Below are 57671 nucleotides of genomic sequence, written 5' to 3' on the forward strand. Positions count from 1 at the left end.
ATGGAAGACGTCGGCACGCCGTGTGCTGACCGCGGCCGTCCTCGCCGCCGCTCTCGCCCTGCCCCTGGCCCCCACCGCGTACGCCGAGGAGTGCAAGCCCGAGGATCAGGCCTGCCTGGACAAGGAGGCCAACGCCAAGGAAGCCAAGGAGATCGAGGAACAGCAGAAGAAGACCCAGGAGGCCGCAGGCCAGGCCGACAAGGACATCAAGGCGGCCGGGGAGAAGCTCAAGGAGTGCCCGCCCGGCTCGTCCTCCTGCATGAGCACACTGACCGGCGGCAAGGGCGCCACCGAGGAGCAGGGCGTCAAGGACATGACCGACACCATCGCCGCGAACAAGCCCGAGCCGGCGAACAACGCGGCCCAGGCCGTGTCCTCGACCTGCGAGTCCTTCCCCGGCTCGCTGCCGCAGGGGTCCACCGACCCGGGACAGTCCCCCTTCCCGGTCGACCAGCTCTGCAGCCTCCTCGGCGGCTGAGCCGTTCCCTGCCGCACGTCCCCTGCTCCCTGCTCCTGTTCCCCTCTGCTCCTCCTCTCCCTGCTCCCCTGCTCCCCTGCTCCCCTCCGTCCCCTCCGTCCCCTCCGTCCCGAAGGGATCCCCCGTCATGCCCGCGTGCCATCGCCGCGCCGCTCTGCTGCCCGCCCTCTCCGTCCTCCTCGGCCTCGCCGCCGCCTCCCTCGCGCCGCCCGCCGGCGCCGCCGAGGAGGGACCGGGCGAGACCCCCGTACCGCGTGCCCTCACCGCCGACGGACGCCCGGCCGAGGTCGCCGACGTCCTGAAGTACTGCGGCACCAAGCGCAACGCCTGCACCTTCGCCATCGACCGCAAGCTGGGCCGTGAGTACGTCACCACCATGAAGTCGCTCGGCAACGCGGTGATCAACTGCACCCAGAGCGACATGGCCGTCGAGCGGACCGTCACCCTGAAGACCGGCACCACCGACAACATCGGCGGCGAGATCTCCGGGCAGATCACCGCCGAGGGCACGGTCGGCGCCACCGGCACGGTCAGTACCAACCTCACCGGCGAGGTCTCCAGCGAGAACAAGACGCCCGACCTCGACAAGGGCCCCACGTCGACGAACACCGCCAAGACCTCGGTCGCCGGCGGCGCCACGGCCTCGGGTTCGCTGAGCGCGCGCCTCGCCTTCCAGGCCGCCTTCAAGGCCACGTACTCCAAGTCGTGGACGGTCGAGAACACCGAGGAGACCGCCTACAAGACCACCGTCAAGGCGCACGACATGCTCGTCTTCGGTGCGAGCGCCGCCATGCGGCGCGTGGCCGGCAGCCTCGTCGCCGACACCGGGCAACGGATCATCGGCATCGTCGTGGACAGCCCCTCGATGGTCACCAACAGCACGTTCATCGCCCAGACGTACGCCGCGGCCGCCGGCGTCTGCGGCGGCACGCGACCCACCGGAAACACCGCCCCCACCCCGGCTCCCGGCCCCGGCTCCGCCCCTGTTCCCGCTCCCGGCCCCGGACCGGTCTCCGCCGCCGAGGTCCCCGTCGCGCGGGCGGTGCCCCCGGGCGCCGAGCCGAAGCGCGTCGTCGTCCTGCCCGCCGCCAACTGACCCGGGAGAAGCTCCACCATGAACCGCACCACCCTCCCGGCCCTCGTCGTCCTCGGGGCCGCCGGTCTGCTGCTGCCCGTCGTCCCCCTCTCCTCCCTCGCCTCGGCCGCCGCCGCCGAGCAGACCGTCCCCGTCCTCAACGGCGACTTCGCCGACCCCGTCATGAAGGGCGACGGCCCCACGACCGTCGGAATCGACCACTGGACCGGCCTCAACCAGCGCTACTCGCCCGCCGCTTCGGGCCGCACCGACGCCTCCCACGGCGTCGCCCTCCAGAAGGACGGCAACACCCTCCAGCAGCGGCTGCGCGGAGTCCGCGCCGGCGCCAAGGTCACCGTGCGGTACGAGGACAGCCCCGCCGTCTCCAAGGAGTGCACCGGGGAACAGGTCGTCGCGGGTCAGCCCTATGCCGTCGTCGGCTCCGGAGGCCCGGTGCAGGAGCTCGTCACGGCCGGCGATCCCGACCGAGTGAAGGGCACCCCGGGCAAGGGGCGTTGGACAGGTCGCGCCTACGTCTTCACCGCGAGCGAGAACGAGCCGCTGCTCACCTTCACCTCACGCGTCACCGACTCCCGCACCCATGTGACCTGTTCGCCGATGGTCGCCCGCATCCGTGCGGTCGAGGTGCCGCAGGACGTCGACAAGACCGTGAGCAAGACCTCGCTCGGGACCTCGGAGGCGTACAAGGGCAATGAGCGCGAGAGCACCCTCCACAACGCCGCCGCCGCCTGCAACGGCGAGAACGCCTGCACCTTCCGGCCCGACACCCGCACCTCCTTCCGGTACTACGACCGGGCGCGGGTCGTCGGCGAGGCCTTCGTCAACTGCACCCGCAACGCGCTGGAGCACTCCCGGCTCCTCTCGTACTCCGAGCGCGCGCACGACAGCATCTCCCAGACCTATGCCGAAGCGGGCCTCGCGCTCAACGAGGTGGCCAGGCTGCCCACTTCGGGAGACCGGACGGAGGACGAGAAGCGCCTCAAGGAGCGGCCGATGGCCACCCAGTTCGCCCTCGCCCACGAGAAGGTCTGGCAGCGGCCCTGGCAGTGGTTCAGCAGCGACCAGCGCACGGTCGTGGAGAAGATCCAGCCCGGTGAGGTGAGCTGGGTCGAGATGCAGCCGAGCCGCGAGCGGGTCGAGGGCTGGTTCGTCAGCAAGAAGGACGACTACCGGCTGCACGCCGTCGTCGACGGGCCCTCGCGGGCCGTGCCCGACCGGCTGCTCCAGCGCACCGGACCCATGTCGGAGGCCGAGAAGCAGCGTTGCGCGGCCGCCCGGCCCATGACCACCACCCCGGTCGGCGCCGACGCGCCCGCGAGCTCCAGCGACAAGGGTCTCCTCAAGACCCCGGCGCCGGCGGCCGCGGGCGTCCGGGCCGGGCTCCGGAGCGTGCCGCTGAACTGACCACAGCCGGTACGCGCGCCCGGACCGGTGCGAGCGCGCGCCGCCTCACCCCGCCACGGCGGTGAGGCGGCGCAGCACCTCGTCCCGGCCCAGCGCGCGGGCCACCGCGAACAGATCGGGGCTGCGGGTGGCGCCCGTGAGGGCGACCCGCACCACGTTCGCGACCTCCCTCGGCGGGCCCGCCCAGCGCTCCGGGTCCCGGCGCCAGGAGGCCGTGTCGGGGGCGTAACCGTGCCGCCCCGCCAGCGCGCGGAGCGCGCCGTACCACTCCTCCGGCGTGGCGGCCGCCCCGCTTCCCTCCCGCACGGAGTCGACGGCGGAGTCGGCGACGGACTCGATGGCGGAGTCGATGGGGGACTCGGCGGCGTAGTCGGCGGTGAGCTTGTCGGCGAACGTGGCGGCGAACTCGCCGGCGATCCGGCGCACGAGATCCGGGTCCAGGCCGCCGTAACGGTCGTCGTCGGCCGCCGGAGGCGGGCCGAAGAGCTCCGCGAAGAAGAAGCCGTAGCGGTCGCGGAAGCAGGACCAGCGGTCCAGGTCCTTCCGGGCGGGCGCGCCCTCCGGCCGGCCCGCCGCCACTGCCGCCAGGGCGAGTCCCCGCTGCCGGGCGAGGACGGACCCGAGCTCCGGGTCGTACTCCTCGGCCCAGGCGAGGAGCTGGCCGTACAGCTCGTCGGGGGTGAGCGAGGCGATGAACTCCCGGCTCAGTGAGTGCAGTTTGGGCAGATCGAGCAGCGGCCCCGAAGGGCGCATGCCGTCGAGCCGGACGGGCGCGGCGAGCGCCTCGGCCGTGGGGACGTCCATGAGCCGGATGTTGGCGAGACCGCGCAGATAGTGCTGGACCGCGGCCGGCGGATACCCGGCGGCCAGGTAGTAGTCCACCGACGCCTCGGGGTCCTTGCGCTTGCTGAGCTTGCGCCGCGAGGGCCCCTCGGCCTTCATCAGCGGCGCCAGATGCGCGTACGCGGGCGGGTCGAAGCCGAGCGCCGCGTGGAGCTGGAGATGGACCGGCGTCGAGGACAGCCACTCCTCGCCGCGCACCACCAGCGACACCCGCATCAGATGGTCGTCCACGACGTGCGCGAAGTGGTAGGTCGGCAGGGGGAGTTCCTCCTGCGAGGACTTGAGCAGCACGACGTCGTTGCCGTTGTCCTGCATGGTGACGGCGGCGCGGATCCGGTCCGTGAACCGGACCCGGCCGGGGAACTCGTACGGGCAGCGGAACCGCACGACGTACGGCTCGCCGGCCGCCGTCCGGCGGGCTGCCTCCTCCGGTGCCAGCGTGCGGCACGGCGCCCACCGGCCGTAGTAGCCGATCGGTGAGCGGCCCGCGCGCTGCTCCTCCGCACTGCGGGCCAGCCGGTCCTTGTCGCAGAAGCAGGGGTACGCACGGTCCCGCCGCAGCAGTTCGCGCACATGGCTGAGGTAGACGTCCCGGCGCTCCGACTGCAGGTACGGGCCCCACTCCCCGGCACCGGTCACCCCGCCCTCGTCGGGTGCGAGCCCGAAGGCCGCGAGCAGCCGGGAGAACTCCTCGGCGGCGCCGGCCACTTGGCGTGACCGGTCGGTGTCCTCGACGCGCAGCACGTGCACACCACCCGACTGGTGGGCCAGGGCGCGCGCCACGGCCGCCGTGTAGAGGCCGCCGATGTGCAGATGTCCGGTGGGGCTCGGGGCGAAGCGCGTCACCTCGGCGCCCTCCGGCAGGGTGCGCGGCCGGAACCGGCGCTCCCAGTCGGCCGGTTCCGGGAGATCGGGCGGGAACATCGCGTTGATGACGGACAGGTCGAGCACGGTGGACTCCCTCCTGGGGTTCCTCGATCGATCCACCGTAGGCCGGTGACCGGCCGATTCGAGACGGGCGGGGGCGCGAGGCTGCGGGACTCCGAACCCACTTCGGTGGTGTGGGCCCCGATCGGCGCGCACGGTCAGTAGCGTCCTGAGGGCCGATCCGTACGACACGGGCGGACGCGGAACAGAAAGGGGTGTGATGGGCGGCACGCGCGCGGTGGCCCTGCTCGCGCTCGGCTCCTTCGCCATGGGGACCGACGCCTACGCGATGGCGGGGCTCCTCCCGGACATCGGCGCCGACCTGCAGGTCTCCGTCTCCCTCGCCGGGCAGTCCGTCACCGCCTTCACCCTCTGCTACGCCCTGGCCGCACCCCTGTTCTCGGCCGTCCTCGCCCGCTGGGGCACCCGTACGGTCCTGGTGACCGCGCTCGTGGTCTTCGTCGTCGCCAACGCCGGGACCGCACTGGCCGGTTCGTACGCCGGGCTCCTCGGCACCCGGGCCCTGGCCGGCGCCGGAGCGGGCCTCTTCACCCCGGCGGCGGCCACCGCGGCCGTCGCGCTCGTGCCGCCCGAGCGGCGCGGGCGGGCCCTCGGCCTGGTGCTCGGCGGAATGAGCGCGGGGACCGTGCTCGGTGTGCCGCTCGGGCTGCTCGTGGCCGCCGACTCGGGCTGGCGTACCGCCCTGTGGCTGATCACCGGCCTCGGTGTGGTCGCCCTGGCCGGGGTGGGCACCGCCCTTCCGCCGGTACGCGGGGCCGCGGCGCCCTCGCTGCGGGCCCGGTTCGGCGCCCTGACCCGGCCCCGGGTCGCCGTGGTCGTCGCCGTCACCTTCACCCAGACCGTCGCCAGCCTCGGGCTCTACACCTATCTGGAACCGGTCCTCCACCGGGTCGCCGACGTCGGCAGCGCCGTGCCGTACCTCTGGGTCTGGGGCATCGGCGGGGTCTGCGGCAGCCTCCTCGCGGGGACCCTCGTCGACCGGACCGGGAGACCCGCCCTGCTGGCGGTCGCCCTGCTCGGCACCCTCGGCGCCGCCCTGGCCCTGCTGCCGTGGACCGGAACCGTACCGGGCCTGGTCCTGCTGCCCCTGATCGTGTGGGGCGCGGTCGGCTGGGCCTTCGTCGTACCCCAGCAGCATCGACTGCTCGCGCGGGAGGGGGAGGGCGGCGCCGCCGCCGTCGGCCTCAACAGCTCCGCCACCTACCTCGGCGGCGCCGTCGGCTCCGCGCTCGGCGGCCTCGCCCTCGCCCACGGGCTCGACGCCCGCTGGCTCCCGCTCCCCGCCGCCGGGGTCGCTCTCGCGGGAGTCCTCTTCCACCTCACCGCGGTGCGCGCACTCGCCAGGCGCGAGGCCGGGGCCGGACACCGTGACATCGGAATCGACCGGCGCGACGCAGGGACCGAGCGGCGTGACACCGGGGCGGACCGGCGTGACGCCGGGGCCGAGCCGCGTGACGCCGCGACCGACCGGCGTGACGCTGCGACCGAGCCGCGTGACGCCGCGACCGACCATCGTGACAAGGACGGGACCGGAGCCGCGGGCGTGACCGCGGCCGAGGCCCTGGAAAGGAACACGCCATGAAATTCGGCGTCAATCTGCCCAACTACGGGCCCGAGGCCACCCCCGACGCCCTCGCCGACTGGGCGCTGCGGGTCGAGTCGATGGGCTACCACTACGCGATGGTCTCCGACCACGTCGCGCTCACCCCGGACGTGCAGCACCTCTTCCCCGCCCCGTTCTACGACCCCTTCGCGACCCTCGCCTGGCTCGCGGGCGTCACCAGGACCGTGGGGCTCGGGACGACGGTGACGATCCTCCCGTACCGGCATCCCGTGCACACCGCCCGCGTCGCCGCCAACATCGACCGGTTCAGCAACGGCCGGCTCGTCTTCGGCGCCGCCGCCGGCTGGGCCGCCCGGGAGTTCGCCGTCCTCGACGTCCCGTACCGCAAGCGCGGGGCGATCAGCGACGAGTACCTCGCCGCGATCAAGGCCTGCTGGGCGACCGAGGTGGCCTCCTTCGACGGTGCCCACGTCTCCTTCCGCGAGGTGCACACCGGACCGCTGCCCGTGCAACGGCCCGGACCGCCCGTCTGGGTCGGCGGCCACAGCTACGGCGCGCTCCGCCGGGCCGTCCGGCTCGGCGACGCCTGGCACCCCACCTCGGTCTCCGGCGACTGGCTCCTCGGCGTCGGGCTGCCCGCGCTCCGCCAGGTCGCGGAGGAACACGAGCGACCCTTCCCCGACGTCTGCCCCCGGATCAAACTCCGCGTCACCTCCCGGCCGCTCGGCCCCGGGCGGCTGCTCGGCGAGGGCACCCAGGCGCAGATCGCCGACGACCTCGGACTCCTCCAGGACCTGGGCGCGCGGGCCGTGGTCCTCGACCCCACCTACCCGGGCGACCGGCGCGAGGCGGGGCGCACCGCGCGTGACCTCGACGTCCTGGAGACACTGGTCAAGGAGGTCATCGACGTGGACGCCGGCTGCGTACGATGATCGAACGGCGGCAGCGGGAGGGGGCGCGTGACGTGACCGATCCGGACCTGAGGAAGCTGCGGGTGCTGAGGGAACTCAGCGAGCGCGGCACCGTCAGCGCGGCCGCCCAGGCCCTCCACCTCACCCCCCAGGCTGTATCGCAGCAGATCAGCGCCCTGGGACGCGAGTTGGGAGTCCCGCTCACCGAGCCGTCAGGTCGCCGGCTGCGGCTCACCGGGGCCGCGCGGATCGTGCTCCGGCACGCCGACGCCGTCTTCACCCAGGTCGAGCAGATGCGCGCGGAACTCGCCGCCCACCAGAGCGGCGAGCGGGGCGAGGTGGCGGTCGCCGGTTTCTCCACCACCCTCTCGGCGCTCATCCTGCCCGCCGTGGCCCGGCTGCGGGAGACCCGGCCGCTGCTGCGGACCTCGCTGGCCGAGGTCGACCCGCCGGAGAGCTTCTCCCTGCTCCAGCGCGGGGAGACGGATGTCGTCATCTCCGCGGACACGACCCGGCCCGCGGCGGGCTCGGGGGGCTCGGCGGGCTCGGGAGGTTCGGAGCGTTCCGGGGATCAGGAGGGGCGCCTCGGCGGATCGCGTGACGGTCTGTCCGGCGGTCCTTCCGACAGCCGTTCCGAAGGCCGTTCCGAAGGCCGTTCCGAGGGGCGCTTCGACGGGCGGTTCCACCGGGTCGTGCTCTGCGACGACCCCTTCGACATCGCCCTCCCCGCCGGCCACCGGCTCCTCGGCAGCGAACGGCTGCTCCTCGCCGACCTGGCCGACGAGACCTGGATCTTCGCCACGACCGGCCTCTGTCACGACATCGGCGTCGCCGCGTGTACGGCCGCCGGGTTCACCCCGCAGGCCTCCCACGCCATCGGCGACTGGGACGCCACGCTCGCGGCGGTGCGGCTCGGTCTCGGGGTCGCGCTCGTGCCGCGCCTCGCCAAGCCGGTCCCGCGGCCCGAGGTGACGATCCGCCCGTTCAGCGAGCGGGCGCCCTCACGAACGGTCTTCGCGGCCGTACGCGAGGGCAGCCAGACGTCCCCCGAGATCGCCGCCGTCCTCGACGCGCTGCGGACGGCGGCCAGGGCGGCCGTCGCCGGCTGAGCGGGCACCGCGGGCGACACCCGGCGCGTCGCCGCTGACCTGCGGGAACGCGATACGCCACGGCTCGTGGACGGTACCGTCCACCAGACGTTGCTGGACCGGTCCGACCGCCGGTGCGAGGCTCGATCCCGTACCGCGGAGAGCTCCGCGCGTCCCCCTCACTTTTCCTTTCCAACTCCTTGCCGAGCCCTGTCTGCCTTCGGAGAGCGGGAACACCCATGTCCAAAGCCACCTACACGCGGCTGGCCGCCCTGAGCCTCATCTGGGGCTCCGTCTTCCTGTGGATCAAGATCGCCGGGTACGGCTTCTCACCCGTGCAGATGGTGCTGATCCGGCTCGCCCTCGGGGCCGTCGTCATCCTCGCCATCGGTTACGCCAAGGGGCTCCGGCTCCCCAAGGAGGCCGCCACCTGGGGCCATCTGACCGTCGCCGCGCTGCTCGGCAACGCCATCCCGTGGACCCTCTACGCCGAGGGGGAGATCGACGGATCGAGCAGCGTCGCCGCGGTCGTCAACGGCAGCGCGCCGATCTGGACCCTGGCCGCCGCCCTGCTGCTCGGCCAGGAGAAGCGGGTCTCGGGCTTCAAGGCCGGCGGCGTGCTGCTCGGCCTCGGCGGCACCGCGCTCATCGCCTCGCCCTGGAACTCGTCCTCGGCCGGGACCGGTTGGAGCATCCTCTGCTTCGTCCTCGGCTCCATCAGCTTCGGCGCCAGCTTCGCGTACATGGGCAAGTACCTCGTGGGCAGGGGCATTCCGCCGCTGATGCTCGCGGGCGGACAGCTCAGCGCGGCCACCGTCCTCCTCCTGGTCGCCTTCCCCTTCCTGGGTCTCCAGACCATCACCTGGCGCACCGACTCGGTGATCTCCGTCCTCATCCTCGGCGTGGTCTGCACCGGCTTCGCCGCGCTGCTCAACTTCGAGCTGATCATCAAGGACGGGCCCACCGTGGCCTCCACGGTCACCTATCTGATGACCGCCGTGGCCGTCGTCCTGGGCGCCGTGGTCCTCGACGAGCCCCTCGGCTGGACCGTGTGGCTCGGGGCGGTCGCGGTGCTCGCGGCCACGGGTCTGCTCCGGCGCAAGCCGCGCCCGGCGCCCGAACCGGCGCCCGAGGCCACCCCCGTACCGACGGCAGCGGCGGCCGATTAGCCGCCCCATTCCCCCAGGAAATGCCGGGCCGCCGCCCGCAACATTGTGTTCATTCATGGGGCGGGTGATGGATGGTAGCGTCACGAGTGGAAACACCCGGCCTTTATGGGGGAGTCGTACGTGGCTTTTGTGGTCGAACTCGTTTTCCGTGGCAATGAGACGGACCGGTTGAGTTTCGGAGAGGCCCACCGGACCTATTGGAAAAGGATGGCCGCGCGCGGCATCCTGCTCGGCGGCGGCCCCTGGCGGGACGGTACCGGGGAACTCCTGGTCTGTGAGGCCAGGGACCGCGGCACCCTCTTACGGGTCCTGTACGCCGACCCGTACGCCCAGGCGCAGGTCATCGGAGAGTTACGGGTCCGAGAATGGAACGCGGTCATGGGGCACGTGGTGCTCGCCGGTCTGGAGCGGTCCACCGGTGGTGCCGGGACCCACGAGCGAATACGCGGGGGCGTCGCTGCGCCCGCCCCGCCGGCCGTCCGCGAGGTGGCCGCCGTACGCGAGGACGTCGCCGTCCGTGAGGAACTGACCGCCCACGAGCGGCGCATCGCCACCATGATGCTCGACGGCCTGACCAACAAGCAGATCGCCGAGTCGTTCACGGTGTCGACCCGGGCCGTGGAGCTGCACATCACGCGCATCTACCGCAAGCTCGACATCCGCCGGCGCGCCCAACTGGCCGCTGCGATCGACCGGTTCGAGGCGGCGCTGGCCTGCTGACCCTTCCGCCGCAAGCGTGACCGCGCCCGCGCCGAGCCCACCACGCGCCCGCGCCCTCCCGTGCCCGATCCCGGGTCCCTTCCGGTACCCGTTCCTGTTCCTGTTCCTGTTCCTGTTCCCGTACGTATCCACTAGGGGGAGTTCGCCATGCCGCTTGTCGAGATAACCGTTCCCGAGGGCACCCTCTCCGAGGCCGCCGCGGAGGTCCTGCAGCAGCAGGTCGCCGACTCCGTGCTGACGGCCATGGAACTGCCCCGCACCGACTTCTTCGCCGCCGCCACCTGGGTCTACGTCCGTGAGGCCGCCAAGGGCTTCGCGGCCACGGGGGCCGGCACCACCCCGGGCGTCCTCGTCGTGGTCACGCCTCTGGAGGGCTTCCTCACCCCCGAGCGCAACGAAGCACTCTCGGTCGAGGTCACCCGGCACGTCCAGGAGGCGACCACGCCCGACACGGTCGTCTGGCTCGTCGTGAACGAGATCCCGGAGGGGAACTGGGCCGTGAACGGCGGACTGACCCGACGGGCGAAGATCGACGAATTCGTCGCCGAGGCCGCCAGGGCCCACTGAATTCCGTTTCCGTTTCCATTTCCCTTCTCGGATGCTGCGGCGCCGCACCGTATTCACGGTGCGGCGCCGTTGTTCTGTCGGGTGATGAATCCGGCCACGGGTGCGGAATCCCGTATCGATGTGCGGTCCGTTCCGCTCGTACGGTGATGTCAATGGCACCGACGGATGGGAGTGACTCGTTCATGGCTCTGCATTCGGCGCCGCGACTCGGTGTGGTGGTTCCTTCGGGAAACGCCGCGGCCGAACCCGAGATCGGCAGCCTCGTCAGCCCCGCATTCAATGTCCACACCTCACGCTTCCCGGTCCTTCCCGGAAATGACCTCCGCGGCCGGCTGGAGAAGTACAACGACGTACTCCCCGATGTGCTGGGGAATTTCGGTGGTCTGCGTCTCGACGCGGCCGTCGTCTCCTGCACCGGATCGCACTACCTTCTGACGCCGGACGGCGACCGGGCCCTCTGTGCGGAGCTCTCCGAGCGCGTGGGAGCCCCCGTACGGTCGGCGGCGCTCGCCATCCTCGACACGGCGCGTGCGGTGGGCGCCGAGCGGCTGGTCCTGATCTCGCCGTACGAGCCCTGGCTCACCGAACTGTCCCACGCCTACTGGGAGTCGGCCGGGCTCGCCGTCGACCGGGTGGTCAAGATCCGGGCCGGCGCCCGCTTCTCCCCGTACGACGTGACCACCGAGGAGCTCGTCGCACAGGTGCGTGAGGCCGAACTCCCCGAGGACGCGACGCTGTTGTTCACCGGCACCGGCATGTTCACCTTCGACGCGCTCGCCGAGCTCGGCCGGGACAGCGGGCGCACCCTGCTCACGTCCAATCTGGCGAGCGCCTGGTGGGCCCGGGACACCCTCGGCCTGCCGGCCGAGGGCCCGGACGCGCACCCGCTGCTGCGCCGGCTCGCCGAGCGGACCGGAACGAGGGCGGGCGCACCGGACGCCGGTCACGATGACGCCCCCGGTCACGATGACGCCCCCGGTAGCGATGCCGCCGCGGCCGGTCGCGACGCCGCCGTGGCCGTGTCGTGAGCGGCGATACCGCCTCCCACGGGCCGGTCGCCGTCGTCGGCGCCGGGCCCGTGGGACTGACCGCCGCGCTCGTCCTCGCCCGGACCGGCGTCCGCGTGACGCTCCTGGAGTCCCGGGAGTCGCTCGCCACCGAGTCCCGCGCGTCCACCTTCCACCCCTCCACCCTCGACCTCCTCGACGAGCTCGGCGTCGCCGCCGCGCTGCGCCGCCAGGGCCGTACCGTCGACCGCGTCCAGTGGCGCGACCTGGACGGCGTCGTCCACGCCGAGCTGGACTACTCCGTGCTCGCCGGGCACACCGGTCACCCGTACCGGCTCCATGTCGAACAGGCCCGGCTCACCCCGCTGCTGCTCGCCGAGCTGACGGCCACCGGTCTCGCCGACGTGCGGTTCGGGACCACCGTCACCGGGGCCGAACACATCGGTGGCGGAGGCGTCGGCGGCGGAGGAACCGGCGGCGGGGTGCGGCTGCGCACCGAGGACGCGGCGGGGCGGGTCACCGTCACCCGTCACCCGTACGTCCTGGCGGCCGACGGCAGCCGCAGCCGGCTCCGCGAGCTCGCCGGGCTCCCCGGCACCGCCGAGGAGTACCCGGACTACGCGCTCCGCGTGGTCACCGGGACGCCGCTCGACGAGCTGGTTCCCGGGCTCGCCCCGCTGTCCTACGTCCGCGACGCCCGGGCCTCGTTCAGCGCCCTGGGCATGCCCGACCACTGGCGGCTGATCTTCCGGATCCCGCGCGGGACGGACCGCGACGCCGTGCTCGCGCCCGAAGCCGTACGGGCCAGGGTCGAGCAGGCCCTGCCGGGCGCCGCAGGGAAGGCCGTCCGGATCGCCGACGCCCACACCTACCGGCTCGCGCGGTTCCTGCTGCCCCGCTACCGGGCCGGCCGGGTGCTGTTCGCCGGGGACGCGGCCCATCTGACGTCCACCGCCGGCGGCCTGAACATGAACTGCGGGATCCATGACGCCGTGGAGACGGGCCGGGCCCTCGCCGCCGTCCTGCGGGGCGACGCCCCGGGCGAGGCGGCGCTCGACGCGGCCCTCGAACGGCGCCGGTCGGTCGTCGAGACGGCGGTCATCCCGCGCAGCGAGGCCCGCACGGCCGGACTGGACAGCGCGGCCGAACTCCCGGCCCGGCTCGCCTCGTTGAGGCGCACCGCCGCCGACCCCCGCTCGGCCGTCGACTACCTGCTCAAGGCATCACTTCTCGACGTCGCACCACGACCACTGAAAGGTGACGCACATGCGGATCTGGTTTCACAAGCACACCGTTGAGGGACGTCTGCCGCTGCTCGACCAGTGGTACCGCGAACATCTCGACGCGATCGCCGCACCCGGCACCACCATCGACATCAAGACCCTGCCGGCCGACACCTACCCCGACGCCACACCGTTCGGGCTCGTCGGCCACCACTCCGCCCAGGTGCTCTTCAGCCGGCACTTCTCCGAGTCCGCGCTCGTCGCGGAGCGGGAGGGCTACGACGCCTGGGTGATCGCCGCCGGCCAGGACCCCGGTCTGCGCGACGCCCGCCACCTCGCCTCCATCCCGACCCTCGGCTACGGAGAGACGGCCTTCTTCCTCTCGGCGCTCACCGGGCAGCGCTTCGGCGTCCTCGGCTTCATGCCGCCGCTCGAAGAACCCATCCGGGCCAACATCCGGCAGTACCGCCTGGAGTCCTCGCTCAGCTCGTACGAGGTCGTCCCCGGCGGCTGGGACTCCGTACACCGGTCCCTGGAAGGGGACTTCGACCAGTTCGTCGAGGTGTACTCGGCGGCCGCCGAGCGTGCCGCGCGGGCCGGGGCCGAGGTCATCATCCCCGCCGAGGGCATCCCCAACGAGATCCTCTGGCACCTCGGCATCCACGAACTGCACGGCCTGCCCGTCGTCGACCCGGCCGGGCTCGCGGTCAAGCTCGCCGAAACCCTCGTCCAGCTGGGCGAGTTGAAGCTCTTCCAGCGCAGCGGGCACGGCTATTGGTTCAGCCGGCCGGACGAGCCCGTCGCCAAGCACCTGGAGCAGGTGTTCCTCGGCGAGGCCCTCTAGGAGATGCCGTGTCCGCCGCCTTGTGCGCCCTCCTCGGCCTGTCTCCGCCCTGCGCGCCGGCTTCGCACCGCGTCCGGTCCGCGCACCGCGCCCCGTCCTCGCCCGCCGCTCCGTCTCCGCACGCCGCCACGCCCTCGAAGGAGTCACGCCCATGACGTACGACGCCTACGGCCGCAACACCGCGGCCACCGACCCCGCCGCCCCTTACTACCGCCCCCGCCGGCTGCGCCGCACGCCCGCGCTGCGCCGGTTCGCCGCCGAGACCCGCGTCGGCCCCGCCAACCTCGTCCAGCCCCTCTTCCTCCGCGAGGGCCTCACCGAGGCGCGGGAGATCCCCTCCATGCCGGGCGTCTTCCAGCACACCCGTGACACCCTCCGCAAGGCCGCCGCCGAAGCGGTCGCCAACGGAGTCGGCGGACTCATCCTCTTCGGCATCCCCGAGCACAAGGACCCCACCGGCACCGGCGCGGTCGACCCGGACGGCATCCTCCAGGTCGCCCTCCGCGACGTCGTCGCCGAGGTCGGCGACTCCACCGTGATCATCGGCGACATCAACCTCGACGAGTACACCGACCACGGCCACACCGGAGTCCTGGACGCGAACGGCGACGTCGACAACGACGCCAGCATCGAGCTGTACGCCCAGGCCGCCGTCGTCCAGGCCGACGCGGGCGCCCAGATCGTCGCGCCCAGCGGCATGATGGACGGCCAGGTCCGCCGTATCCGCGAGGCGCTCGACCGGGCGGGCCACCAGTCCGTGGCGATCCTCGGCTACTCCGCCAAGTACGCCTCCCACTTCTACGGCCCCTTCCGGGACGCCGTCGAGTCCACCCTGCGCGGCGACCGCAAGGGCTACCAGCAGTTCCCCGGCAACATCCGCGAGTCCCTCCTGGAGGTGTCGCTGGACGTGGCCGAGGGCGCCGACCTGGTGATGGTGAAGCCCGCGCTCGCCTACCTCGACATCGTCCGGCTCATCGCCGACCACGTGCAGGTGCCCGTCGCCGCCTACCAGGTCTCCGGCGAGTACTCCATGGTCGAGGCGGCCGCCGCCAAGGGCTGGATCGACCGCGACCAGGTCGTCCGCGAGAGCCTCGCCTCCATCCACCGTGCGGGCGCCACGCAGATCATCACCTACTGGGCCTCCGAGTTCGCCCAGACGCTGGACCGGTGACCCGGTGAGCCCGTCCTCCACCATGCTGGTCCTCGGCATCAGCCATGCCAGCGCCCCGCTCGACCTCCTGGAGAGACTCGCCGGCACCGACCGGCCCGCCGAGGACCTCGTCTCCGACGTCACCTCCGTCGACGGCATCGATGCCGCCGTCGTCGTCTCCACCTGCAACCGCCTGGAGATCTACGCCGAGACCCGGGGCGGCCCCACCGGCTTCGGGGACGCGGGCGAACCGGCAGGCGTCGGCGAACTGACCGGCCTCGGACGGCTGTTCGCGGAGCACACCGGGGTCGACCACGACGAGATCGCCCCGCACCTCTACAGCCACCACGCCGACGGAGCCGTACGCCATCTGTTCGCCGTGGCCTCCGGACTCGAATCGGTCGTGGTCGGCGAGGACCAGATCCTCGGCCAGGTGAAGCTCGGCCTCGAACGGTCCCAGCGGCTCGACCGGACCGGCCGGGTCCTGGCCAAGGCCGTGCAGACCGCCCTGCGGGTCGGCAAGCGGGCCCGGAACGAGACCGGGCTCAACGAGGCGGGCCGCTCGCTCGCCACCGCCGGACTCGGCTTCTTCGAGCGCCGGGTCGGCTCCCTGCACGGCAAGACCGCCCTGGTCATCGGCGCCGGCGCCTTCGCCGGGGTCGTGGTCGCCGCACTGCGCCGCTCCGGCCTCGACCGGGTGCACGTCGCCAACCGCACCCCGGAGAAGGCGCAGCGGCTCGCCGAGACCACCGGGGGAGTCGGGTACGACCTGACGGACCTGCCCAAGCTGCTCACCGAGGTGGACGTGGTCGTCGGCGCCACCGCCGCCACCGGACACCTCGTCTCCGCCCGGGACGTCGAGGAGGCGCTCGCCGCCCGGGACGGCCGCGAGCTGTTCCTGCTCGACCTGTCCCTGCCGCACAACATCGCGCCCGGCGCGGCGGAACTGCCCGGCGTCACCTTCGTCGACCTCCGCCGGATCGCGGAGGAGGGCCAGGAGGACGAGATCTCGGCGGCCAGCGTGCAGGCCGCGCACGAGCTGATCGACGCGGAGGTCGAGCAGTTCCGCACCGGACTGCGGCTGGCCGGCGCCAAGCCGGTCCTCACCGCGCTGCGGACCGCCGCCACGGAGGCCGCCGAGGCCGAACTCGACCGGCTCGCCCGCCGGTTGGAGGGCATCGACGGGATCGACGGCACGGTGCGGCGGGAGATCGACCGCAGCGTGCGGCGCATCGTCGACAAGGCCCTGCACCAGCCCACCGTGCTGGTGCGGGAGCTGGCGGCCGACCCGGACGGCGCCCGGCACATCGCCGCCTTCGCCCGCCTCTTCGCGGCGGCGGACGCCGAGGGCGGCGCCGTGAGCACCACCCCGAACGACCCGAACGCACAGAGCGACCCGAACGCACAGAACGAGACGAAGATCGAGGCCATCGCATGAGTGACATCTCGGCTCTCTGGGAAGCCGAATCCATCGCCGTCATCGGCGCCAGCGAGCGCCCCGGCGCCCTGGGCCGCAAGCCGCTCGACTACCTCCTCCGCTACGGCTACAAGGGCCGCATCCTGCCGGTCAACCCGCGCTCCCCGGAGATCCTCGGCGTCCCCGCGTACCCGAGCGTGAAGGACGCCCCGGGCCCCGTCGACCTGGCACTGATCATGGTCTCGGCCGAACGGGTCGCCGGCGCCGTCGACGACTGCGTGGCCGCCGGCGTCAAGCTCGCCGTGATCGCCTCCTCCGGCTTCGCCGAGACGGGCGAGGAGGGCGCCCGCCTCCAGGAGGAGATCGTCGCCAAGGCGCGCGCCGGCGGCCTGCGGATCATCGGCCCGAACTGCATCGGCGCCGTCGGGTACGAGAACCGCGTCCTCGCCACCTTCAGCCCCCTCTTCGGCGCCGAGTCCGTGCCCTTCGAGCCCGGCACGCTCGCCTTTGTCAGCCAGAGCGGCGCCCTCGGCTTCGGGGCAGCCAGCCTCGCCCTGGAGCGGGGCCTGCGCCCCGGCTGGGTCGTCAGCACCGGCAACGACGCCGACGTCACCGCCCTCGAAGTCCTCCGCGAACTCGCCGCCGTTCCCGAAGTCACGGGTCTGCTTGGCTACTTGGAGGACACCCCGGACATCGGGACCCTCCGTGAACTGGCCGGCTCCGGGAAGCCCGTGGCCCTGCTCAAGTCGGGCCGTACCGAGGCCGGCGGCCGGGCCGCCGCCTCGCACACCGGCGCCCTCGCCACCGACGACCGCGTCCTGGACGCGGCCCTGCGCGGCCTCGGCATCGTCCGTGTCGACGACATCGACGAACTCCTCGACGTGGCACGGGTCTTCGAGTCCGAGCGGCGCCCCACCGGGAACCGCGTCGCCGTGGTCACCACCTCCGGCGGCTCCGGCATCCTCGCCGCCGACGCCGTCGAGGCCCACGGCCTGGAGCTCAGCGCCCTGGAGCCGCGCAGCAAGGAGGCGCTCGCCGAGATCGTCCCCGCCTTCGGGGCCATCGACAACCCCGTCGACATCACGGCCACCGTCCTCAGCGACCCCTCGCTCTTCGACCGCTCCCTCGACGTCCTGATCGCCGACGACACCGTCGACATCATCGTCGCCGCCTTCTGCGTGATGGCCGGACCCGATGTCGAGAAGGCCGTCAACGCCCTCTCCCGGGCGGCCGAGAAGGGCGGCAAGCCCATTCTCGTCGCCCGCACCGGAGCCGACTTCCTCGCCCCCGACGCCCCGCGCGACCTGCGCGAGGCCGGGCTCCCCGAGTACCCGACGCCGGCCCGCGCCCTGCGCGCCGCCGCCGCCCTCTGGGAGGTCAGCCGCCCCCGTACCCTGCCGGACGCCCCGCGCCCCGGCACCGTGCCAGGACCCGGCGCCGAGGCCACCGAGCCCGAGCTGAAGCGGCTCCTCGCCGAGGCCGGGATCACGGTGCCGAAGGGCCGGATCGCCGAGAGCGCCGAGGACGCGGTGCGCGCCGTGACCGAGGTCGGCGGTACGGCGGTGCTCAAGGCCGTCGTACCGGGCCTGCTCCACAAGACGGAGGCCGGGGGAGTGGAGATCGGCGTCACCGCTGACACCGCGCCCGAGGTCCACGCCCGCCTCGCCGCGCTCGGCGGACAGGTGCTCGTCGAGGAGCTGATCGACGAGGGTGGCGAGGGCGTCGAGCTGATCGTCGGCGTCCACACCACCGACCTGGGTCCGGTGCTCACCGCCGGTCTCGGCGGGATCTTCACCGAGGTCCTGGACGACGTCGGCCACCGGCTCCTGCCGCTCGGCCCCGGCGAGGGGGCCGCCCTCCTCTCCGGGCTGCGCGGCGCGAAGATACTCGGCGGTGCGCGCGGGCGGGCCGCGGTGGACATCGAGGCCGCCGCCGAACTCCTCCACAGGGTGGGCGAGTTGGTGCAGGACTGGCCCGCCGGCTTCGCACTGGACCTCAACCCGGTCCGCGTCCTCCCGAAGGGTGCCGTCGTCCTCGACGCGGCCCTCGGCTTCGACGCTCCCGAGGAGGCCGGGCGATGAGCGGCGCAGGGAACGCGAGCAGAGCGCTCTTCGAGCGGGCCCGCCGGGTCACCCCCGGCGGCGTCAACTCCCCGGTGCGGGCCTTCGGGGCCGTCGGCGGCACCCCGCCCTTCATGGCCTCGGCCCAGGGGCCCTACCTCACCGACGCCGACGGCAACGAGTACGTCGACCTGATCTGCTCCTGGGGCCCGATGATCCTGGGCCACCGGCACCCGGCCGTCGTCGAGGCGGTCACCCGGGCCCTGTCGCTCGGCACCTCCTTCGGCGCGCCGTCCACCGGGGAGGTCGAGCTCGCCGAGGAGATCGTCGAGCGGGTCGCCCCGGTCGAGCAGGTCCGCCTCGTCAGCTCCGGCACCGAGGCGACGATGTCGGCGATCCGCCTCGCCCGCGGTTTCACCGGACGCGGCAAGATCGTGAAGTTCGCCGGCTGCTACCACGGCCACGTGGACGCGCTCCTGGCCTCCGCCGGGTCCGGTCTCGCCACCTTCGCCCTCCCCGACACTCCGGGCGTCACCGGAGCCCAGGCGAGCGACACGATCGTCCTGCCGTACAACGACCTGGCCTCCGTCGAGAAGGTCTTCGCCGAGATCGGCGACGAGATCGCCGCCGTGATCACGGAGGCCGCCCCCGGCAACATGGGCGCGGTCCCGCCGCTGCCCGGCTTCAACGCGGGCCTGAAGGAGATCACCGCCCGCCACGGCGCCCTCTTCATCTCCGACGAGGTGATGACCGGCTTCCGCGCCGGCCGCTCCGGCTGGTACGGCCGGGACGGCGTCGCCCCCGACCTGCTGACCTTCGGCAAGGTCATGGGCGGCGGCTTCCCGGCGGCGGCCTTCGGCGGCCGGGCCGACGTGATGGCCCACCTGGCTCCGGCCGGGCCCGTCTACCAGGCGGGCACGCTCTCGGGGAACCCGGTCGCCACCGCCGCCGGCCTGGCCACCCTCCGGCACAGCACCTCCGAGGTGTACGAGCGGCTCGACGAGGTCTCGGCGACGCTCGGCCGCGAGGTCTCGGCGGCTCTGACCAAGGAGGGCGTGGCGCACCGGGTCCAGTACTCCGGCACGATGTTCTCGGTCTTCTTCACCGAGGAGGAGGTCGTCGACTTCGACGGGGTCCGCGCCACGGAGTCGTACCGCTACACGCCCTTCTTCCACGAGCTCCTGCGCCGCGGCGTCTATCTGCCTCCTTCGCCGTTCGAGGCCTGGTTCATCTCGGCCTCGCACGACGACCGGGCGGTGAGCCGGGTGGTCGAGGCACTGCCGGCGGCGGCCGCGGCGGCCGCGGCGGCGACGCCCTGACGTCAGGGCCGTGGACGAGAGACGAGGAAGGCCCCCGTGGCAGGACCACGGGGGCTTTCCCCTTCACATCCGTACGGATTCACCTCGGTACGGATTCACCTCGGTAGGGATTCACGGCGGTACGGATTCACCTCCGTACGTTCTACGAGGCGAGGTTCACCCGCACCTCGACGTTCCCCCGGATCGCCTTCGAGTAAGGGCACCGCCCGTGCGCCGCGTCGGCCAGGCGACGGGCCTCGTCGGCTTCGAGTCCGGGAAGTTCGACGGTGAGGACGACCGACAGATGGAATCCGCTCGCCTCCTTGTGGAGCGCCACCTCGGCGACGACCGTGTCGTCCGTCAGCGTGACCTTGGATTCGCGCGCGGAGACCCGGAGCGCGCTGTGGAAGCAGGCGGCGTAGCCGGCGGCGAAGAGCTGCTCGGGGTTGCTCGCGGTGCCGGACCCTCCCACGGCCTTGGGGCTCGACAGCGGAAGGTCGAGCAGCCCGTCGGAGGAACGCACGGCGCCGTTGCGCCCGTCTCCGGTGGAGGTGACCTCGGCGGTGTAGACGACGGCCATTTCGTCATGCCTTTCGACATCGGGAAAGGGGAATTCCCTCAGTCTCGGGTGCCGGCGAATTCCGGACGCTACGGATGTCCGCAGTCCCTTCCCTCGCTCGCCGGAATAGCGTGGAAAGCATCACAGACCGTTGGACACGAGGGAGTTGGCCATGGCGGGACCGCTGACCGGAGTGCGCGTACTGGAATTCGCGGGCTCGGCACCGACGGCGTTCGTCGGAACCATCCTCTCGGGGCTCGGTGCCGATGTCGTACGGGTCGACCGGGCACCCGGAAGGGCCGCCGGCCCCGACGGACCGCGCCCCGCGGAGAACCCGCTCTCCCGCGGCCGCCGCTCGGTCGCCCTCGACCTCAAGAGCCCCGAGGGTGTCGAGCAGGCCCTGTCGCTCGTCGAGCACGCGGACATCCTGGTCGAGGGCTTCCGCCCCGGCGTCGCCGACCGGCTCGGCATCGGGCCGGAGGCGGCCCACGCCCGCAACCCCCGCCTGGTGTACGGGCGGGTCAGCGGCTGGGGCCAGCAGGGCGAGTGGGCCGGCCGCGCCGCCCACGACCTGGCGGTCCTGGCCCTGACCGGGGCCCTGGACGTCGACCCGGCCACCGGGGACCCGGTGCTGCCGCCGACCGCGTACCTCTCCAGCTTCGCCGGCGGCGCCAACGCCCATGTGCAGGGGCTGCTCGCCGCGCTCCACGAGCGGGAGCGCTCGGGCCGCGGCCAGGTCGTCGACACCGCGCTCGCGGACGGCGCCGCCCTGATCTCCACACTCATCCACCAGTGGCGCGAGGTCCCCGGCAACCACACCGTCACCGACGCCCCGCACTACTCGCTCTACCGGGCCGCCGACGGCCGTCACCTCGCGGTCGCCGCCATCGAACCCCGGCTCTACCAGAACCTTCTGGAGCAGCTGGGACTCACGGACACCGGCACCCTCCCCGAGGACGGCGCCCTCCCGGACCGCTCCGACCCGGCGGCCTGGCCCGCGCTGCGCGAGCTGATCGCGGCCCGTTTCGCGACCCGGGACCGCGAGCACTGGGTGAAGCTCTTCGACGCCGTGGACGCGGGCGTGGCCCCGGTCCTCACGGCCGCGGAGGCCGCCGCGCACCACCAACTCGCCGCCCGCGGGGCCTTCGTGGCGATCGGCGCCAGCGCCACCCTCCAGCCCGCCCCGCCCTCCCGCTTCGACCGCACCCCCGCAGAGGCTCCGGGCCGCGCACCCCTCCCCGGCGAGCACACGGAGGAAGTCCTCGCCGAGTGGCGGGGGTGAGCCCGGCCGGGTGCCGGGGCGGACGACCGCCCCGGCACCCGGAGCGCACCTCGCCCACGGCCGGTGTCGCTACGACTCCAGATAGCGGAGCACCGCGAGGATCCGCCGGCTGTAGCCGGTCGTGTGGGTCAGCTCCAGCTTGTCGAAGACGGCGTTGAGGTTCTTCTCCACCGAACTCAGCGAGATGTGCAGCTTCTGCGCGATGGCCGCGTTGGTGTGCCCCTCCGCGAGCGCCTCCAGGACCGTCCGCTCCCGGGGCGTCAGCCGCGCGAGCGGATCCCCGTGGGTGGTCCGGACGACCAACTGCCGTACGACCTCCGGGTCGATGGCGGCGCCGCCGGCGTGGATCCGCTCCAGCGCGTCGAGGAACTCCTCGACCTGGGCCACCCGGTCCTTGAGGAGATAGCCGACCCGCTCCGCGTTGGATGCGAGGAGCTTGGCCGCGTAATGGCGCTCGATGTGCTGCGAGAGCACGAGCACGCCCACCTCCGGCCGGCGCTCGCGGATCTCGACGGCCGCCCGCAGCCCCTCGTCCGTATGGGTCGGGGGCATCCGGATGTCGACGACGACGACGTCCGGCCGCCGCTCCTCGACCTCCTTGAGCAGCGTCACCGCGTCCCCCAGCGCCGCCAGGACCTCGTGGCCCTCCTCGGCGAGCAGCCTGACCAGGCCCTCACGCAGCAGGGTCGAGTCCTCGGCAAGGATTACGCGCACGGCAGCTCCGCGGTGATGGTGGTCGGTCCCCCGAGGGGGCTGTGGATGTGCAGCACGCCGTCGAGGGCGGCCACCCGGCTGCGCAGTCCGGTCAGCCCGCTGCCGGTCTCGCTCGCGCCGCCCGTGCCGTCGTCCTCGACCCGTACGGTGAGCCGCGCCCCGTCCAGGGCCACGGTCACCGCGATCGCCGAGGCCGAGGAGTGCTTGGCCGCGTTCGTCACGGACTCCGACACCACGAAGTAGGCGGCCGTCTCGACCGGCCGGGGCAGCGGCGCGGCGACCTCGAACCGGGTCCGCAGCGGGATGCCGCTCCGCTCGGCGACTCCGCCGATCGCCTCTTCGAGCCCGAGGCTGTCGAGCGCCGACGGGTACACCCGCCATGCCACCTCGCGCAGTTCGGTCAGCACGCCCTGGGACTCCTCGTGCGCCTGGAGCAGCAGCGCGTCGGCCTGTTCGGGACGGCGGCCGCGGCGGGCCCGCCCGATCAGCATCGCCAGCGCCACCAGGCGCTGCTGGACCCCGTCGTGGAGATCTCGCTCGATGCGCCGTCGCTCGGCGTCCACGGCCTCGACGACGGCGGCCCGGCTGGCGGCGAGTTCGGCGATACGACGCCGGAGCAGTTCCCGCTCGGAGGGACCGAAGCACTCACGGGCGGTACGGGCGTCGAGCGCGGCCAGCGAGTACAGGCCCTGGACGTCGAGGAAGAGCAGCACGCCGCCGAGCAGGACCTGGGTGAGCAGTTCGTCCCAGTCGAGCGTGCCCCGCCCCACGCCGTACGCCAGGATTCCGGCCAGGACGGCGCCGAGGACGAGCAGCGCGAGCACGACCGCGCAGAGCAGTCCCGTATAGCTGCGGACGGCGAGGTAGCGCAGGATCTTCCGGTCCGAGGCCTCGTAGTGCTCGGGGAAGAGGTCGCCGAAGAAGGCGGAGCGGCGGACCCGTTCGACGGTGACCAGGCGCCGGGCGCCGGCCATCAGGACCTCCAGGGCACCGGCGCGGGTGCGCGGCCAGAGCAGGAACGGGCCGAGGGCCGTACCGACGACGAGGAAGTGGAGGGCGCCGAGCAACGCGGTCGCGCAACCGATGAGGGTCCCGAGGCCGCGACGGGGCCAGGACGGGACGGTCGTACGGGTGACGGGTCCGTCCGCACCCGCGTCGTTCCCGGTACTCGCCGACTCCCCGTCCCCGTGCACGGGGCCCGAGACTAATGCGCCCGCACAGCCCGGGCAAGATCGCCAGGACTGTGCGGGCGGTGCCGTGTCGGTGGGGCGGGAGTCGCGGGTCACGACGCGCGCCGGTGCTGGGCGGCCCGGCCGCGGCCGCGCAGCCGGACCGCCACATAGGCCACGACGGCGACGACGACCATGACGAGCACCGCCTTCGACAGGACACCCACGTACGTCTCCACCACGTCCCACCGGTCGCCCAGCCAGTAACCGGCCACCACGAGGACGCTGTTCCAGATGAGGCTGCCGAGCGTGGTGAGCATGATGAAGAGCGGCATCGGCATCCGCTCGACACCGGCGGGCACCGAGATCAGGCTCCGGAAGATCGGCACCATCCGCCCGAGGAAGACGGCCTTGGTGCCGTGCCTGGCGAACCACTCCTCGGTACGGACCAGGTCCGAGGGCTTCACCAGGGGCAGCTTCCGCCAGATCGCGTGCATCCGGTCCCGGCCGAAGAGCACCCCGATCCAGTAGAGCGCCACCGCTCCCACCACCGAGCCGAGCGTCGTCCAGAACAGCGCCGAGGCCAGGCTCAGCACCCCCTGTCCGGCGGCGAAACCGGTCAGCGGCAGGATCACCTCGCTGGGCAGCGGCGGGAAGAGGTTCTCCAGGGCGATGGCGAGGCCGGCTCCGGGGCCGCCCATCGTGTCGACGAGGCCGGCGGCCCAGCCGGCGACGCCGTCGGCGGGCTGCCGGGCGATCGCCATGGTCGTGAGGTCGAGGTGCATGACAGGACTCCAAGCAGGCCGGGAGGGTGCGGGGCGGGTGCCCCGCTCTTCTCCCTCGAACCTAGGAACCGCAGCTCAGCGCTGGTATGAGGGTTCCCGCCCCACCCGGTGCGGTTCTCCGTACGACCGACCCTGCGGAAAACCGCAGGGTCACGGCTGCGCGGCCCGGCTCCCGGCGGGCGGCCCGGCCTCCTGGTCCGGCCTCCTGGTTCGGCTCCTCGATCAGGCTCCTCGATCCGGCTCCCTGGTCCGGCTCCCTGGTCCGGCTCCCCGGCCTCGGCTCCCCTGTCCGGCCGGAGGCTCTCCGGGGACCGCCTACCCTTGGACGCATGACGAGCAGCAGCGACCGGAGCACCGCAGTGAGCGTTGACGGCACCAAGACCTATGAGATCCGCACCTACGGGTGCCAGATGAACGTCCACGACTCCGAGCGGCTCTCCGGTCTGCTGGAAGAGGCGGGTTACGTCAAGGCCCCCAAGGGCTCCGACGGGGACGCCGACGTCGTCGTCTTCAACACCTGCGCGGTCCGCGAGAACGCCGACAACAAGCTGTACGGCAACCTCGGCCGGCTCGCCCCGATGAAGACCACGCGCCCCGGCATGCAGATCGCCGTCGGCGGCTGTCTCGCGCAGAAGGACCGCGAGACGATCGTCTCGAAGGCCCCCTGGGTCGACGTGGTCTTCGGCACGCACAACATCGGCAAGCTGCCCGTCCTCCTGGAGCGCGCCCGCGTGCAGGAGGAGGCGCAGATCGAGATCGCCGAGTCGCTCGAGGCCTTCCCTTCGACGCTGCCGACCCGCCGCGAGTCCGCGTACGCCGCCTGGGTCTCGATCTCCGTCGGCTGCAACAACACCTGCACCTTCTGCATCGTCCCCGCCCTGCGCGGCAAGGAGGAGGACCGCCGCCCCGGCGACATCCTCGCCGAGATCGAGGCGCTCGTCGCCGAGGGCGTCTCCGAGATCACCCTGCTCGGCCAGAACGTGAACGCGTACGGCTCCGACCTCGGCGACCGCGAGGCCTTCTCCAAGCTGCTGCGCGCCTGCGGACAGATCGAGGGCCTGGAGCGGGTCCGCTTCACCTCCCCGCACCCCCGCGACTTCACCGACGACGTGATCGCGGCGATGGCCGAGACGCCGAACGTGATGCCGCAGCTCCACATGCCGATGCAGTCGGGCTCGGACTCGATCCTCCGGGCGATGCGCCGCTCGTACCGGCAGGAGCGTTTCCTCGGGATCATCGAGAAGGTCCGCGAGGCCATCCCGCACGCCGCCATCTCCACCGACATCATCGTGGGCTTCCCCGGCGAGACCGAGGAGGACTTCGAGCAGACCATGCACGCCGTGCGCGAGGCCCGCTTCGCGAACGCCTTCACCTTCCAGTACTCCAAGCGCCCCGGGACCCCGGCGGCCGACATGGAGAACCAGATCCCCAAGGAGGTCGTGCAGGCCCGCTACCTGCGGCTCGTCGCCCTCCAGGAGGAGATCTCCTGGGAGGAGAACAAGAAGCAGGTCGGCCGCACCCTGGAGGTCATGGTCGCCGAGGGCGAGGGCCGCAAGGACGGCGCCACCGACCGCCTCTCGGGCCGCGCCCCCGACAACCGGCTCGTCCACTTCACCAAGCCGGACGAGGACGTCCGCCCCGGCGACGTCGTGACCGTCGAGATCACGTACGCCGCCCCGCACCACCTGCTCGCCGAGGGCCCCGTCGCGGCGGTGCGCCGCACCCGCGCCGGCGACGCCTGGGAGAAGCGCACCACCACGGCCGCCGCGAAGCCGGCGGGCGTGCTGCTCGGGCTGCCGAAGATCGGGGTCCCGGAGCCGCTCCCGGCGGCCGAGGTCCCGGTCTGCGGGAGCCACTGACACCCGTTCGTACCCGTGGGGGGAACGCATGGAGAAGTGGATCGTCTACGCGCAGTACGGGTCGGGTGACTCCTACTTCACCGAGGTGGTCTCCCGGGTGACCGGCACCCGGGAGGACGCCCGGGAGGCGCTGCTCGCCGCCACCAGGACGTACCGCGAGCCCATGCGGGAGAAGTGGCGCGAGGTCTACCGCATGCCGGGCGGCGACAGCTGCCTGGTGATCGTCAAGGGCGCGGTGACGCTGTCCGAGATCACGATGGGCATCGCCGAGCTGGTCCACGACTCGAAGGCCGGGGCGCCCGACTAGCGGCGCGCCGGGGCGGACGGCGTGTCAGGAGGCCCGGCTCCGTGGGCGGGGCGCAGTAGGCTGCCGATCATGCTTGTCGCCGCCGCCGTCTGCCCCTGCCCGCCGCTCCTCGTGCCCGAGGTCGCGACCGGAGCCGCCCTCGAGCTGGACGCCGCGCGGGCGGCCTGTACCGATGTCGTCGGGCTGCTCGCCGCGGCGCGCCCCGACCGGCTGTACGTCGTCGGGCCGGCCGACGAGGGCGCCCACGGCGTCTTCCCGGCGGGTTCGACCGGCTCCTTCGCGGGCTTCGGCGTCGATCTCTCCGTACGCCTCGGCGACTCCGTACCTCCGGGCGGGGTACCTGCCACTCCGGGCGGGGGAACGGCCGACGACGGCGGGGGCCGGCCCGCCGCCGACCGCCCCCTGCCCGCCTCCCTCGCCGTCGGCGCCTGGCTCCTCGGCCGGGCCGCGTGGGCCGACGCGCCGATCGAGGGCCTGGGCGTCGACCCGACGGCGACGCCGGACGTCTGCGCCGGGATCGGCCGCGGCCTCGCCGACTCGGCCGAGCGGGTCGCCCTCCTGGTGATGGGCGACGGCAGCGCCTGCCGGACCGTGAAGGCCCCGGGCTACCTCGACGAGCGGGCCGCCGGCTTCGACGCGGAGGCCGCCCGCGCCCTCGGCACGGCCGACGCGGCCGCGCTGCTCGCCCTGGAACCGGAGCTCGCGTACGAGCTGAAGGCGGCCGGCCGGGCCCCCTGGCAGGTCCTCGCGGGCGCCGCGGAGGGTGCGGACCTCGACGGGCGGCTGCTCTTCGAGGACGCCCCGTACGGCGTGGGGTATTTCGTGGCCGCCTGGTCCTGAGGCCCCGGCACACAGACCTGCGGAAACGGCGGACGGCCGCGGAGCGAGGTGCTCCGCGGCCGTCCGCCGTGCGGAGGGACTGTCGGTGACGCCGGACGTCAGGCGCTCGGCGGCGGCGTCGTGCCGCCACTGCCGGGGGTGGGGCCGGACCCGGGGGTGGGGCCGGACCCGGCAGTGCCGGGGAAGGGGCCGGTCCCCGGGGTGGGGCCGGTCCCGGGAGTGCCTCCGCTGCCCGGCGTGCCGTCGTCCTTGTGACCGATCCGGTCCAGTGCGTCCTTGGCCTTGTCCGTACCGGAATGGATCTTGTCGCTGTACTTGCCCTTGGTCTTCTCGTCGACCAGCTTCGCGGCCTTCTCGATGCCGTGATCGATCTTGCCCCCGTGCTGCTGCGCGAGGTCGGCGACCTTGTCCTTGGCCGGGGCGAGCTTTGCCTTCAGCGAATCCAGGAGACCCATGGGGCACCTTCCCTCCGAGGACCCCGAGGAGTCCGTGTTCCGTGTGCTGCCTACTTACGGGCGCCTTCGCCGGCCTCGTTGTCCGCGGCGGCCTCGGCGGACTGCTGCTTCGGGATCTCCACGACGTCCACGGCCTCCGAGGCGACCGCTCCGGGCTCCACCTCGTCCGCGTCGACACCGTCCGCCTTCGCGGTCGCGGCCTTCGCCGTGTCGACCCCGGATGCGGTCGCGGTCTCCGGGGCGTCCGTCCCGGCCTCCGTCCCGGCCTCCGTCTCCGTGTCGCCGCCCGCCGCCGGAGCGACGGCCCCGGTCTCCGTCTCCTCCGACGAAACCGCGGCCGCATCCTTCTTCTTACGGCGAAACATTGCAAAAACGCCCATATTCACTCCATAGCGTACTCGGATGGGAGGGATTCCGTGATGATCGACGGCCGGAACCTCGCAACAGGCAACGAAGCCGGATGAGCCCCGTCACGTAGCTCATTCGGGGACGGGCCGGGAGGTTTGCGAGACTGGTGCGGTGAGAAGCGCAGCTCCCGCCCCGCGGGTCATCGCCGTTGTCGGCCCCACAGCGGCCGGAAAGTCCGATCTGGGTGTATTCCTGGCTCAGCAGCTCGGGGGCGAGGTCGTCAACGCAGACTCCATGCAGCTCTACCGGGGGATGGACATCGGGACCGCCAAACTGACGCCGGAGGAACGCGGCGGTGTTCCGCACCACCTCCTCGACATCTGGGACGTGACCGAGGCCGCCAGCGTCGCCGAGTACCAGCGGCTCGCCCGCGCCGAGATCGACCGGCTGCTCGCCGCCGGCCGCACCCCCGTCCTCGTCGGCGGCTCCGGTCTGTACGTACGGGGTGCCGTCGACGCCCTCGAGTTCCCCGGCACCGACCCCGCCGTCCGGGCCCGGCTCGAGGCCGAGCTCGAGGAGCGCGGCCCCGGCGTCCTGCACGCCCGGCTCGCCGAAGCGGACCCCGAGGCGGCCCGCGCGATCCTGCCCAGCAACGGGCGCCGTATCGTCCGCGCCCTCGAGGTGATCGAGATCACCGGCAAGCCCTTCACCGCCAACCTGCCGGGTCCCGACTCCGTCTACGACACCGTCCAGATCGGTGTCGACGTGGGCCGCCCCGAGCTCGACGAGCGGATCACCACGCGCGTGGACCGGATGTGGGAGGCCGGCCTCGTCGACGAGGTGCGCACCTTGGAGGCCCAGGGCCTGCGCGAGGGGCGCACCGCGGCCCGCGCCCTCGGCTACCAGCAGGTCCTCGCCGCGCTCGCGGGGGAGTGCACCGATGACGAGGCGCGCGCCGAGACCGTGCGCGCCACCAAGCGCTTCGCCCGCCGCCAGGACTCGTGGTTCCGCCGTGACCCGCGTGTCCACTGGCTCAGCGGAGCCGCCGATCACCGGGGGGAACTCCCGGGGCAGGCGCTCTCGTTGGTCGAACGAGCGGTTACAGCCTGATCACGTGATGGCATCGGGACGCCCTGCCCGTCATTTCGGCGGTCAGGAGCGTGCCATCATCGAGCATCGATCGACCAAGTGGAGTCCGAGTGGGGAGGGCGCGTGGCGATGGAGGCCGGCCCTCGCGACAGAGAACAGCACGAATCGGCGCTCGGTGACCCGACGGGTGACACACCGGGCCGTCCGACCGGCGACCTGCCGGTCGGTGCCCCGGGGCTGACCCCAGACGGCCCCGACGACGCGGTGGGAACCGCCGTCGAGGTGGACGCCGACGAGGTCGAGGTCGAACTGCGTCCCCAGCGCCGACTGCGGATCTGGCAGCTCGCCCCGATCGTGGGTCTCGCGGCCGTCGGCTCGCTGATGTTCGCGTTCCCGCTCGCCTTCGGCTCGGGGGACGGCGGCGCCGTCCTCGCCATGCTGGGCCTGCTGATCAGCTTCTGCGCGGCGGGCTGGGGCATGATGGCCGCCCGCAAGGTCGGCTACACCTGGCCGGGCCTCCCGCAGCGCGGCTCGGGCGAGCGCCCGAACTGGCGTTACCTCGCGCTGTACGCGACGACGATCGCAGCGCTGGTCGCCCTCGCGGTCTGGCGCGTCGCCCGCCTGCGCTGACCGTACGGCGGGGCCACGGTCTCCTGCCGACGGCTCCGTACGACCCTCCGGGCTCCACCGCGCGCGTACCGACCGACGCCGGCCTTCTCGTACTGGCCGACGCCGACCGTCTCGTACCGACCGCCCTGTGGACGACCGGGCGGCCTGTCGGGGCCACCCCGTACAGTTGATCTCGTGACCAGCGCGCAGACCTCAGCACTTCCGCCCCTCCGGTTCCTCAAGGGCCACGGCACCGAGAACGACTTCGTGATCGTCCCCGACGCGGAGAACGCCGTGGACCTGCCCGCGGCCGCCGTCGCGCGCCTCTGCGACCGACGGGCCGGCATCGGTGGCGACGGGCTGCTGCACGTCGTGCGCAGCGCCGCCCACCCCGAGGCCCGGCACATGGCCGAAGAGGCCGAGTGGTTCATGGACTACCGGAACGCCGACGGCTCGGTCGCCGAGATGTGCGGGAACGGGGTCCGGGTCTTCGCCCGTTACCTGGAGCACGCCGGGCACGTCACCGCCGGCGAGGTCGCCGTCGCCACCCGCGGCGGGATCAAGCGCGTCCACCTCGACAAGGACGGCTCCGTCACCGTCGCCATGGGGCGCGCGGTCCTCCCCGAGGCCGGCGTCACCGTCACCGTCGACGGCCGCAGCTGGCCCGCGCGCAACGTGAACATGGGAAATCCGCACGCGGTCGCCTTCGTCGAGGACCTCGACCACGCGGGCAACCTGTTCACCGAGCCGCCGTACGCTCCGGCCGAGGTCTACCCGGACGGGGTGAACATCGAGTTCGTCGCCGACCGGGGCCCCCGCCACGTCGCCATGCGGGTCCACGAGCGCGGCGCCGCCGAGACCCGCTCCTGCGGCACGGGCGCGTGCGCCGTCGCCGTCGCCACCGCCCGCCGGGACGGTGCCGACCCCGCCGAGAGCGGCACCCCCGTCACGTACACCGTCGACGTGCTCGGCGGGACGCTGGTCATCACCGAGCACCCCGACGGGCAGATCGACATGACGGGCCCCGCCGTGATCGTCGCCGAGGGCACCGTCGACCCCGCCTGGCTCGGCTGAGGCCGAGCTCCGCAGCGGCGCGGGAATCGAAGGAAGCGACGGAATCGAAACAGTCAACGACTGATTTGTCGCTCGAATGGGTGATCCGTTTCACGCTGAGCGAGAGGGCGACTGCGCCACGTGGTGGGGTCGGTAGCATCAAGCACCGGCCCCCCGGGTACGCCTGGCCCGCCCACCGCCGGTCGACGTTGCCGGAGGTGCCCCATGAGCGCAGAGGCCACCAACCCTGTGAGCCCGGCGGAAGCCGCCGTCACCGATGCGACCGCCCGCAGACGCGGACGTGCCCGAATCGACCTGCGCCGGATCGGCCGCGCCGCGCTGCTCGGCGCCACCGCAGGACCGGCCCCCCGTGACCGGCTGCCCGACGCGATCAGTCATGTCGCCGAGGCGCACCGCGCCCACCATCCCGAGGCCGACCTCTCGGTGCTGCGCCGGGCGTACGTCCTCGCGGAGTCCTCGCACCGCGGCCAGTTCCGCAAGAGCGGCGAGCCGTACATCACCCACCCGCTCGCGGTGACGCTGATCCTCGCCGAACTCGGCGCGGAGACCACCACCCTGACCGCGTCCCTCCTCCACGACACCGTCGAGGACACGGATGTGACGCTCGATCAGGTGCGTCGGGAGTTCGGTGACGAGGTCGCCTACCTCGTCGACGGCGTCACCAAGGTGGAGAAGATCGACTACGGCGCCGCCGCCGAGCCGGAGACCTTCCGCAAGATGCTCGTCGCCACCGGCAACGACGTCCGGGTGATGTCGATCAAGCTCGCCGACCGGCTCCACAACATGCGCACGCTCGGGGTGATGCGGCCCGAGAAGCAGGCGAGGATCGCCAAGGTCACCCGGGACGTGCTCATCCCGCTGGCCGAACGGCTCGGGGTCCAGGCCCTCAAGACCGAGCTGGAGGACCTCGTCTTCGCCATCCTCCACCCCGAGGAGTACGAGAACACCCGCGCGCTCATCGCCGGGAACCCGCACGCGGGCGACGCGCTCGGCGCCGTCGCCGAGCAGGTCTCGGCGGTCCTCCGCGAGGCGGACATCGGCGCCGAAGTCCTCGTCCGCCCCCGGCACTTCGTCTCCGTCCACCGCAGCCGCCTCAAGCGCGGCGAGCTGCGCGGCTGCGACTTCGGGCGGCTCCTCGTCCTGGTCTCCGAGGACGCCGACTGCTACGCGGTCCTCGGCGAGCTCCACACCTGTTTCACCCCGGTGATCTCCGAGTTCAAGGACTTCATCGCGGCCCCCAAGTTCAACCTGTACCAGTCCCTGCACACCGCCGTCGCGGCCCCCGACGGCGCCGTGGCCGAGGTCCTCATCCGCACCCACCGGATGCACACGGTCGCGGAGGCGGGGGTCGTCGCCCTGGGCAACCCGCACGTGGGGCAGGAGACGACGGGGCAGCCGGGCGGCACCCCGGACGGAGACGCCCAGGCCGCCGCGGCCTCCTCGGCGCCGGCGCACACCGGCCGTCCGGGAACCACCACCCCACGGGACACCGCCGCACACGCCACGTCCGCCGCACAGGCCAACCGCGCCACGCCTGCCGCCCGCGCCACATCGGCCACATCGGCCACGTCGGGAGGGTCCGGCGCACCAGCCGCACCCGACGCACCAGCCAAACCCGACGCCCCCGCCACCGTCGACACCCCGGCCGCCGAGGACGGCGAGCGCGTCGACCCCACCCGCCCCGGCTGGCTCTCCCGGCTCCTCGACTGGCAGCAGGCCGCCCCCGACCCGGACACCTTCTGGACCTCGCTCCGCGCCGACCTCGCCGAGGACGACGAGATCACCGTCTTCCGCGCCGACGGGAGCACCCCCGGAACGATCAGCCTCCCGGCCGGAGCCAGCTGCGTCGACGCCGCCTACGCCCAGCACGGCGAAGCCGCCCACGCCTGTCTCGGCGCGCGCGTCAACGGGCGCCTCGCGCCCCTCAGCACCGTCCTCGGCGACGGGGACACCGTCCAGCTGCTGCTCGCCCAGGACACCGTCTCCGGGCCGTCCCCGGAATGGCTCGACCACGCCCGTACCCCCGCGGCCCGGATCGCGATCACCGGCTGGCTCCAGGCCCATCCGGAGAGCGCCGCGCCGCCCGTCGCCACGACCGGCCCCCGGCCCCAGTCCGGCGTCACCGCCGACCACCGCTCCGGCGCGGAACTCCACGCCGACCTGGAGGGCGAGCCCCGTGCCTCCGTCCGGCCGGCCGGCTGCTGCACCCCCGTACCGCCGGACAAGATCACCGGATTCCGGGTCCGCGGCGGATCCGTCACCGTCCACCGGAACGGCTGCGCGGCCGTCGACACCATGCGCCGGCTCGGCCGCGATCCCGTCGCCGTCCGCTGGGGCGACACCACCCACGGCCGGGTCACCCTCGTCGCGGAGTCCTTCGGCCGACCAGGTCTCCTCGCCGACCTCACCGAGGCCATCGCCGTCGCCGGGGCCGCCGTCGTCTCCGCGACCGTCGAGCCGCCCAGCGAGCAGCGGGTCCGCCACACGTACACCCTCCACCTGCCCGACGTGGCCCGGCTCGCCGCCCTCATGCGGGCCATGCGGGACGTGCCCGGGGTGTACGACGTGAGCCGCGCCCGCCACCGCTCCCCGGAGCCCCGCCGGGCCTGACGGGCCGGGCCTGATTCGCCGGGGACGGCGCGGCGCCGCGAGGCGTCGGCCCGGCGCGGCATGGGACCCGGTCGTGTCCCCCTTCGAGTGGCGGGCGAGCGCGCCGCCCGGGGGAGCGGGCGCGGCCCTGGTAGCCGTAGGGCCAGTCCTCCGGAAAGGCCTGGCCCATGCCGCTCGTCCGAACGCCCCTGCCCCGCGCGCGGTGGCTCCGCTCCGCCGTCCTGGTCGCCGCCTCGGCCGGGCTCGTCGCCGCCGCGCTGCCCGCCCCGGCGCCGCTGGGCATCGGGGACCCGCTCTTCCCCCACCTCGGCAATCCCGGTTACGACGTCCTCTCGTACGCCGTCGACCTCACCTACCCCGGGGTCAACACCGCACCACTGGCCGCCGTGACCCGGATCGACGCGCTCGCCACCGACGACCTGGAGCGGTTCAACCTCGACTTCACCCACGGCACGGTCTCCGCCGTCACCGTCGACGGTCTGGCCGCCACGTACGCCACCAGCGGCGAGGACCTGGTCGTCACACCCGCGGTGCCGATCGACGAGGGCGAGTCGATCGAGATCACCGTCACGCACACCAGCGACCCGAGCGGTCCCGCCGACACCGGCGGCTGGGTCCGTACCAGCGACGGTCTCGCCATGGCCAACCAGGCCGACGCCGCCCACCGGGTCTTCCCGTCCAACGACCACCCGTCGGACAAGGCGTACTTCACCTTCCGCGTGACCGCCCCCAGCGAGCTCACCGCCGTCGCCAACGGCCTGCCCACCGGCCGGATCACCCGGGGCGGCACGACGACGTGGACGTACCGCACCAGCCACCCCATGGCCACCGAGCTCGCCCAGGTGTCCATCGGCCGCTCCACCGTCGTGCACCGGTCAGGCCCGCACGGCCTGCCCGTACGGGACGTGGTGCGCACCGCCGACCGGGAGCTGATGGAGCCCTGGCTCCGCAGGACCCCCGGCCACCTGGAGTGGATGGAGCGGAAGGTCGGCCCGTACCCCTTCGAGACGTACGGGGTGCTCATCGCGGACGCCACCACGGGTTTCGAGCTGGAGACCCAGACCCTGTCGCTCTTCGAGCGCCGCCTCTTCACCGAGCCGGGCTACCCGGAGTGGTACGTCGACTCCGTCATGGTGCACGAGCTGGCCCACCAGTGGTTCGGCGACAGCGTCTCGCCGCGGACCTGGTCCGACCTGTGGCTCAACGAGGGGCACGCCAGCTGGTACGAGGCGCTGTACGCCGACGAGACCGCGGGCAAGTCCCTGGAGCGGCGCATGAAGGCCGCCTACGCCGCCTCCGACGGGTGGAGGGCCGACGGCGGCCCGCCGGCCGCCCCCGAGCCGCCCTCGCCCGGCCACAAGATCAGCCTCTTCCGGCCCGTGGTCTACGACGGCAGCGCCCTCGTCCTGTACGCGCTCCGCCAGGAGATCGGCACCGAGGCCTTCGGGCGTCTGGAGCGGCGCTGGGTCGCCGACCACCGGGACGGCACCGCCACCACCGCCGACTTCGTCGCCCTGGCCGGTGAGATCGCCGGACGCGACCTGACCGCCTTCTTCCGCGGCTGGCTGTACGAGGCGAAGACCCCGGCCATGCCCGGCCACCCGGACTGGCGCAGTCGCCCGGCCGAGGCCGCCGCCCGGACCGCCCCGAAACCCGGATGACCGCCCCGAAAACCCGGATGCCCCCCGAAAACCCGGATGACCGCACCGCCCCGAAACCCGGATGACGGGCCCCGCCGGGGCGTGTCACCATCTTCAGGTCGGCAACGCGGCCGACGGTCCGGGAATCTTCCCGGACCCTCACGCGTTGTGACGGCATAAGACTCATCGCTCCATGGCGCGCCGAAACCGGTGCCGCTGTGGAAGCAATCGACGTAAGGATCAAATGACCTCCTCTTCTTCCCCTTCCCAGGACGAGCAGAGCTTCGCGGAGACGAGCCGTACCGAGAGCCTTCGGGCCGATGCCCTGATGGAAGAGGACGTCGCCTGGAGCCACGAGATCGACGGAGAGCGGGACGGCGACCAGTTCGACCGCTCCGAGCGCGCGGCCCTGCGCCGTGTCGTGGGCCTCTCCACCGAGCTCGAGGACGTCACCGAGGTCGAGTACCGCCAGCTGCGCCTGGAGCGCGTGGTACTGGTCGGTGTCTGGACCTCCGGGACCGTCCAGGACGCGGAGAACTCCCTCGCGGAACTCGCGGCCCTCGCCGAGACGGCGGGCGCCCTCGTGCTCGACGGCGTGATCCAGCGCCGTGACAAGCCGGACCCGGCGACCTTCATCGGCTCCGGCAAGGCGCGCGAACTGCGCGACATCGTGGTCGAGACCGGCGCCGACACCGTCGTCTGCGACGGCGAGCTCAGCCCCGGCCAGCTCATCGCCCTCGAAGACGTCGTCAAGGTCAAGGTGGTCGACCGGACTGCCCTGATCCTCGACATCTTCGCCCAGCACGCCAAGTCCCGAGAGGGCAAGGCGCAGGTCGCGCTCGCGCAGATGCAGTACATGCTGCCGCGCCTCCGTGGCTGGGGTCAGTCGCTGTCCCGTCAGATGGGTGGCGGCGGCGGTGGCGGCATGGCCACCCGTGGTCCCGGTGAGACCAAGATCGAGACCGACCGGCGTCGTATCCGCGAGAAGATGGCGAAGATGCGCCGGGAGATCGCGGAGATGAAGACCGGCCGCGACATCAAGCGGCAGGAGCGGCGCCGCAACAAGGTGCCGTCGGTCGCCATCGCCGGATACACGAACGCCGGCAAGTCCTCCCTGCTCAACCGCCTCACCGGCGCGGGCGTGCTCGTGGAGAACTCCCTGTTCGCCACGCTCGACCCGACCGTCCGCCGGGCCGAGACGCCCACCGGCCGGGTCTACACCCTGGCCGACACCGTCGGCTTCGTCCGGCACCTGCCGCACCACCTGGTCGAGGCGTTCCGCTCCACCATGGAGGAGGTCGGCGACTCCGACCTCATCCTGCACGTGGTGGACGGCTCGCACCCGGCGCCGGAGGAGCAGCTGGCCGCCGTGCGCGAGGTCTTCCGGGACGTCGGCGCGGTGAACGTGCCGGAGATCGTCGTCATCAACAAGGCCGACGCCGCGGACCCGCTGGTGATCCAGCGACTGCTGCGGATGGAGAAGCACTCCATCGTGGTCTCGGCCCGTTCGGGCCAGGGCATGCAGGAGCTGCTCGCGCTCATCGACTCCGAGCTGCCGCGCCCGCGGGTCGAGCTCGAAGCCCTCGTGCCGTACACGCAGGGCGGTCTCGTCTCGCGGGTGCACGCCGAGGGCGAGGTCGAGTCCGAGGAGCACACCCCGGAGGGCACCCTGCTCAAGGCCCGGGTGCACGAGGAACTGGCGGCGATGCTCGCGCCGTACGTTCCCGCAGCGCACTGACCTGACGCACGACGAAGGCGTTGACCTGACGTACGACGAAGGCGCCGACCTGACGCACGATGAAGGCGCCGGCCTCCTCCCGAGAGGGAGGGGACCGGCGCCTTCTGTCGTGACGGTGGGTGTCGTGACGGGACGGGTCAGCGTGCGTACTTCTTGCTGACCATCTCGTGGGCCGCCTTCGCGCCCCGGCCCAACTGCGGTCCGGCGAGCCAGCCGTTGCTGCCGGCCGGGCCGATCGAGGTGTTCGACACGAGCGCCGTCTTCCCGTTCGGCAGCACGCGGAACCAGCCGCCGCCGGACGAACCCGCGGTCATCGTGCAGCCGATCCGGTACATCACCGGGGTGGCGGGCGCCGTGGTCATGCGCGTCGCCCGGTCCAGGCACTTGTGCATGATCACGCCGTTGTACGGGGCGGCCTGCGGGTATCCCCAGGCGCCGATCGTGCCGGACTGCGCGGGCGCGGGAGCGGAGAAGTCGACCGGCAGCGCGGCGCCGACGGTCTCCTCCAGGGACTTGCCGCCCCGCTGCGGCTGCACGTGCAGGACGGCGTAGTCGTACGGCCAGGCCTGGTTGGTGCCACCGGACTTGATCCACTCACCCGAGGTCACGGCCCAGTCGGCCCAGTACTGGCCGTACGGGTAGATCTCGTGCGCCTGCGCGTTGTTGAGCGCGGAGGGGGACTTGCCCAGGTCGTTGAAGGCCGGGACGAAGGTGATGTTGCGGTACCAGCCGCCCTTCTTGCCCGCGTGGACGCAGTGGCCGGCCGTCCAGACCAGGTTGGACCTACCGGGCCGGCGCGGGTCCTTCACGATGGTGCCGGAGCAGACCATGTGGCCCTGCGGCGAGTCGAAGAAGATCTTCCCGACCGGGGCCGCGTTGCGGTGGTACGGGGTCTTCTCGCGCTGCGCCCTGACGGGGCGGGGCGTCGGGTCGGTGCCGCCGCCTCCGGCCTGCGCGGTGATCGTGGGGTCGGGGCTCTTGGCGGACTGCATCCGCGCCGGGTCCCAGAGCCCGTCGATGACCGGGTTGACGAAGTCCTCGGCCTCACGCAGCCAGGTGTTCGTGTCCCAGTTCTTCCAGTCGCCGTCCTTCCACTTGTCCAGGTCGACGCCGTGCTTCTTCAGCTTGTCGGCGAGGTCCTTGGTGAGGTCGGCGCCACCGTCTCCGGTGGCCGCGTCGTCGGTGCCCGACGCGGAACTGCTCGCTCCGGCGGCCGGCTTGTCGGCCGCCGGGGTCTCGGTGGGGCCGCAGGCCGTGGCGGTCAGCGCGAGCGCGGTGACCAGGCCGAGGGCGGCGGGTAGGAGTCGTACGGAGCGCATGTGGTGAATTCCCCCTGAGATGATTCCCGCGCCCGGTGAGCGGCCGCGTTTCCGGCGCGTTCCTCGCCTTGACGTTGCCATGGACGCGTCACTTGCGGTGCACAGTATGCCGGTTGGGCAAACGGTTGAGCGAAGGGCGGACCAGGGGCTCTCCGTGTCCGGGTGAAGCCCCTTGGGGGCGGGCATGGCGGGAGGCGAGGCCCCGAGGGCCCCGCCTCCCGCCCCGCGCGCCTACTGCCCTGCGTACTTCTTGCTGACCTCGTCGAACATGGCCTTGGCCTCGGGACCGAAGCGCGGACCCGCGAGCCAGCCGGCCGTCGACGGGCCGATCGAGGTGTTCGACACCAGCGCCGGCTTGCCGTCACTGCCCTGGGCGACCCAGCCGCCACCGGACGAACCACCCGTCATCGAGCAGCCGATGCGGTACATCGTCGGCTGCTCCGCCTTCAGGGACAGCCGGCCCGGCTTGTCCTCGCACTGGAACATCCGCTGGCCGTCGAACGGCGGCGCCGCCGGGTAACCGGTCGCCTTCATGGCCGCGATCTTCGGCACCGCCGGCGCGTTGAAGTCCACGGGAAGCGCCGAACCGACGGTCTCCTCCAGGGACTTGGTCGTGCCGCCCTTCTCCGGGGTCACCTTGATGACCGCGAAGTCGTAGGGAGCGCCCGCACCGCCCGTGGACGCGCCCTCGGCGATCCACTGGTCGGAGGTCTTGACCCAGTCCGCCCACCACACGCCGTACGGAGCGATCTGCTCGCGCGACGCCTTCTCGAGGTCGGCGGTCGACAGTGCGGAGTCGTTGTACGAGGGCACGAAGGCGATGTTGCGGTACCAGCCGCCCTTCTTGCCCTTGTGGACGCAGTGGCCGGCCGTCCACACCATGTTGGACTTGCCGGGGTGCGCCGGGTCCTGCACGACCGTGGCCGAGCAGACCATCGAGCCCTCGGGGCCGTCGAAGAAGACCTTCCCGGACTCCGCGGCGTTGCTGTGGTACTTCGCCGTCACGGCCCTCGCCCGCACCAGGACCGGCGTCGGGTCGGTCACGCCCTCGTCACCCGAGATGTCCTCCTCCTCGACCGGCTTGTCGGGGCGCTCGGCGTCCCGCATCCGGTCCGGGTCCCAGAGGTCCTCGATGATCGGGTTGACGAAGTCCTTGGCCTCACGCAGCCACTTGTCGCGGTCCCAGTTCCTCCACTCGCCGTCCCGCCACTTGTCGACGTCGATCCCGTGCTCCTTCAGGCGATCCTTCAGGTCCTCCGGAATCTTGATCTTGTCGACCGGGTTCTGGGCGGTCGCGGAAGCGCTGGGCTTGTCTCCCGCGTTCTCCTCGCTCGGTCCGCAGGCCGTAACGGTGAGCGTCAGCGCCGCGACGGCGGAAGCCGCCGTCAGCAGCGGACGAATCGATCGCATCTCGTGATCCCCCTGGGACTACGTCAACTTGTGCATGGACAGCGGCCGCGCCCGTGCGGGCGGCGGCCGACGGCCCCCACTATGCCGGTGCCGGAGGGGACGGTACGCGGCCGGTCGGCGGTTCCGGCCATCGTTCCGTCGTTGCCGTGCCGTGATCCGGGACACGCCAAGTTCTTGCCTCCGGCCCGTGATCCTGGGCAGTTCGCGTCGTTGGTACGTACGGGGGACACAACGGTGGCGCTCAGGGCGGCCCTTGCGGCGGCTCCACGACGTCCCGATGTGCAACGCAACTGTTACAGCGGGAGGACACCGAGCCGTGGCCGTGACCGAATCAGCTCCGGCCGCCCCACCGGCCGCGCGGACGCAGACCCGGACGCCCGACGGGCCCGTCACCGGACCGCCCGACGAGGCCGCCACAGGGACGCCCAACCCGACGATCCGGGACACCCCGAACCGAGGACCTTCGGACCGAGGGCCTTCGGACCGGGCGGCTCCGGCTCAGGGGGTCCCGGACCGATCGGCTTCCGCCCAGGGATCCCCGGACCAGGGTGGTGGTGGCGGGTACGAAGGCATCCTGCGCCGCCAGTCCCTGCGGGAGTCCGCCGCCCGCACCTATGCCCGCTCCCTTCCCATCGTCCCCGTGCGGGCGCGAGGGCTGACCATCGAGGGCGCCGACGGCCGTCGCTACCTGGACTGCCTGTCGGGCGCCGGGACACTCGCCCTCGGCCACAACCACCCCGTGGTCCTGGAAGCCGTCAAGAAGGTCCTCGACTCCGGGGCCCCGCTCCATGTCCTCGACCTCGCCACCCCCGTCAAGGACGCCTTCACCTCCGAACTGTTCGCCACCCTGCCGGGTGAACTCGCCGACAACGCCCGCATCCAGTTCTGCGGACCGGCCGGAACGGACGCCGTGGAGGCGGCCCTCAAGCTGGTCCGCACCGCCACCGGCCGCAGCGGCCTCCTCGCCTTCACCGGCGCCTACCACGGCATGACGTCCGGAGCCCTCGACGCCTCGGGCGGAGCGACCGACGTCCGCGTCACCCGGCTGCCGTACCCGCACTCGTACCGCTGCCCGTACGGCGTCGGCGGCGCCCGCGGCGCCCAGCTCGCCGCCCGCTGGACCGAGAGCCTCCTCGACGACCCCAAGAGCGGCGTCACCACCCCCGCCGGAATGATCCTCGAAGCCGTCCAGGGCGAGGGTGGGGTCATCCCCGCGCCCGACGACTGGATGCGCCGGATGCGCCGCATCACCGCCGACCGCTCCATCCCGCTCGTCGTCGACGAGGTGCAGACCGGCGTCGGCCGCACCGGCGCCTTCTGGGCCGTCGAGCACAGCGGCGTCGTGCCCGACGTGATGGTCCTCTCCAAGGCCATCGGCGGCTCCCTTCCCCTCGCCGTCATCGTCTACAGGTCCGAGCTCGACGCCTGGGAACCCGGCGCCCACGCGGGCACCTTCCGCGGCAACCAGCTCGCCATGGCCGCCGGCACGGCCACCCTCGCGTACGTCCGCGAGAACGGACTCGCCGAGCGGGCCGGCATCCTCGGCGCCCGCATCCTCGGCCAACTCCGGGGCCTCGCCGCAGCCCACCCCTGCGTCGGCGACGTCCGCGGCCGGGGCCTCATGATCGGCGTCGAACTCGTCGACCCCGACGCGGCGGGACCGGACGACCCCGTACCGCCCGCCGCCCCCGCCCTGGCCCTCGCCGTCCAGCAGGAGTGCCTGACCCGCGGACTCATCGTCGAACTCGGCGGCCGGCACTCCGCCGTGGTCCGGCTCCTGCCCCCGCTCACGATCACCGACGAGCAGGCCGCCGCTGTCCTGGACCGCTTCGCCGACGCTCTCGCCGCGGCCGAACGGGCCCACATCCCCCAGCGGCCCGCCGCCCGCAGGACCACGGCCCCCCGGACCGCCCCCGGGCCGTCCCACTGACCCGGGCCGCCCCCGGCCCCGCCCCCCCAAGGAAGCCCCCGTGAACGCCACGCCCCCCTCCCCGGCGCCCGAGACCGAGGCCCCCCTCGCCGTCGAGCAACTCACCTCCCAGGCCCTCGCCTCCACGGCACTGGATGCCTCCCTACTGACAGCCGAGTCCCTCGCCACCGAGGGACTCACCCCCATGGATCCCCCCTCCCACCTCCTCGCCTCCGCCCCCCTCACCACCACCGAACCCGACTCCACGGCCCCCGGCTCTACGGCCCCCGGCACCACGGGCCCCGGCTCTACGGCCCTCGGCTCCCCGGCCCTCGGCTCCCCGGGCCCCGGCACCACGGCCCTCGGCACCACGGCCCCCGGCACCACGGAGCCCGCTGTCGTGGAGCCTGCCGCCGCCGCCCGCCCCGCCGATGCCACGGTCCCGCGCCAGCACATCGGCCCGTACGACCCCCGACCGCACCGCACGGCCGCGGGAACCGACACGCTGAGCGAGCCGCACCAGCACCCCCACCCGCACCGCCCGGCCAACGCCACCGCCCCGCAGTGCGACCCGGACCCGGACCCGCACCGCACGGCCGCCGGCGCCGACCCCCTGGACGACCCGGATCCGCAGCGCGCCGCCGACGCGGCCGCCGTCGAGAACCTCCTCCGCTGCTGGGTCCGCGAGAAGAACCTGCCGACCCCCGGCTCCACCACCCTGCGCATCCCCCTCGACGCCAGCGGCACCGCCCTCCTCGTCCCCGTCCGCTACTGGTCGCCCACCGGCTGGCACCGCTTCGGCGCCCCCGCCCTCGAAGGCCTCCCGGTCACGGCCCCCACCGTCGACGCCGTGACCGTGGCCGCCTTGCTCAGCCGGGAGACCGGCCGCCCCGAGGGCACCGAACTCGTCGGCAGGGTCGCCGACTCGGCCCGCCGCACCGCCGACTTCCTCACCGAGCGCCGCCGCTCGCCCCAGCCGCACCCGGACGCCGACCTCTTCCTCGCCGCCGAGCAGTCCCTGCTGCTCGGCCACCCCCTCCACCCCACGCCCAAGAGCCGCGAAGGCCTCTCCGACGCCGAGGCCCGGCTCTACTCACCCGAACTGCACGGCTCCTTCCCCCTCCACTGGCTCGCCGTCGACTCCTCCCTCCTGGCCTCCGACTCCGGCTGGACCGAACAGGGCCGCCCCGTCAGCGCCGAGCAACTCGCCATCGGCCTCGCCGAAGGGCTCGCGCTCCCCGCCGGAACCGCGCCCCTGCCCGTCCACCCCTGGCAGGCCCGAGAGCTGCTGCACCGCACCGACATCCGCGCCCTCATCGACGCCGGCCTCCTCCACGACCTCGGTCTCCACGGCAACCCGTGGCACCCCACCTCCTCCGTCCGTACCGTGCACCGCCCCGGCGCCCGGGCCATGCTCAAGCTCTCCCTCGGCCTGCGCATCACCAACTCGCGCCGCGAGAACCTTCGCAAGGAGCTCCACCGCGGCGTCGAGGTCCACCGGCTGCTCCGTACCGGCCTCGTCGACGAATGGCAGGCCGCCCACCCGGGCTTCGACATCGTCCGCGACCCCGCGTGGCTCGCCGTCGACACCCCGGACGGCGCCCCCGTCCCCGGCCTCGACCTCATGATTCGCCACAACCCGTTCGGGCCCGGCGACGACGCCGTCTGCATCGCCTCCCTCACCGCCCCCCGGCCCTGGCCGGGAACCGACACCATGCGCTCCCGCCTCGCCGACGTCATCGGCCGCCTCGCCGCCCGTACCGGCCGTCCCACCACGGCCGTCGCCGCCGAGTGGTTCCTCCGCTACCTCGACCAGGTCGTTCGCCCGGTCCTCTGGCTCGACGGACACGCCGGCATCGCCCTGGAGGCCCACCAGCAGAACACCCTGGTGCTCCTCGACCCCGACGGCTGGCCGGTCGGCGGGCGCTACCGCGACAATCAGGGCTACTACTTCCGCGAGTCCCACCGGAGCGAGCTGGAGAACCGCCTGCCCGGCATCGGCGCCGCAAGCGACACCTTCGTCTCCGACCAGGTCACCGACGAGCGCTTCGCCTACTACCTGGGCATCAACAACGTCCTCGGCCTGATCGGCGCCTTCGGCGCCCAGCACCTCGCCGACGAGCGCGTCCTGCTCGCGGCCTTCCGCAGCTTCCTCACCTCCGCCACCAGCCTCGGCTCACCCCTGCCGCACCGCCTCCTGGAAGCCGCGACCCTCCGCAGCAAGGCCAACCTCCTCACCCGCCTGCACGGCATGGACGAACTCGTCGGCCCCGTCGACACCCAGTCCGTCTATGTCACCGTCACCAACCCCCTCCGCGCCTGAGCCCGCCTTCGGAGAATCCACGCCCCCACCGCACCGCCGAGAGGAGAGCGACACCGTGTCACCCACCCGCCCACCGGCAGACCCGCCCGGTGACGACACCCTCGACCTGAGGCTCGACGAACTCGTCACCCTCCTCGAAGGCGGTCACATCGACGCCGAACTCCTCGACGGCGACCTGTTGGACTCCGTCGCCACCTGGAAACCGGCCCACACGTCCGCCGGCGTCTTCCAGCTCGTCCCCGTGCGGCTCGACCGAGACCTGCCGCTCGTCGCCCGATGGATGAACGACCCCGCCGTCGCGGCCTTCTGGGAGCTCGCGGGACCCGAGACCGTGACCGCCGAGCACATCCGTACCCAACTCGAGGGCGACGGCCGCAGCGTCCCGTGCCTCGGAGTGCTCGACGCCACGCCCATGAGCTACTTCGAGATCTACCGCGCCGACCTCGACCCCCTCGCCCGCCACTACCCGGCGCGCCCCCACGACACCGGTATCCATCTGCTGATCGGAGGCGTCACCGACCGGGGCCGCGGCGTCGGCAGCACACTGTTGCGCGCCGTCGCCGATCTCGTCCTCGACCACCGTCCCCGCTGTACCCGCGTCGTCGCCGAACCCGACATCCGTAACACCCCCTCCGTCTCTGCCTTCCTCAGCGGCGGCTTCCGCTTTGCGGCGGAAGCCGACCTCCCTGACAAGCGAGCGGCGCTCATGATGCGTGACCGCGCCCTCCGTCACGTTCTGTGAACAACCCTCTGTCTTCTATACACCGCTCGCCCCACAGCGGTTCCCACTCCGAGGAGTCCTCGTGTCGATGTCCCCTGCACCCCACGACTCCGCACAGCCCACCCACTCCGCCACAGCTCCCGCCCCTTCCTCCAGGGCCGAACCGACGCCGGCATCCGCACTGCCCGCGCCCCCTGAACTGCTCGCGCCGCCCGAGCTGAACGCCGCCGCCTGGACCAGGGCCTCCTCCCGGCTCCTCGCCAAGGCCCTCGCCGAGTTCGCCTACGAGGAGATCGTCCAACCCGCACCGGTGGCGGACCGACCGGACCTCCACACCCTGCGGCTCGACGACGGCACCACCCTCACCTTCCGTGCCCGCCGAGGTGCCTACGGCAGCTGGTACGTCGCCGCCGACTCGATCACCCACGACGGCCGGCCCATGACCGACGCCCTCGACTTCCTGGTCCGCGCCCGCCGCCTCCTCCAGCTCGACGGCGCCACCCTCGGCCATCTCATCCGCGAACTCTCCGCCACCCTCGCCGCCGACGCCCGCCTCGACCACACCGCCCTCTCCGCCGCCCGGCTCGCCGACCTCTCGTACGCCGAGCTCGAAGGGCACCAGACCGGCCACCCCTGGCTCGTCCTCAACAAGGGCCGCATCGGTTTCTCCGCCACCGACGCCGCCCATTGGGCACCCGAGGCCCGCCGCGCCACCCGGCTGCCGTGGATCGCCGTCAGCAACCGCCTCGCCGCCTACCGCGGTGTGTCCGGGCTCGGCACCCCCGACCGTCTCTACGCCCAGGAGCTCGACCCCGAGGTCCACACCGCGTTCCGCGCCGAACTGACCGCCCGCGGCTACGAGCCCGACGGCTACCTCCTGCTGCCCGTCCACCCCTGGCAGTGGGACGAGATCCTGCTTCCGCTCTACGCCCCGGCCATCGCCGCCGGGACCGTCGTCCCGCTCTCCGCGGACGGCGACCTCCGGCTGCCGCAGCAGTCGGTCCGTACCTTCCTCAACACCAGCCGCCCCGACCGGCACACCGTCAAACTCCCGCTGTCCGTGCTCAACACCCTTGTCTGGCGCGGCCTGCCCACCGAACGCACCCTCGCCGCCCCGGCCGTCACCGCCTGGGTCCACGGCCTCCGCGACGCCGACCCGTTCCTGCGGGACGAGTGCGGGGTGATCCTCCTCGGCGAGGTCGCCTCCGTCACCGTCGAGCACCCCCTGTACGACCGGCTGCCCGAAGTCCCGTACCAGTACAAGGAACTCCTCGGCGCGATCTGGCGCGAACCGCTGCGGCTGCCCCCGGGGGAGCGAGCCCGCACCCTTGCCTCCCTGCTCCATACGGACCCCCATGGGCGGGCCTTCGTCGCCGAACTCGTCGAGCGCTCCGGACTCGCTCCGGCCGTCTGGCTCCAGCATCTCTTCGCCGCGCTGCTGCCTCCGCTGCTGCACTTCCTCTACCGCTACGGCACGGTCTTCTCCCCGCACGGCGAGAACGCCATCGTCGTCTTCGACGGAGAGGACGTCCCCGTACGCCTGGCGATCAAGGACTTCGTCGACGACGTGAACATCAGTGCCCGGCCGCTTCCCGAGCACGACACCCTGCCGGACGACGTGCGCGCCGTCCTCCTGACCGAGGAGCCCGACTTCCTCGTCCAGTTCATCCATTCGGGGCTCTTCGTCGGTGTCTTCCGCTATCTGGCACCGCTCTGCGACGAACAACTCGGTGTGCCGGAGGAGGACTTCTGGTCTCTCGTCCGCACGGAGATCCTTCGTCACCAGGCGCGCTTCCCCGAGCTGAAGGAACGGTTCGAGCTCTTCGACCTCCTCACCCCCCGGATCGAGCGGCTCTGCCTCAACCGCAACCGTCTGCACCTGGACGGCTACCGGGACCGCCCCGAGCGGCCCCACGCGGCCGTCCACGGGACCGTGCCCAACCCGCTCGCGTGACACGCGCGCGTGCCTTGGCTGTCAGTGGCGCCCCGTAGGCTGGAAGGGCTATGACGAAGCCATCCCTCCCCGACCTCCTCCACGCCGCCGTCACCGCCGTCGGCGGCACGGAGCGGCCCGGCCAGGTCACCATGGCCGAGGCCGTGGCCGAGGCCATCGACGACAATTCCCACCTCCTCGTCCAGGCCGGCACCGGCACGGGCAAGTCGCTCGGCTACCTGGTGCCGGCGCTGGCCCAGGGCGAGCGGGTGGTGGTGGCCACGGCCACCCTGGCGCTCCAGCGCCAGCTCGTCGAGCGTGACCTCCCGCGCACGGTCGATGCGCTGCATCCGCAGCTGCGCCGCCGCCCCCAGTTCGCCATGCTCAAGGGCCGGTCGAACTACCTCTGTCTGCACCGGCTCCACGAAGGGGTCCCGCAGGACGAGGAGGACGGCCTCTTCGACCCCTTCGAGGCGGCCGCGCCCAGCAGCAAGCTGGGCCAGGACCTGATGCGGCTCCGGGACTGGTCGGACGAGACGGAGACCGGCGACCGGGACGACCTGACGCCCGGTGTCTCGGACAAGGCATGGGCCCAGGTCTCGGTCTCCTCCCGGGAGTGCCTCGGCGCGAGCAAGTGCGCGTACGGTCCCGAGTGCTTCGCCGAGTCCGCCCGTGAGCGGGCCAAGCTCGCCGACGTCGTCGTCACCAACCACGCCCTCCTCGCGATCGACGCCATCGAGGGTGCACCGGTGCTCCCGCAGCATGAGGTGCTGATCGTCGACGAGGCCCACGAGCTGGTCTCGCGGGTCACCGGGGTCGCCACCGGCGAGCTCACCCCCGGCCAGGTCAACCGTGCCGTGCGCCGGTCCGCGAAGCTGGTCGACGAGAAGGTCGCCGACCAGCTGCAGACCGCCGCCGAGGGCTTCGAGCGGGTCATGGAGCTGGCCCTGCCGGGGCGGCTGGAGGAGATCCCGGAGGACCTCGCGTACGCGCTGATGGCGCTGCGTGACGCCGCCCGCGCGGTGATCACGGCCCTGGGCTCCACCCGGGATCGGTCGGTGCAGGACGAGGACGCGGTGCGCAAGCAGGCCATGGCCTCGGTGGAGACCGTCCACGGTGTGGCGGAGCGGATCACGCAGGGTTCGGAGTACGACGTCGTCTGGTACGAGCGGCACGACCGTTTCGGAGCCTCGGTGCGGGTCGCGCCGCTCACCGTCTCGGGTCTGCTGCGGGAGAAGCTGTTCACGGAGCGGTCCGTGGTCCTTGCCTCGGCGACGCTCAAGCTGGGCGGCGACTTCAACGGCGTCGGTGCCTCGCTGGGTCTCGCTCCGGAGGGCACCACGGGTGACGACCTGCCCGTCTGGAAGGGGATCGACGTCGGCTCCCCGTTCGACTACCCCAAGCAGGGCATTCTCTACGTCGCCAAGCACCTCTCCCGCCCCGCGCGGGACGGGGACCGGGGCGACATGCTCGACGAGCTGACCGAGCTGATGCAGGCGGCCGGCGGGCGGACCCTCGGTCTGTTCTCCTCGATGCGTGCGGCGCAGCAGGCGGCGGAGGAGCTGCGGATCCGGGTTCCGGAGCTGCCGATCCTGCTCCAGGGTGAGGACACGCTTGGCGAGCTGATCAAGAACTTCGCGGCCGACCCGAAGACCTGTCTCTTCGGCACGCTGTCGCTCTGGCAGGGCGTGGACGTCCCGGGGGCCAGCTGCCAGCTGGTCGTCATGGACAAGATCCCGTTCCCGCGTCCGGACGATCCGCTGATGAGCGCCCGGCAGAAGGCCGTCGAGGAGGCCGGGGGCAATGGCTTCATGGCGGTCGCGGCGACCCACGCGGCCCTGCTCATGGCGCAGGGTGCCGGTCGGCTCGTACGGGCCACGGGCGATCGCGGCGTCGTGGCGGTTCTCGACCCCAGACTGGCGACGGCCCGGTACGGCAGCTATCTGAAGGCCTCGCTGCCCGACTTCTGGTACACGACCGACCGTAACCAGGTACGGAAGTCGCTGGCGGCCATCGATGCCGTGTCGAAGGCGGCGGAGGCCTGAGGCTCCACCCTGCCGAGCTCCGGCGCACCGGGGCTCGGCAGGACACGGCAGGGCCCCGGGACCGGCGCAGTGGGTCCCGGGGCCCGGTCAGAGCCGGCGAGGTGAGTCAGACCCGCCGCAGCACCGCCACGACCTTTCCGAGGATGGTCGCCTCGTCGCCGGGGATCGGCTGGTACGCCGCGTTGTGCGGGAGCAGCCAGACGTGACCGTCTTCGCGCTTGAAGCGCTTGACCGTGGCCTCGCCGTCCAGCATGGCCGCGACGATGTCGCCGTTCTCCGCGACGGGCTGACGGCGAACGGTGACCCAGTCGCCGTCACAGATGGCGGCCTCGATCATCGAGTCGCCGACGACCTTGAGGACGAACAGCTCACCGTCACCGACAAGCTGCCGGGGGAGAGGGAAGACGTCCTCGACGGACTCCTCGGCGAGGATCGGGCCGCCGGCCGCGATCCGGCCTACCAGGGGCACGTACGACGCGGCGGGCTTGCCCGTGGTGTCCGTCGGCTGGGTGCTCGGCTGGTCGGAGCCGCGCACCTCGTACGCCCGGGGGCGGTGCGGGTCCCGGCGGAGGAAGCCCTTGCGCTCCAGCGCCATGAGCTGGTGCGCCACCGAGGATGTGCTGGACAGGCCGACGGCCTGCCCGATCTCGCGCATCGACGGCGGGTAGCCGCGCCGCTGGACCGAGTCGCGGATGACTTCGATGACCCTGCGCTGCCGGTCGGTGAGACCGGAGCTGTCGGCTCGGATGCCTGGAGGTCGCCCGGGAAGGGCGCGGGCAGGTCGCCCGGGCTCCTCACCGTTCATGCTTGTGTCATTCATGGCGTGCACCGGCTCGAGTCGGCCCTGGGAGCGGTCCTGGGCGGTGATGGTGGCACTGTCTGCGGTGGTGGTCACGTCGTCGGCCCCTCTCGAATGGTCTCCCTGGCTGGCACAACGGTAGTGGCTTTCGAAAGGTTGCGCCAAACACACGTTCGAGTGAAAATTCGCAGATTGCCTTACGCGTGTACGCATGCAGGTGTATGAGCACTCTCGCGCCTCCGCCCCAATTCGGACGTCACGGTAGCCTTCGCCGCTGGGTCGCGCGCGGTGCACCCTCTCAGTGTCGCACCCGGAGGGGTCGAATCGCGGGAGCGGACGCGTCGCGACACGCGGTACGCCCGGAATCGCCGCCAACCCAAGATCTAGTGGTTGGATGGCATCGGCCACCCAGGGGTAGTGGTCCCCGGTCTGCCGGGGGTGCCCACATCGCCTATGCTGGTGGTCGCTTCGCAGGGCCTTGACGGTCGGGCGAGGTTCACCAGTCGTGCCGTGAGGGAGGGTCGGAACCAATGCACTGCCCCTTCTGCAGGCACCCCGACAGCCGTGTCGTCGACAGTCGCACCACCGACGACGGGACGTCGATCCGGCGTCGTCGCCAGTGCCCCGACTGCTCCCGTCGTTTCACGACGGTGGAGACGTGCTCGCTCATGGTGGTGAAGCGGTCCGGTGTCACCGAGCCCTTCAGTCGTACCAAGGTCATCTCCGGCGTACGCAAGGCGTGCCAGGGGCGACCGGTCACCGAGGACGCCCTCGCCAAGCTCGGCCAGCGGGTCGAGGAGGCGGTGCGCGCCACCGGCAGCGCCGAGCTGACCACCCACGACGTGGGTCTGGCCATTCTCGGCCCGTTGCAGGAGCTCGACCTCGTCGCGTACCTGCGCTTCGCGTCCGTGTACAAGGCTTTCGACAGCCTCGAAGACTTCGAGGCCGCCATCGCGGAACTCCGCGTGCGGCCTCCCGCTGAGAACCGCGGGACCGGTGCGACCCCTGAGGTCCCCGTTCCCGCCACCGCCGCCGACTGACCGGCGGTCCGGGTCCCGTGCCCGGCGCCGGCCGCCGAGCGGCCTGGCAGACGTGCCCCGAGCGACCCCCGTGGCGTTCGTGGCAGCAGTACAGAACGACGTACAGAAGACGGTGCCCTGGGACTATCTGGGCGCCGAAGTGTGTTTTGCCCGTATATGGGAGGCGGCATGACAGAGACGGCGAGCGGTCCGGCACGTGGTTCTCGTTCCAAGGGAGCGAAGGCGACGAGCAAGGGCCTGCGTATCGAGCGCATCCACACCACCCCCGGCGTGCATCCGTACGACGAGGTGGCGTGGGAGCGCCGTGACGTCGTCATGACCAACTGGCGCGACGGCTCGATCAACTTCGAGCAGCGTGGCGTCGAGTTCCCCGACTTCTGGTCGGTGAACGCGGTCAACATCGTCACCAGCAAGTACTTCCGCGGGGCCGTCGGCACCCCGCAGCGCGAGACCGGTCTCAAGCAGCTCATCGACCGGATCGTGAAGACGTACACGAAGGCCGGCGAGGAGTACGGCTACTTCTCCTCGCCCGCCGACGCCGAGATCTTCGAGCACGAGCTGGCCTACGCCCTCCTGCACCAGATCTTCAGCTTCAACTCGCCGGTCTGGTTCAACGTCGGCACGCCCCAGCCCCAGCAGGTCTCCGCCTGCTTCATCCTGTCCGTCGACGACTCCATGGAGTCCATCCTCGACTGGTACAAGGAAGAGGGCATGATCTTCAAGGGCGGCTCCGGCGCCGGCCTGAACCTCTCCCGCATCCGCTCCTCCAAGGAGCTGCTCTCCTCCGGCGGCAACGCCTCCGGCCCGGTCTCGTTCATGCGTGGCGCCGACGCGTCCGCCGGAACGATCAAGTCGGGCGGCGCGACCCGCCGCGCGGCCAAGATGGTCATCCTCGACGTCGACCACCCCGACATCGAGGACTTCATCGAGACCAAGGTCAAGGAGGAGGAGAAGATCCGCGCCCTCCGTGACGCGGGCTTCGACATGGACCTGGGCGGCGACGACATCACGTCCGTCCAGTACCAGAACGCCAACAACTCCGTCCGCGTGAACGACACGTTCATGAAGGCCGTCGAGTCCGGCGGGAAGTTCGGCCTCACCTCCCGGATGACCGGCGAGGTCATCGAGGAGGTCGACGCCAAGTCGCTCTTCCGCAAGATGGCCGAGGCCGCGTGGGCCTGTGCCGACCCGGGCATCCAGTACGACGACACGATCAACCACTGGCACACCTGCCCCGAGTCCGGTCGTATCAACGGCTCGAACCCGTGCAGCGAGTACATGCACCTGGACAACACGTCCTGCAACCTCGCTTCGCTGAACCTGATGAAGTTCCTCAAGGACGACGGCAAGGGCAAGCAGTCCTTCGAGATCGAGCGCTTCGCCAAGGTCGTCGAGCTCGTCATCACCGCGATGGACATCTCCATCTGCTTCGCCGACTTCCCCACCGAGAAGATCGGCGAGAACACCCGCGCCTACCGCCAGCTCGGCATCGGCTACGCCAACCTCGGTGCCCTGCTGATGGCGACCGGCCACGCGTACGACTCCGACGGCGGCCGCGCCCTCGCCGGTGCCATCACCTCCCTGATGACCGGCACCTCGTACAAGCGCTCCGCCGAGCTCGCCGCGGTCGTCGGCGCGTACGACGGCTACGCCCGCAACGCCGAGCCGCACCAGCGCGTCATGCAGCAGCACGCCGACGAGAACACCAAGGCCGTCCGCGTGGACGACCTGGACTCGCCGATCTGGGCCGCTGCCACGGAGGCCTGGCAGGACGTGATCCGCCTCGGAGCCAAGAACGGCTTCCGCAACGCCCAGGCCTCGGTCATCGCCCCGACCGGCACCATCGGTCTCGCGATGTCCTGCGACACCACCGGCCTCGAGCCCGACCTCGCCCTGGTCAAGTTCAAGAAGCTCGTCGGCGGCGGCTCGATGCAGATCGTCAACGGCACCGTCCCGCAGGCCCTGCGCCGCCTGGGCTACCAGGAGGAGCAGATCGAGGCGATCGTCGCCCACATCGCCGAGAACGGCAATGTGATCGACGCCCCCGGTCTGAAGACCGAGCACTACGAGGTCTTCGACTGCGCCATGGGCGAGCGCTCCATCTCCGCGATGGGCCACGTCCGCATGATGGCGGCCATCCAGCCGTGGATCTCGGGCGCCCTCTCCAAGACCGTGAACCTGCCGGAGACGGCCACGGTCGAGGACGTCGAAGAGGTCTACTTCGAGGCCTGGAAGATGGGCGTCAAGGCGCTCGCCATCTACCGCGACAACTGCAAGGTCGGCCAGCCCCTCTCCGCCAAGAAGAAGGAGGAGGAGAAGGTCGAGGTCACCGCGAAGACCGAGGCGACGATCCGTGAGGCCGTCGAGAAGGTCGTCGAGTACCGCCCGGTCCGCAAGCGTCTGCCCAAGGGCCGCCCGGGGATCACCACCTCCTTCACCGTCGGTGGCGCCGAGGGTTACATGACCGCCAACTCCTACCCGGACGACGGTCTCGGCGAGGTCTTCCTCAAGATGTCCAAGCAGGGTTCGACGCTCGCCGGCATGATGGACGCCTTCTCCATCGCCGTCTCCGTCGGTCTGCAGTACGGCGTCCCGCTGGAGACGTACGTCTCGAAGTTCACCAACATGCGCTTCGAGCCGGCCGGCATGACGGACGACCCGGACGTGCGGATGGCGCAGTCGATCGTCGACTACATCTTCCGCCGCCTGGCGCTGGACTTCCTGCCCTTCGAGACCCGCTCCGCGCTCGGCATCCACTCGGCCGAGGAGCGTCAGCGCCACCTGGACACCGGCTCGTACGAGCAGTCCGAGGAGGACGAGGTCGACGTCGAGGCGCTGGCCCAGTCCGCGCCCCGCGCCCAGGAGCTGAAGGCCGTCGCGGCCCCGGCTCCGGTCCCGGCCCCGAAGATCGAGGTCCCGGCCCCGAAGCAGGCGCACACCTCGGCGGAGCTCGTCGAGATGCAGCTCGGCATCAGCGCCGACGCCCCGCTCTGCTTCTCCTGCGGGACGAAGATGCAGCGCGCCGGCTCCTGCTACATCTGCGAGGGCTGCGGCTCGACCAGCGGCTGCAGCTGACATCGAGTAGGTGCTTCATGAAGGGGACCGGCCTCGTGCCGGTCCCCTTTGCCGTGTCCGGGAGCGAGCGTCGGGCTTCCGGCGCGTACGGAACCCTCAGGCGCGTATGGAACCCAGCACGGTGCCGAACACCTGGGGGTCGGCGTCGAAGCCGTGGCTGATCGGGCGGTACGTCCAGCCGTCGGCGCCGTCCCGGGTGAACTCCACGACCGTCGCCGCGAGGGCGTCCGGCACGTCCGCGAAGTCGTGGACCAGCAGGTCCGTGTAGCCCTCGCGGACCCGTACGCCGGTGTTCGCCACGTCGCCGAAGGACCGCCGCCCGCCGCCCTGCTGTATGGCGACGCCCACCACCACGCGCGCGTACCGCGGTGCCAGGCGGTCGAGCTCCAGGGTCATGGCCTCGTCGTAGCCGAATCCCTGGCCCGTACGGCTGTCCCGGTGGAGCGTGATCGTGCCGTCGGGGGACCGACTGCCGAAGTGCACGAGCTGGACCGGGGCTCCGTGGGGATCGTCCGCGTCGAAGACACCGGCGACGATGTCCAGGTCGTGGGCCGGTGCGCCGATCGGGGCAGGGTCCCACCTGAGCGTCACCTCGACCCGGCCCACCCCTTTGTTGAGTCCGCTCATGGTGCTTCCCCTCTCCGCGTACGCCCCCGCGCACGCCTCGCGTCGAACCGTCCACCCGCTCAAAAGCCCTTGGTCGTGGGCCGATTACTCATGGTGTCATGGGGCTACGACAGTGGACCCGGGGGTTGAGGGGGAGAACGGTTTGTGGAGTGGTGAGGAGCTGGATCTCGATGCATATCTGGCTCGAATCGGATACGAGGCCGAACGGGACGGGGAACTCACCCCCGATCTGCGGACACTGACGGCCCTTCATCGGGCGCACGTCCGAGCGGTTCCCTTCGAGAACCTCGACGTCGCCCTGGGGCGACCTGTTCCGCTGGATCTGAAGAGCCTTCAGGCCAAGCTCGTCGAGCGACGCCGTGGAGGCTACTGCTACGAGCAGAACTCCCTGTTCGCCGCGGTGCTCGAACGGATCGGCTTCACGGTGACCGGGCGTGGGGCGCGGAACCGTTCGCGGGGCGCGGCGCTGCCGCCCGTCACGCACGCGCTTCTCGTCGTCGTGATCGAGGGCGAACAATGGCTCGCCGACGTGGGGTTCGGCTGGCAGGGGCCGCTGGAGCCGGTGCCCCTGCGGGACGGGGCGCGCGTCGAGCAGAGCGGCTGGACGTTCGGGATGGTCGTGGAGGACGAGGGCATCCATGTGCTGCGGTCCCTGCGCCCGCAGGGGTGGACCGATCTGTACGCCTTCTCCCCGCAGACCCTCTACCCGGCTGACTTCACCGTCATGAACCACTACAGCTCCAGCCACCCGCAGTCGCGCTTCCTCGGCCAGGTCGTGGCCCAGTGGCCGGGGGCGGACGAACGCAGGGCGCTGGTGCGCGACACGCTGTCGACGGTACGGACGGACGGTGTCGTCGAGGAACGTGCCGTACCCGTGCACGAGTTGATCGCGACACTGGAGAGCCGTTTCGGGATCGAACTGGACGACGAGGAGCGCGCGGGACTCGAGCGCATGCACCCGGCGGGACCCTGACGGGGTCTGCCGGGGCGGTCTCCGGGCCCGTACGATGGCGCGGTGCTGGTCAAGTGGATTCGCTGCACCGTGATGGACCGTCGAGGGTTCGAGCGGGGACAGCGGAAATGGGCGGGGCTGCTCGGTGAGCCGGGATTCCGGGGACAGGGCGGCGGGTGGAGCCGGGCTCGGCCGGACGTCGCCCATGTCTTCGGCTTCTGGGAGAGCCGGGCCTTCTACGACTCGTTCATGGCGCGTTCGCACGATCGCCTGGCGGCCGCGCAGATGGGCACGTACAAAGACATCCAGGTCAAGCTGTTCGACCACCGCTTCGACGTGAAGACGGGGTTCGAGCCGAAGTTCTCCGACGCCGACGTGGCGAGGGTGGCGCACTGCCGTGTCCATGAGGACCGTGCCGAGCACTTCGCGCTGATGCAGGAGAAGGTGTGGAACCCGGCGATGGCCGGGTCCCCCGGCATGCTGCGGGGCCTGTTCGGCGAGGCGCCCGGCAGCGAGTTCCTGGTGCTGTCGCTGTGGCAGTCCGCTGCGGAGCACGGGAAGTACCGGGTGGAGCGGATCGAGCGGCTCGGACTCCGGGCCAGGACCGCGGCCGATGTGGCGGCACTGGCCGGGGACGTGGTGCAGCTCGAGCCGGCCTGGACGGTCTGACCGGGCTGGGTCGGCTGTTCGAGCGGTGTGAGTGGACCCGGGTCGGCTGTTCGAGTGGTCTGAGTGGACCCGGGTCGGCTGTGCGCATGGCCTGAGAGGTCCTGTGAGGGCTGGTGAGTCGAGGCTGAGCAATGGCTACGCCGGGACGTACGCGCCCGCTTCGACCCCCGCCAGAACCGCGCGCGCAGCCTGGTCCGCGAGCGTGCCGTCGATCGGTTCGCGGGTGATGAAGAGCCGCAGGAACAGGGGTGCGGAGACCGCCTGGACGACCGCGCCCGCGTCGGTGCCGCGCGGTGCCTCGCCGCGGGCGACGGCCCGGGTGACGACGACCTCGCAGCGCCGGAAACGCTCGGTGTAGAAGGTGTGCAGGGCCTCCGCTGCCCGCGGGGACTGGAACGCGGCGCCGATGAACGCGGTGGGGGCCGCGCCTGTGGCGGGATCACCGAAGGCGTCGACGACCTGGTGCGCGAGTGCTCGCAGATCTCCGGAGAGGGTCCCGGTGTCCGGTGGCGTCCAGGAGTCCTCGTTCGCCAGGTCGAGCGCGTCGGCGAGGAGGCCCTCGACGCTGCCCCAGCGGCGGTAGAGCGTCGTCTTGTGGACGCCCGAGTGCTCCGCGACGTATTCCACGGTCAGGGCGGGGTAGCCGTGCTCGGACAGGCCGGTCAGGACGGCGTCGCGGACGGCCGCCCGGGTGCGTGCGGTGCGGCCGCCGGGGCGCGTCCTGCCTGGCGCCGGGGTCGGGTGCTCCTCGATCGAGTCATTCAATTGCTACTCCCGTTGCGTTAGTGGATCGAGTCTGCCACACTCGCCTTAACGCGACCGATGTTGCGTTTGACGGCCTACTTCTGGAGGCGCCCTTGCCCACTCAGATCTCACTGCACGACGTCGTCGTGTCCCGTGGCGAACGACTGCTCCTCGATCAGGTCTCGCTCTCCGTGCGCCCCGGGGAGCGGATCGGGATCGTGGGGGAGAACGGCGCGGGGAAGTCGACTCTGCTGCGTCTCCTCGCAGGGGCGGAGCAGCCCGACGAGGGCAGTGTCGTCACCGTCGCCGACGGCGGTCTGCGGATGCTCGCCCAGACGCCCGAGCTGCCTCCCGGCGCCACTGTCGGTGACGCGATCGACGCCGCGCTCGCCGAGCTCCGCGCCATGGAGCGGCGGCTGCGCGCACTCGAAACCCGACTCGACACGGCGGACGAGGCGGAGCTCGACGCGTACGGCGAGCTCCTCACCACCTACGAACTGCGGGGCGGATACGAGGCGGACGCCCGGGTCGACAAGGCTCTTTACGGACTCGGCCTCGCCGGCACCGGTCGGGAGCGGATACTCGGCAGCCTCTCCGGCGGAGAGCTGGCCCGGCTCGGTATCGCCTGCGCGGTCGCGGCCGGACCGGAAGTGCTCCTGCTCGACGAACCCACCAACCACCTCGACGCGCAGGCGCTCGACTGGCTGGAGGGCGCCCTTCTCGCGCACCGCGGGACCGTCGTGGCTGTCTCCCACGACCGGACCTTCCTGGAGCGCGTCGCCACCGCGATCGTCGAGGTGGACGCCGACCGGCGTGCGCTCGTGCGGTACGGAGACGGATACGCCGGCTACCGCGCGGCACGAGCGGCCGCGCGGCAGCGTTGGGAGGAGGCCTACGAGGAGTGGTGCGAGGAGACGGCGCGGCTGGAGGCGTACGCCGCGACCACGGCGCACGGGGTCGCACCCGGGAGGGAGATGAAGGACAACAACAAAATGGCCTTCGACCGGGCGGCGGGCCGTGTCCAGGCCTCGGTCTCGGGGCGCGTCCGCAACGCCCGGGAGCGACTGAGACGACTCCGCGAGGAGCCCGTGCCCCAGCCGCCTCCGCCCCTCTCCTTCTCCGCCCGGCCCTTGGCGGGCGGAGCCGAGGGAGCGCTCGTCACCCTGACCGGAGTGCGGGTCGCGGACCGTCTCTCCGTGGAGACGCTCACCGTCCGGGCGGGGGAGCGGCTGCTCGTCCA

48 protein-coding genes (2 of these 48 cut by a window edge) are annotated in these 57671 nt (G+C 72.2%); 36 read left to right on the forward strand and 12 right to left on the reverse strand.

All coding sequences use genetic code 11. The annotated features are described in order from the left end of the window. The 3 genes from E0F75_RS32475 to E0F75_RS32485 form a co-directional block, all read left to right on the forward strand. Window positions 1–478, forward strand: partial view of a hypothetical protein gene (locus tag E0F75_RS32475; RefSeq protein ID WP_229314543.1) — the 3' portion only. It extends 8 nt beyond the left edge of the window; 478 of the gene's 486 nt are visible here — the last part of the coding sequence; its start codon lies beyond the left edge, outside the window; the stop codon is at window positions 476–478. Between the two features lie 127 nt (window positions 479–605). Beyond that, window positions 606–1574: a hypothetical protein gene (locus E0F75_RS32480; protein ID WP_229314544.1), complete on the forward strand. Its 969-nt coding sequence runs from the start codon at window positions 606–608 to the stop codon at window positions 1572–1574. 18 nt (window positions 1575–1592) lie between these two features. Next, entirely contained in the window at window positions 1593–2978 is a 1386-nt protein-coding gene (locus tag E0F75_RS32485) for a hypothetical protein (RefSeq protein WP_229314545.1), read from the forward strand. Between the two features lie 45 nt (window positions 2979–3023). Here the strand turns inward: E0F75_RS32485 and E0F75_RS32490 are convergent, their stop codons facing one another. Then, window positions 3024–4772, reverse strand: coding sequence for a glutamate--tRNA ligase (locus E0F75_RS32490; RefSeq protein ID WP_229314546.1), 1749 nt, complete (start codon window positions 4770–4772; stop codon window positions 3024–3026). Window positions 4773–4968: 196 nt separating this feature from the next. Between E0F75_RS32490 and E0F75_RS32495 the strand changes: the two genes are divergently transcribed. From E0F75_RS32495 to hemL, 13 genes are all read left to right on the forward strand, one after another. Further along, window positions 4969–6351 (forward strand): MFS transporter, encoded by a 1383-nt coding sequence (locus tag E0F75_RS32495; protein WP_229314547.1) that lies wholly within the window; start codon window positions 4969–4971, stop codon window positions 6349–6351. Further along, on the forward strand, window positions 6348–7265 hold the full coding sequence (locus E0F75_RS32500; protein ID WP_229314548.1) for a TIGR03619 family F420-dependent LLM class oxidoreductase: 918 nt from the start codon (window positions 6348–6350) through the stop codon (window positions 7263–7265). Before E0F75_RS32495 ends, E0F75_RS32500 begins: the two co-directional genes overlap by 4 nt. 32 nt (window positions 7266–7297) lie before the next feature. After that, window positions 7298–8353 (forward strand): LysR family transcriptional regulator, encoded by a 1056-nt coding sequence (locus E0F75_RS32505; RefSeq protein ID WP_229314549.1) that lies wholly within the window; start codon window positions 7298–7300, stop codon window positions 8351–8353. 218 nt (window positions 8354–8571) lie between these two features. Next, entirely contained in the window at window positions 8572–9501 is a 930-nt protein-coding gene (locus tag E0F75_RS32510) for a DMT family transporter (RefSeq protein ID WP_229314550.1), read from the forward strand. 105 nt (window positions 9502–9606) lie between these two features. Next, window positions 9607–10221, forward strand: coding sequence for a LuxR C-terminal-related transcriptional regulator (locus E0F75_RS32515; RefSeq protein ID WP_266969912.1), 615 nt, complete (start codon window positions 9607–9609; stop codon window positions 10219–10221). Between the two features lie 147 nt (window positions 10222–10368). Continuing rightward, the gene (locus tag E0F75_RS32520) at window positions 10369–10788 is read left to right on the forward strand and encodes a hypothetical protein (protein WP_229314552.1); all 420 of its coding nucleotides are present in this window, start codon (window positions 10369–10371) and stop codon (window positions 10786–10788) included. A gap of 182 nt (window positions 10789–10970) precedes the next feature. Next, window positions 10971–11816 (forward strand): arylmalonate decarboxylase, encoded by an 846-nt coding sequence (locus tag E0F75_RS32525; protein ID WP_229314553.1) that lies wholly within the window; start codon window positions 10971–10973, stop codon window positions 11814–11816. Then, window positions 11813–13093 (forward strand): FAD-dependent oxidoreductase, encoded by a 1281-nt coding sequence (locus tag E0F75_RS32530; protein WP_229314554.1) that lies wholly within the window; start codon window positions 11813–11815, stop codon window positions 13091–13093. Before E0F75_RS32525 ends, E0F75_RS32530 begins: the two co-directional genes overlap by 4 nt. Beyond that, entirely contained in the window at window positions 13062–13862 is an 801-nt protein-coding gene (locus E0F75_RS32535) for an aspartate/glutamate racemase family protein (protein WP_055599433.1), read from the forward strand. The genes E0F75_RS32530 and E0F75_RS32535 overlap by 32 nt, the downstream gene beginning before the upstream one ends. Before the next feature lie 151 nt (window positions 13863–14013). Further along, the gene (gene hemB, locus E0F75_RS32540) at window positions 14014–15033 is read left to right on the forward strand and encodes a porphobilinogen synthase (RefSeq protein ID WP_229314555.1); all 1020 of its coding nucleotides are present in this window, start codon (window positions 14014–14016) and stop codon (window positions 15031–15033) included. 4 nt (window positions 15034–15037) lie between these two features. After that, complete coding sequence (hemA, locus tag E0F75_RS32545; protein WP_229314556.1) at window positions 15038–16450, forward strand: glutamyl-tRNA reductase; 1413 nt, start codon at window positions 15038–15040, stop codon at window positions 16448–16450. Then, on the forward strand, window positions 16447–18510 hold the full coding sequence (locus tag E0F75_RS32550) for an acetate--CoA ligase family protein (RefSeq protein WP_229314557.1): 2064 nt from the start codon (window positions 16447–16449) through the stop codon (window positions 18508–18510). The genes hemA and E0F75_RS32550 overlap by 4 nt, the downstream gene beginning before the upstream one ends. Beyond that, entirely contained in the window at window positions 18507–19808 is a 1302-nt protein-coding gene (gene hemL, locus E0F75_RS32555; RefSeq protein WP_229314558.1) for a glutamate-1-semialdehyde 2,1-aminomutase, read from the forward strand. The genes E0F75_RS32550 and hemL overlap by 4 nt, the downstream gene beginning before the upstream one ends. Window positions 19809–19950: 142 nt before the next feature. Here the strand turns inward: hemL and E0F75_RS32560 are convergent, their stop codons facing one another. Continuing rightward, a complete protein-coding gene (locus E0F75_RS32560) occupies window positions 19951–20367 on the reverse strand; it encodes an organic hydroperoxide resistance protein (RefSeq protein ID WP_229314559.1) in 417 nt (138 codons plus the stop codon). 151 nt (window positions 20368–20518) lie between these two features. Between E0F75_RS32560 and E0F75_RS32565 the strand changes: the two genes are divergently transcribed. Beyond that, complete coding sequence (locus E0F75_RS32565; protein ID WP_229314560.1) at window positions 20519–21628, forward strand: CaiB/BaiF CoA-transferase family protein; 1110 nt, start codon at window positions 20519–20521, stop codon at window positions 21626–21628. A gap of 69 nt (window positions 21629–21697) precedes the next feature. Here the strand turns inward: E0F75_RS32565 and E0F75_RS32570 are convergent, their stop codons facing one another. The 3 genes from E0F75_RS32570 to E0F75_RS32580 all read right to left on the reverse strand — a co-directional run bounded on the left by E0F75_RS32570 (window position 21698) and on the right by E0F75_RS32580 (window position 24296). Next, on the reverse strand, window positions 21698–22342 hold the full coding sequence (locus tag E0F75_RS32570; protein WP_229314561.1) for a response regulator transcription factor: 645 nt from the start codon (window positions 22340–22342) through the stop codon (window positions 21698–21700). Further along, window positions 22333–23427: a histidine kinase gene (locus tag E0F75_RS32575; RefSeq protein ID WP_229314627.1), complete on the reverse strand. Its 1095-nt coding sequence runs from the start codon at window positions 23425–23427 to the stop codon at window positions 22333–22335. Before E0F75_RS32575 ends, E0F75_RS32570 begins: the two co-directional genes overlap by 10 nt. 197 nt (window positions 23428–23624) lie before the next feature. Continuing rightward, on the reverse strand, window positions 23625–24296 hold the full coding sequence (locus tag E0F75_RS32580; RefSeq protein WP_229314562.1) for a DedA family protein: 672 nt from the start codon (window positions 24294–24296) through the stop codon (window positions 23625–23627). A 329-nt stretch (window positions 24297–24625) separates the two neighbouring features. Between E0F75_RS32580 and miaB the strand changes: the two genes are divergently transcribed. The 3 genes from miaB to E0F75_RS32595 all read left to right on the forward strand — a co-directional run bounded on the left by miaB (window position 24626) and on the right by E0F75_RS32595 (window position 27302). Beyond that, window positions 24626–26155, forward strand: coding sequence for a tRNA (N6-isopentenyl adenosine(37)-C2)-methylthiotransferase MiaB (gene miaB / locus E0F75_RS32585; RefSeq protein ID WP_229314563.1), 1530 nt, complete (start codon window positions 24626–24628; stop codon window positions 26153–26155). Between the two features lie 28 nt (window positions 26156–26183). Continuing rightward, entirely contained in the window at window positions 26184–26462 is a 279-nt protein-coding gene (locus tag E0F75_RS32590) for a hypothetical protein (RefSeq protein WP_229314564.1), read from the forward strand. 69 nt (window positions 26463–26531) lie between these two features. Beyond that, on the forward strand, window positions 26532–27302 hold the full coding sequence (locus tag E0F75_RS32595) for a class III extradiol dioxygenase subunit B-like domain-containing protein (protein ID WP_229314565.1): 771 nt from the start codon (window positions 26532–26534) through the stop codon (window positions 27300–27302). Between the two features lie 98 nt (window positions 27303–27400). On the opposite strand, the gene E0F75_RS32600 is transcribed toward E0F75_RS32595, so the two are convergent. After that, the gene (locus E0F75_RS32600; RefSeq protein ID WP_229314566.1) at window positions 27401–27757 is read right to left on the reverse strand and encodes an antitoxin; all 357 of its coding nucleotides are present in this window, start codon (window positions 27755–27757) and stop codon (window positions 27401–27403) included. 50 nt (window positions 27758–27807) lie between these two features. Then, window positions 27808–28122: a hypothetical protein gene (locus E0F75_RS32605; protein ID WP_229314567.1), complete on the reverse strand. Its 315-nt coding sequence runs from the start codon at window positions 28120–28122 to the stop codon at window positions 27808–27810. A gap of 154 nt (window positions 28123–28276) precedes the next feature. On the opposite strand from E0F75_RS32605, the gene miaA reads away from it, so the two are divergent. From miaA to hflX, 6 genes are all read left to right on the forward strand, one after another. Beyond that, complete coding sequence (gene miaA / locus E0F75_RS32610; RefSeq protein ID WP_229314568.1) at window positions 28277–29215, forward strand: tRNA (adenosine(37)-N6)-dimethylallyltransferase MiaA; 939 nt, start codon at window positions 28277–28279, stop codon at window positions 29213–29215. Between the two features lie 108 nt (window positions 29216–29323). After that, window positions 29324–29824, forward strand: a complete 501-nt coding sequence (locus E0F75_RS32615) for a hypothetical protein (protein ID WP_229314628.1) — start codon at window positions 29324–29326, stop codon at window positions 29822–29824. A gap of 174 nt (window positions 29825–29998) precedes the next feature. Next, the gene (gene dapF, locus E0F75_RS32620; protein ID WP_229314569.1) at window positions 29999–30877 is read left to right on the forward strand and encodes a diaminopimelate epimerase; all 879 of its coding nucleotides are present in this window, start codon (window positions 29999–30001) and stop codon (window positions 30875–30877) included. Window positions 30878–31081: 204 nt separating this feature from the next. Then, a complete protein-coding gene (locus tag E0F75_RS32625) occupies window positions 31082–33487 on the forward strand; it encodes a bifunctional (p)ppGpp synthetase/guanosine-3',5'-bis(diphosphate) 3'-pyrophosphohydrolase (protein WP_229314570.1) in 2406 nt (801 codons plus the stop codon). 167 nt (window positions 33488–33654) lie between these two features. After that, entirely contained in the window at window positions 33655–35148 is a 1494-nt protein-coding gene (locus tag E0F75_RS32630) for a M1 family metallopeptidase (RefSeq protein ID WP_229314571.1), read from the forward strand. A 223-nt stretch (window positions 35149–35371) separates the two neighbouring features. Further along, window positions 35372–36865, forward strand: coding sequence for a GTPase HflX (hflX, locus tag E0F75_RS32635; protein ID WP_229314572.1), 1494 nt, complete (start codon window positions 35372–35374; stop codon window positions 36863–36865). 137 nt (window positions 36866–37002) lie between these two features. Here the strand turns inward: hflX and E0F75_RS32640 are convergent, their stop codons facing one another. Together E0F75_RS32640 and E0F75_RS32645 are read right to left on the reverse strand one after the other, a co-directional pair. After that, the gene (locus tag E0F75_RS32640) at window positions 37003–38184 is read right to left on the reverse strand and encodes a serine protease (RefSeq protein WP_229314573.1); all 1182 of its coding nucleotides are present in this window, start codon (window positions 38182–38184) and stop codon (window positions 37003–37005) included. 231 nt (window positions 38185–38415) lie between these two features. Beyond that, on the reverse strand, window positions 38416–39594 hold the full coding sequence (locus E0F75_RS32645) for a serine protease (protein ID WP_229314574.1): 1179 nt from the start codon (window positions 39592–39594) through the stop codon (window positions 38416–38418). A 571-nt stretch (window positions 39595–40165) separates the two neighbouring features. Between E0F75_RS32645 and E0F75_RS32650 the strand changes: the two genes are divergently transcribed. The 5 genes from E0F75_RS32650 to E0F75_RS32670 all read left to right on the forward strand — a co-directional run bounded on the left by E0F75_RS32650 (window position 40166) and on the right by E0F75_RS32670 (window position 48525). Next, window positions 40166–41524 carry a diaminobutyrate--2-oxoglutarate transaminase family protein gene (locus E0F75_RS32650; RefSeq protein WP_229314629.1) on the forward strand — a complete coding sequence of 453 codons (1359 nt, stop codon included), beginning with the start codon at window positions 40166–40168 and terminating at the stop codon, window positions 41522–41524. 40 nt (window positions 41525–41564) lie between these two features. After that, on the forward strand, window positions 41565–43826 hold the full coding sequence (locus E0F75_RS32655; RefSeq protein WP_229314575.1) for an IucA/IucC family protein: 2262 nt from the start codon (window positions 41565–41567) through the stop codon (window positions 43824–43826). A gap of 55 nt (window positions 43827–43881) precedes the next feature. Continuing rightward, window positions 43882–44568: a GNAT family N-acetyltransferase gene (locus tag E0F75_RS32660; protein WP_229314576.1), complete on the forward strand. Its 687-nt coding sequence runs from the start codon at window positions 43882–43884 to the stop codon at window positions 44566–44568. 67 nt (window positions 44569–44635) lie between these two features. Beyond that, window positions 44636–46501 carry an IucA/IucC family siderophore biosynthesis protein gene (locus E0F75_RS32665; RefSeq protein ID WP_229314577.1) on the forward strand — a complete coding sequence of 622 codons (1866 nt, stop codon included), beginning with the start codon at window positions 44636–44638 and terminating at the stop codon, window positions 46499–46501. Between the two features lie 50 nt (window positions 46502–46551). After that, a complete protein-coding gene (locus E0F75_RS32670) occupies window positions 46552–48525 on the forward strand; it encodes an ATP-dependent DNA helicase (protein WP_229314578.1) in 1974 nt (657 codons plus the stop codon). A 106-nt stretch (window positions 48526–48631) separates the two neighbouring features. Here E0F75_RS32670 and lexA read toward each other — a convergent pair whose 3' ends face one another. Next, a complete protein-coding gene (lexA, locus tag E0F75_RS32675) occupies window positions 48632–49420 on the reverse strand; it encodes a transcriptional repressor LexA (protein ID WP_209497163.1) in 789 nt (262 codons plus the stop codon). A 434-nt stretch (window positions 49421–49854) separates the two neighbouring features. Between lexA and nrdR the strand changes: the two genes are divergently transcribed. Together nrdR and E0F75_RS32685 are read left to right on the forward strand one after the other, a co-directional pair. Next, window positions 49855–50364: a transcriptional regulator NrdR gene (gene nrdR, locus E0F75_RS32680; RefSeq protein ID WP_030325324.1), complete on the forward strand. Its 510-nt coding sequence runs from the start codon at window positions 49855–49857 to the stop codon at window positions 50362–50364. A gap of 168 nt (window positions 50365–50532) precedes the next feature. Further along, window positions 50533–53439 (forward strand): vitamin B12-dependent ribonucleotide reductase, encoded by a 2907-nt coding sequence (locus E0F75_RS32685; RefSeq protein WP_229314579.1) that lies wholly within the window; start codon window positions 50533–50535, stop codon window positions 53437–53439. Window positions 53440–53535: 96 nt separating this feature from the next. Here E0F75_RS32685 and E0F75_RS32690 read toward each other — a convergent pair whose 3' ends face one another. Continuing rightward, entirely contained in the window at window positions 53536–54066 is a 531-nt protein-coding gene (locus E0F75_RS32690; RefSeq protein WP_030325328.1) for a TerD family protein, read from the reverse strand. Between the two features lie 142 nt (window positions 54067–54208). On the opposite strand from E0F75_RS32690, the gene E0F75_RS32695 reads away from it, so the two are divergent. Together E0F75_RS32695 and E0F75_RS32700 are read left to right on the forward strand one after the other, a co-directional pair. Continuing rightward, a complete protein-coding gene (locus tag E0F75_RS32695; RefSeq protein ID WP_267499838.1) occupies window positions 54209–55039 on the forward strand; it encodes an arylamine N-acetyltransferase in 831 nt (276 codons plus the stop codon). Between the two features lie 42 nt (window positions 55040–55081). Beyond that, entirely contained in the window at window positions 55082–55687 is a 606-nt protein-coding gene (locus E0F75_RS32700) for a YdbC family protein (protein ID WP_229314581.1), read from the forward strand. Between the two features lie 135 nt (window positions 55688–55822). Here the strand turns inward: E0F75_RS32700 and E0F75_RS32705 are convergent, their stop codons facing one another. Next, window positions 55823–56452, reverse strand: a complete 630-nt coding sequence (locus E0F75_RS32705) for a TetR/AcrR family transcriptional regulator (RefSeq protein WP_229314582.1) — start codon at window positions 56450–56452, stop codon at window positions 55823–55825. A 92-nt stretch (window positions 56453–56544) separates the two neighbouring features. On the opposite strand from E0F75_RS32705, the gene E0F75_RS32710 reads away from it, so the two are divergent. Beyond that, on the forward strand, window positions 56545–57671 hold the 5' portion of the coding sequence (locus E0F75_RS32710) for an ABC-F family ATP-binding cassette domain-containing protein (RefSeq protein ID WP_229314583.1). It continues 484 nt past the right edge of the window; the window shows 1127 of its 1611 coding nt (coding positions 1–1127); its start codon is at window positions 56545–56547; its stop codon lies beyond the right edge, outside the window.

Source organism: Streptomyces sp. CB02980 (assembly GCF_014451325.2).
GTDB lineage: Bacteria > Actinomycetota > Actinomycetes > Streptomycetales > Streptomycetaceae > Streptomyces.

Coding starts and splice junctions, on each gene's coding strand:
- E0F75_RS32480 (WP_229314544.1), top strand. CDS start 606: ATGCCCGCGTGCCATCGCCGCGCCGCTCTGCTGCCCGCCCTCTCCGTC.
- E0F75_RS32485 (WP_229314545.1), top strand. CDS start 1,593: ATGAACCGCACCACCCTCCCGGCCCTCGTCGTCCTCGGGGCCGCCGGT.
- E0F75_RS32495 (WP_229314547.1), top strand. CDS start 4,969: ATGGGCGGCACGCGCGCGGTGGCCCTGCTCGCGCTCGGCTCCTTCGCC.
- E0F75_RS32500 (WP_229314548.1), top strand. CDS start 6,348: ATGAAATTCGGCGTCAATCTGCCCAACTACGGGCCCGAGGCCACCCCC.
- E0F75_RS32510 (WP_229314550.1), top strand. CDS start 8,572: ATGTCCAAAGCCACCTACACGCGGCTGGCCGCCCTGAGCCTCATCTGG.
- E0F75_RS32515 (WP_266969912.1), top strand. CDS start 9,607: ATGGGGGAGTCGTACGTGGCTTTTGTGGTCGAACTCGTTTTCCGTGGC.
- E0F75_RS32520 (WP_229314552.1), top strand. CDS start 10,369: ATGCCGCTTGTCGAGATAACCGTTCCCGAGGGCACCCTCTCCGAGGCC.
- E0F75_RS32525 (WP_229314553.1), top strand. CDS start 10,971: ATGGCTCTGCATTCGGCGCCGCGACTCGGTGTGGTGGTTCCTTCGGGA.
- E0F75_RS32535 (WP_055599433.1), top strand. CDS start 13,062: ATGCGGATCTGGTTTCACAAGCACACCGTTGAGGGACGTCTGCCGCTG.
- hemB (WP_229314555.1), top strand. CDS start 14,014: ATGACGTACGACGCCTACGGCCGCAACACCGCGGCCACCGACCCCGCC.
- E0F75_RS32550 (WP_229314557.1), top strand. CDS start 16,447: ATGAGTGACATCTCGGCTCTCTGGGAAGCCGAATCCATCGCCGTCATC.
- hemL (WP_229314558.1), top strand. CDS start 18,507: ATGAGCGGCGCAGGGAACGCGAGCAGAGCGCTCTTCGAGCGGGCCCGC.
- E0F75_RS32560 (WP_229314559.1), bottom strand. CDS start 20,367: ATGGCCGTCGTCTACACCGCCGAGGTCACCTCCACCGGAGACGGGCGC.
- E0F75_RS32565 (WP_229314560.1), top strand. CDS start 20,519: ATGGCGGGACCGCTGACCGGAGTGCGCGTACTGGAATTCGCGGGCTCG.
- E0F75_RS32580 (WP_229314562.1), bottom strand. CDS start 24,296: ATGCACCTCGACCTCACGACCATGGCGATCGCCCGGCAGCCCGCCGAC.
- miaB (WP_229314563.1), top strand. CDS start 24,626: ATGACGAGCAGCAGCGACCGGAGCACCGCAGTGAGCGTTGACGGCACC.
- E0F75_RS32590 (WP_229314564.1), top strand. CDS start 26,184: ATGGAGAAGTGGATCGTCTACGCGCAGTACGGGTCGGGTGACTCCTAC.
- E0F75_RS32595 (WP_229314565.1), top strand. CDS start 26,532: ATGCTTGTCGCCGCCGCCGTCTGCCCCTGCCCGCCGCTCCTCGTGCCC.
- E0F75_RS32600 (WP_229314566.1), bottom strand. CDS start 27,757: ATGGGTCTCCTGGATTCGCTGAAGGCAAAGCTCGCCCCGGCCAAGGAC.
- E0F75_RS32605 (WP_229314567.1), bottom strand. CDS start 28,122: ATGTTTCGCCGTAAGAAGAAGGATGCGGCCGCGGTTTCGTCGGAGGAG.
- E0F75_RS32615 (WP_229314628.1), top strand. CDS start 29,324: ATGGAGGCCGGCCCTCGCGACAGAGAACAGCACGAATCGGCGCTCGGT.
- E0F75_RS32625 (WP_229314570.1), top strand. CDS start 31,082: ATGAGCGCAGAGGCCACCAACCCTGTGAGCCCGGCGGAAGCCGCCGTC.
- E0F75_RS32630 (WP_229314571.1), top strand. CDS start 33,655: ATGCCGCTCGTCCGAACGCCCCTGCCCCGCGCGCGGTGGCTCCGCTCC.
- hflX (WP_229314572.1), top strand. CDS start 35,372: ATGACCTCCTCTTCTTCCCCTTCCCAGGACGAGCAGAGCTTCGCGGAG.
- E0F75_RS32640 (WP_229314573.1), bottom strand. CDS start 38,184: ATGCGCTCCGTACGACTCCTACCCGCCGCCCTCGGCCTGGTCACCGCG.
- E0F75_RS32645 (WP_229314574.1), bottom strand. CDS start 39,594: ATGCGATCGATTCGTCCGCTGCTGACGGCGGCTTCCGCCGTCGCGGCG.
- E0F75_RS32665 (WP_229314577.1), top strand. CDS start 44,636: ATGTCCCCTGCACCCCACGACTCCGCACAGCCCACCCACTCCGCCACA.
- E0F75_RS32670 (WP_229314578.1), top strand. CDS start 46,552: ATGACGAAGCCATCCCTCCCCGACCTCCTCCACGCCGCCGTCACCGCC.
- nrdR (WP_030325324.1), top strand. CDS start 49,855: ATGCACTGCCCCTTCTGCAGGCACCCCGACAGCCGTGTCGTCGACAGT.
- E0F75_RS32685 (WP_229314579.1), top strand. CDS start 50,533: ATGACAGAGACGGCGAGCGGTCCGGCACGTGGTTCTCGTTCCAAGGGA.
- E0F75_RS32690 (WP_030325328.1), bottom strand. CDS start 54,066: ATGAGCGGACTCAACAAAGGGGTGGGCCGGGTCGAGGTGACGCTCAGG.